This is a genomic window from Limnohabitans sp. 2KL-17 (assembly GCF_003063415.1).
Taxonomy (GTDB): Bacteria; Pseudomonadota; Gammaproteobacteria; order Burkholderiales; family Burkholderiaceae_C; genus Limnohabitans_A.
In genome coordinates this window covers 1-45,979 of the sequence record NZ_NESK01000031.1, presented here as the reverse complement: position 1 = coordinate 45,979, position 45,979 = coordinate 1, and the positions used below count along the sequence as shown (strand labels likewise).

Annotated in this window: 43 protein-coding genes and 1 riboswitch; of the genes, 31 read left to right on the top strand and 12 right to left on the bottom strand. The window is 58.6% G+C overall.

The window, feature by feature from the left end:
• Positions 1–492 precede the first annotated feature (492 nt).
• From B9Z45_RS14540 to B9Z45_RS14495, 10 genes are all read left to right on the top strand, one after another.
• A complete protein-coding gene (locus B9Z45_RS14540; RefSeq protein WP_108407944.1) occupies positions 493–867 on the top strand; it encodes a PaaI family thioesterase in 375 nt (124 codons plus the stop codon).
• A gap of 44 nt (positions 868–911) precedes the next feature.
• Positions 912–2,093 (top strand): isovaleryl-CoA dehydrogenase, encoded by a 1,182-nt coding sequence (locus tag B9Z45_RS14535; RefSeq protein ID WP_108407938.1) that lies wholly within the window; start codon positions 912–914, stop codon positions 2,091–2,093.
• Positions 2,094–2,123: 30 nt separating this feature from the next.
• Positions 2,124–2,780, top strand: a complete 657-nt coding sequence (gene can, locus B9Z45_RS14530; RefSeq protein WP_108407937.1) for a carbonate dehydratase — start codon at positions 2,124–2,126, stop codon at positions 2,778–2,780.
• A 99-nt stretch (positions 2,781–2,879) separates the two neighbouring features.
• The gene (locus B9Z45_RS14525) at positions 2,880–4,061 is read left to right on the top strand and encodes an acetyl-CoA C-acyltransferase (RefSeq protein ID WP_108407936.1); all 1,182 of its coding nucleotides are present in this window, start codon (positions 2,880–2,882) and stop codon (positions 4,059–4,061) included.
• A gap of 13 nt (positions 4,062–4,074) precedes the next feature.
• Entirely contained in the window at positions 4,075–5,202 is a 1,128-nt protein-coding gene (locus tag B9Z45_RS14520; protein ID WP_108407935.1) for an acyl-CoA dehydrogenase family protein, read from the top strand.
• 49 nt (positions 5,203–5,251) lie between these two features.
• On the top strand, positions 5,252–6,643 hold the full coding sequence (trkA, locus tag B9Z45_RS14515) for a Trk system potassium transporter TrkA (protein ID WP_108407934.1): 1,392 nt from the start codon (positions 5,252–5,254) through the stop codon (positions 6,641–6,643).
• Positions 6,643–8,106, top strand: a complete 1,464-nt coding sequence (locus tag B9Z45_RS14510; protein WP_108407933.1) for a TrkH family potassium uptake protein — start codon at positions 6,643–6,645, stop codon at positions 8,104–8,106. Before trkA ends, B9Z45_RS14510 begins: the two co-directional genes overlap by 1 nt.
• Positions 8,107–8,142: 36 nt before the next feature.
• Positions 8,143–8,574, top strand: a complete 432-nt coding sequence (locus B9Z45_RS14505) for a rhodanese-like domain-containing protein (RefSeq protein WP_108407932.1) — start codon at positions 8,143–8,145, stop codon at positions 8,572–8,574.
• 26 nt (positions 8,575–8,600) lie between these two features.
• Positions 8,601–9,008 (top strand): YchJ family protein, encoded by a 408-nt coding sequence (locus tag B9Z45_RS14500; protein ID WP_108407931.1) that lies wholly within the window; start codon positions 8,601–8,603, stop codon positions 9,006–9,008.
• 18 nt (positions 9,009–9,026) lie between these two features.
• Positions 9,027–9,674, top strand: coding sequence for an HAD family phosphatase (locus B9Z45_RS14495; RefSeq protein ID WP_108407943.1), 648 nt, complete (start codon positions 9,027–9,029; stop codon positions 9,672–9,674).
• 11 nt (positions 9,675–9,685) lie between these two features.
• Here the strand turns inward: B9Z45_RS14495 and B9Z45_RS14490 are convergent, their stop codons facing one another.
• Positions 9,686–10,729 (bottom strand): AraC family transcriptional regulator, encoded by a 1,044-nt coding sequence (locus B9Z45_RS14490; protein WP_108407930.1) that lies wholly within the window; start codon positions 10,727–10,729, stop codon positions 9,686–9,688.
• 132 nt (positions 10,730–10,861) lie between these two features.
• Here B9Z45_RS14490 and B9Z45_RS14485 point away from each other — a divergent pair, with 132 nt between their 5' ends.
• The 14 genes from B9Z45_RS14485 (at position 10,862) to B9Z45_RS14420 (ending at position 23,332) form a co-directional block, all read left to right on the top strand.
• The gene (locus tag B9Z45_RS14485) at positions 10,862–12,469 is read left to right on the top strand and encodes a carboxyl transferase domain-containing protein (protein ID WP_108407942.1); all 1,608 of its coding nucleotides are present in this window, start codon (positions 10,862–10,864) and stop codon (positions 12,467–12,469) included.
• A gap of 44 nt (positions 12,470–12,513) precedes the next feature.
• Positions 12,514–12,840 (top strand): type II toxin-antitoxin system VapB family antitoxin, encoded by a 327-nt coding sequence (locus B9Z45_RS14480; RefSeq protein WP_108407929.1) that lies wholly within the window; start codon positions 12,514–12,516, stop codon positions 12,838–12,840.
• Positions 12,837–13,238 (top strand): PIN domain-containing protein, encoded by a 402-nt coding sequence (locus tag B9Z45_RS14475; protein WP_108407928.1) that lies wholly within the window; start codon positions 12,837–12,839, stop codon positions 13,236–13,238. The genes B9Z45_RS14480 and B9Z45_RS14475 overlap by 4 nt, the downstream gene beginning before the upstream one ends.
• Complete coding sequence (locus tag B9Z45_RS14470; RefSeq protein WP_108407927.1) at positions 13,226–13,771, top strand: DinB family protein; 546 nt, start codon at positions 13,226–13,228, stop codon at positions 13,769–13,771. The genes B9Z45_RS14475 and B9Z45_RS14470 overlap by 13 nt, the downstream gene beginning before the upstream one ends.
• Entirely contained in the window at positions 13,768–14,559 is a 792-nt protein-coding gene (locus B9Z45_RS14465; protein ID WP_108407926.1) for an enoyl-CoA hydratase/isomerase family protein, read from the top strand. The genes B9Z45_RS14470 and B9Z45_RS14465 overlap by 4 nt, the downstream gene beginning before the upstream one ends.
• Positions 14,556–15,680 (top strand): dienelactone hydrolase family protein, encoded by a 1,125-nt coding sequence (locus tag B9Z45_RS14460; protein ID WP_108407925.1) that lies wholly within the window; start codon positions 14,556–14,558, stop codon positions 15,678–15,680. Before B9Z45_RS14465 ends, B9Z45_RS14460 begins: the two co-directional genes overlap by 4 nt.
• 21 nt (positions 15,681–15,701) lie before the next feature.
• Positions 15,702–17,711: an acetyl/propionyl/methylcrotonyl-CoA carboxylase subunit alpha gene (locus tag B9Z45_RS14455; protein WP_108407924.1), complete on the top strand. Its 2,010-nt coding sequence runs from the start codon at positions 15,702–15,704 to the stop codon at positions 17,709–17,711.
• Positions 17,712–17,723: 12 nt separating this feature from the next.
• The gene (locus B9Z45_RS14450; protein WP_108407923.1) at positions 17,724–18,644 is read left to right on the top strand and encodes a glyoxylate/hydroxypyruvate reductase A; all 921 of its coding nucleotides are present in this window, start codon (positions 17,724–17,726) and stop codon (positions 18,642–18,644) included.
• 17 nt (positions 18,645–18,661) lie between these two features.
• A complete protein-coding gene (locus B9Z45_RS14445) occupies positions 18,662–19,570 on the top strand; it encodes a hydroxymethylglutaryl-CoA lyase (RefSeq protein WP_108407922.1) in 909 nt (302 codons plus the stop codon).
• 3 nt (positions 19,571–19,573) lie between these two features.
• Positions 19,574–20,086 (top strand): YbaK/EbsC family protein, encoded by a 513-nt coding sequence (locus B9Z45_RS14440; protein WP_108407921.1) that lies wholly within the window; start codon positions 19,574–19,576, stop codon positions 20,084–20,086.
• Positions 20,083–20,340 carry a DUF1289 domain-containing protein gene (locus B9Z45_RS14435; RefSeq protein WP_108407920.1) on the top strand — a complete coding sequence of 86 codons (258 nt, stop codon included), beginning with the start codon at positions 20,083–20,085 and terminating at the stop codon, positions 20,338–20,340. The genes B9Z45_RS14440 and B9Z45_RS14435 overlap by 4 nt, the downstream gene beginning before the upstream one ends.
• A gap of 34 nt (positions 20,341–20,374) precedes the next feature.
• Entirely contained in the window at positions 20,375–21,016 is a 642-nt protein-coding gene (locus B9Z45_RS14430; protein WP_108407919.1) for a 2-hydroxychromene-2-carboxylate isomerase, read from the top strand.
• Between the two features lie 112 nt (positions 21,017–21,128).
• Positions 21,129–21,890, top strand: coding sequence for a metallophosphoesterase (locus tag B9Z45_RS14425; RefSeq protein WP_108407941.1), 762 nt, complete (start codon positions 21,129–21,131; stop codon positions 21,888–21,890).
• A complete protein-coding gene (locus B9Z45_RS14420; RefSeq protein ID WP_108407918.1) occupies positions 21,887–23,332 on the top strand; it encodes a bifunctional serine/threonine-protein kinase/universal stress protein in 1,446 nt (481 codons plus the stop codon). Before B9Z45_RS14425 ends, B9Z45_RS14420 begins: the two co-directional genes overlap by 4 nt.
• 6 nt (positions 23,333–23,338) lie before the next feature.
• On the opposite strand, the gene B9Z45_RS14415 is transcribed toward B9Z45_RS14420, so the two are convergent.
• From B9Z45_RS14415 to B9Z45_RS14395, 5 genes are all read right to left on the bottom strand, one after another.
• Positions 23,339–23,614 (bottom strand): DUF4212 domain-containing protein, encoded by a 276-nt coding sequence (locus tag B9Z45_RS14415; protein WP_108407917.1) that lies wholly within the window; start codon positions 23,612–23,614, stop codon positions 23,339–23,341.
• Between the two features lie 162 nt (positions 23,615–23,776).
• A complete protein-coding gene (locus tag B9Z45_RS14410; protein ID WP_108407916.1) occupies positions 23,777–25,891 on the bottom strand; it encodes a sodium:solute symporter family protein in 2,115 nt (704 codons plus the stop codon).
• On the bottom strand, positions 25,888–26,151 hold the full coding sequence (locus tag B9Z45_RS14405) for a DUF4212 domain-containing protein (RefSeq protein ID WP_108407915.1): 264 nt from the start codon (positions 26,149–26,151) through the stop codon (positions 25,888–25,890). The genes B9Z45_RS14410 and B9Z45_RS14405 overlap by 4 nt, the downstream gene beginning before the upstream one ends.
• Positions 26,152–26,232: 81 nt before the next feature.
• Positions 26,233–26,754, bottom strand: a complete 522-nt coding sequence (locus B9Z45_RS14400) for a tetratricopeptide repeat protein (protein ID WP_233252215.1) — start codon at positions 26,752–26,754, stop codon at positions 26,233–26,235.
• 86 nt (positions 26,755–26,840) lie between these two features.
• Positions 26,841–27,137, bottom strand: a complete 297-nt coding sequence (locus B9Z45_RS14395; RefSeq protein WP_108407913.1) for a hypothetical protein — start codon at positions 27,135–27,137, stop codon at positions 26,841–26,843.
• A gap of 765 nt (positions 27,138–27,902) precedes the next feature.
• Between B9Z45_RS14395 and B9Z45_RS14385 the strand changes: the two genes are divergently transcribed.
• The 3 genes from B9Z45_RS14385 (at position 27,903) to uvrA (ending at position 35,872) form a co-directional block, all read left to right on the top strand.
• Complete coding sequence (locus B9Z45_RS14385; RefSeq protein ID WP_108407911.1) at positions 27,903–29,663, top strand: MFS transporter; 1,761 nt, start codon at positions 27,903–27,905, stop codon at positions 29,661–29,663.
• Positions 29,664–29,752: 89 nt separating this feature from the next.
• Positions 29,753–29,932, top strand: coding sequence for a hypothetical protein (locus B9Z45_RS14380; RefSeq protein WP_108407910.1), 180 nt, complete (start codon positions 29,753–29,755; stop codon positions 29,930–29,932).
• A 156-nt stretch (positions 29,933–30,088) separates the two neighbouring features.
• Complete coding sequence (gene uvrA, locus B9Z45_RS14375; RefSeq protein ID WP_108407940.1) at positions 30,089–35,872, top strand: excinuclease ABC subunit UvrA; 5,784 nt, start codon at positions 30,089–30,091, stop codon at positions 35,870–35,872.
• Here the strand turns inward: uvrA and B9Z45_RS14370 are convergent, their stop codons facing one another.
• From B9Z45_RS14370 to B9Z45_RS14350, 5 genes are all read right to left on the bottom strand, one after another.
• Positions 35,873–37,036: a class I SAM-dependent methyltransferase gene (locus B9Z45_RS14370; protein ID WP_108407909.1), complete on the bottom strand. Its 1,164-nt coding sequence runs from the start codon at positions 37,034–37,036 to the stop codon at positions 35,873–35,875.
• A 67-nt stretch (positions 37,037–37,103) separates the two neighbouring features.
• Positions 37,104–37,886, bottom strand: a complete 783-nt coding sequence (locus tag B9Z45_RS14365; RefSeq protein WP_108407908.1) for an HAD-IIB family hydrolase — start codon at positions 37,884–37,886, stop codon at positions 37,104–37,106.
• 4 nt (positions 37,887–37,890) lie between these two features.
• Positions 37,891–39,519 (bottom strand): peptide chain release factor 3, encoded by a 1,629-nt coding sequence (locus B9Z45_RS14360; protein WP_108407907.1) that lies wholly within the window; start codon positions 39,517–39,519, stop codon positions 37,891–37,893.
• Between the two features lie 97 nt (positions 39,520–39,616).
• A complete protein-coding gene (locus tag B9Z45_RS14355; protein WP_108407906.1) occupies positions 39,617–40,369 on the bottom strand; it encodes a flagellar motor protein MotB in 753 nt (250 codons plus the stop codon).
• Between the two features lie 6 nt (positions 40,370–40,375).
• Positions 40,376–41,335 (bottom strand): hypothetical protein, encoded by a 960-nt coding sequence (locus tag B9Z45_RS14350; protein WP_146180922.1) that lies wholly within the window; start codon positions 41,333–41,335, stop codon positions 40,376–40,378.
• Between the two features lie 134 nt (positions 41,336–41,469).
• A riboswitch (S-adenosyl-L-homocysteine riboswitch) is annotated at positions 41,470–41,567 on the top strand.
• A gap of 84 nt (positions 41,568–41,651) precedes the next feature.
• On the opposite strand from B9Z45_RS14350, the gene ahcY reads away from it, so the two are divergent.
• The 4 genes from ahcY (at position 41,652) to B9Z45_RS14330 (ending at position 45,556) form a co-directional block, all read left to right on the top strand.
• Positions 41,652–43,085: an adenosylhomocysteinase gene (gene ahcY / locus B9Z45_RS14345; protein WP_108407904.1), complete on the top strand. Its 1,434-nt coding sequence runs from the start codon at positions 41,652–41,654 to the stop codon at positions 43,083–43,085.
• A gap of 10 nt (positions 43,086–43,095) precedes the next feature.
• Positions 43,096–43,944, top strand: a complete 849-nt coding sequence (locus B9Z45_RS14340) for a TlyA family RNA methyltransferase (protein ID WP_108407903.1) — start codon at positions 43,096–43,098, stop codon at positions 43,942–43,944.
• 16 nt (positions 43,945–43,960) lie between these two features.
• On the top strand, positions 43,961–44,791 hold the full coding sequence (gene metF / locus B9Z45_RS14335) for a methylenetetrahydrofolate reductase [NAD(P)H] (RefSeq protein ID WP_108407939.1): 831 nt from the start codon (positions 43,961–43,963) through the stop codon (positions 44,789–44,791).
• Between the two features lie 165 nt (positions 44,792–44,956).
• Entirely contained in the window at positions 44,957–45,556 is a 600-nt protein-coding gene (locus B9Z45_RS14330; RefSeq protein ID WP_108407902.1) for an OmpW family protein, read from the top strand.
• Between the two features lie 152 nt (positions 45,557–45,708).
• Here the strand turns inward: B9Z45_RS14330 and B9Z45_RS14325 are convergent.
• Positions 45,709–45,979: transposase (locus tag B9Z45_RS14325; RefSeq protein ID WP_146180911.1), on the bottom strand; the 271-nt coding region annotated here is incomplete at its 5' end.

The window sequence follows — 45,979 nt, the reverse complement described above, 5'->3', positions numbered from 1 at the left end:
TCGTGAAAAGGCTCTCGGTGAAGGTGTCAGCGCCGCGCATCATGTGTCCGTGTAGTTGCTCAACAATTAACGTTTCTCAGGGGCTCGGCGTGGACCTAAACATGGGAGTATTTCAGCAGCCTGCTAGGCCGTAGCCGCAATGCTCGACAGCCTGCCAAGGCACACGTCGTGCGCTGTGCGGACGACTTCGTGGTGACGGGCGCAATAAGGGAATTGCTGGAGCAGAGGGTCAAGCCTGCCATCGAGGAATTCCTCGCGGCGCGCGGCCTGCAACTGGCGCCCGAGAAAACGTCTATCACGCATATCTCCCACTAAACTGTTTGCGGGTGTGTTGAGAGACAAGGCGAGTCTTTCTAAATTCTGCATTATCTCAATTGACGTTGACGTAAACGTCAATTAAAGTCGGAGCTTCCCAAAACCATTGGATTTGATGTGAGTACTGCTATTTCAGCCCACGAGCGCGTCGTCGCCAGCCTGGCCCGGCAGGGCATGATGAACCACTTGGGTGTGCGTTTGTTGTCGGCCACGGCAGGCCAGGTCGAATTGGCCTTGCCTTACAGCGACAAGGTGACGCAGCAACAAGGCGGCTTCCATGGTGGCGCCATTGGCGCACTGGCCGACATTGCTGGCGGTTACGCTGCCCTCACGGTCGCACCTGAGGGCATGGAGGTGGTCACCATTGAATACAAAATCAATTTTCTGAACAGCTTGCAAGGGGGCGAAATCCGCGCCACTGGCAAGGTGATCAAAGCAGGTCGACGTGTCATCGTCACTTCGGCCGAGGTGGTGCACATCGACAGCCAGGGCAAAGGCACCCCTTGTGCCGTGATGCAGCAAACCCTGACCCCCATACCTAAAACCTATTGACCACGGGGGCAAGCGCCCTCATTACCAAACTTCAGGAAACCCTTATGAACAACTTGCCCGGCCTCAATTTCCAACTCGGTGAAGACATCGATGCATTGCGCGATGCCGTGCGCGATTTTGCGCAAGCCGAAATCGCATCGCGTGCCGCCGAGATCGACAAGAACGACCAGTTCCCGATGGACCTGTGGCGCAAGATGGGTGATCTGGGCGTGCTGGGCATCACCGTGGGCGAGGAATACGGTGGTGCCAACATGGGTTATCTGGCCCACATGATCGCCATGGAGGAAATCTCGCGCGCCTCGGCCAGCGTGGGCCTGAGCTATGGTGCGCACAGCAACCTGTGCGTCAACCAGATCAAGCGCAACGGCAACGTAGCCCAGCGCGCCAAATACCTGCCCAAGCTCATCAGCGGGGAGCATGTTGGTGCGCTGGCCATGTCCGAACCCGGCGCGGGCTCGGACGTGCTGAGCATGAAGCTCAAGGCCGAAGACAAAGGTGGCTACTACCTGCTCAACGGCTCTAAGATGTGGATCACCAACGGGCCTGACGCCGACACCCTGGTCGTTTATGCCAAAAGCGAACCTGAGTTGGGTGCGCGTGGCGTGACAGCTTTCCTGATCGAAAAAGGCATGAAGGGCTTTTCAGTGGCGCAAAAGCTTGACAAGCTGGGCATGCGCGGCAGCCACACGGGCGAGTTGGTCTTCAACAACGTCGAAGTGCCTGCTGAGAACATCCTGGGGGGGCTGAACAATGGCGCCAAAGTGCTGATGAGTGGCCTTGACTACGAACGCGCCGTGCTGTCCGGCGGCCCGCTGGGCATCATGCAATCGGTCATGGACAACGTGATCCCCTACATCCATGACCGCAAGCAGTTCGGCCAGAGCATTGGGGAGTTTCAACTGATCCAGGGCAAAGTGGCGGACATGTACACCGTGCTGCAAGCCGGACGCTCGTTTGCCTACACCGTGGCTAAAAATCTGGACTTGCTGGGTGCCGAGCATGTGCGCCAAGTGCGCAAGGATTGCGCCAGCGTGATTTTGTGGACCGCTGAAAAAGCCACCTGGATGGCGGGTGAGGGCGTGCAGATTTTTGGCGGCAATGGCTACATCAACGAATACCCGCTGGGCCGTTTGTGGCGCGATGCCAAGTTGTACGAGATCGGCGCGGGCACGAGCGAAATCCGCCGCATGTTGATTGGCCGCGAATTATTTGCCGAGACTTGCTGAAGCCATTCCCTGCACTGCGACAATCACCGAATGAGCACATCACTGCAACACCTCTTTGACAACAACCGTGAATGGGCGGCGCGCATGGTGCGCGAGAACCCCGCGTATTTTTCACGCTTGTCCAACCAGCAAAACCCGAAATACTTGTGGATCGGTTGTTCGGACAGCCGTGTACCGGCCAACCAGATCACCGGCCTTGACCCTGGCGAGGTTTTTGTGCATCGCAACGTGGCCAACGTGGTGGTGCATTCCGACCTGAATGCCTTGTCGGTCATTCAGTACGCAGTCGATGCCTTGAAGGTCGAACACATCATGGTGGTCGGTCATTACGGCTGCGGCGGTGTGTTGGCTGCCACGCGGGGCACGCGGGTGGGTCTGGCCGACAATTGGTTGCGCCACGTACAAGACGTGCGCTTGCGCCACCGGCAACGCCTGAACCATTTGCCGCAAGCTGAACTCGAATCTGCCATGTGCGAGATGAACGTGATTGAACAGGTGGGCAATGTGGCCTTGTCCAACGTCATGCAAGACGCATGGAGCCGTGGCCAGAAAGTCACCGTCCATGGCTGGATTTATGGATTGGACGATGGCTTGGTGAAAGACTTGGGTGTCAGCATGACCGGCTCCAGTGAGGTGGTCGACGTGTTCCGTCGTGCCTTCAAGCGTTACCCACGCGGCGGCCTGTGACGCGGGTGACAGACGTGCGTGGTGTACATCTTCAGATGTCTTCCGTCCGCTGTGCAAAACAACGAAAGTTGATTTCTTTTTGAATTGTTGGAGAACACCATGTCCGATCCCATCGTCATCGTCAGTGCTGCCCGCACCCCCATGGGCAGTTTTCAAAGTGACTTCGCCAGTCTGGCCGCCCACGACCTCGGGGGGACCGCCATCAAGGCCGCCGTCGAGCGGGCCGGCATCAGCCCCGAGCTGGTCACTGAGGTTTTGTTTGGCAATTGCCTGATGGCGGGTCAGGGCCAGGCCCCAGCGCGTCAGGCGGCCTTCAAGGGCGGTTTGCCCAAGAGCGCAGGCGCAGTCACTTTGTCAAAAATGTGCGGCTCGGGCATGCGCGCGGCCATGTTCGCGCACGACGCGCTGGTGGCCGGCACACACGATGTGCTGGTAGCCGGCGGCATGGAAAGCATGACCAATGCGCCTTACCTTTTGCTCAAGGGGCGCGGCGGTTACCGCATGGGCCATGACCGCATTTTTGACCACATGATGCTCGATGGACTGGAAGACGCTTACGAACCTGGCCGCAGTATGGGCACCTTTGGCGAAGACTGCGCCGCCAAATACAGCTTCACCCGTGCCGAGCAAGACCACTTTGCCACCACCAGCGTGCAGCGTGCCAAGGCTGCCACAGAGTCGGGCGCCTTTGCCGCTGAGATCACGCCGGTCACCGTGAAAGACCGCAGCGGTGAGCGCGTGGTGTCCATTGACGAAGGCCCGGGCAAAGTCAAGCTCGACAAGATCACCAGCCTCAAGCCTGCCTTCAAAAAAGACGGCACCATCACCGCCGCCAGCAGTTCTTCCATCAACGACGGCGCTGCTGCCATGGTGCTGATGCGTGAAAGCACGGCCCAAAAATTAGGTTGCAAGCCGCTGGCCCGCATCGTGAGCCACGCCACCCACGCACAAGAGCCTGAATGGTTTGCCACCGCGCCCGTGGGTGCGACGCAAAAGGCGTTGGCCAAAGCAGGCTGGAAAGTAGAAGACGTGGACCTGTGGGAAGTCAACGAAGCCTTTGCTGTGGTGCCGATGGCACTCATGAAAGAGCTGGGCGTGCCTCACGACAAGGTGAATGTGAATGGCGGCGCTTGCGCACTGGGGCACCCTATTGGCGCATCGGGTGCCCGCATCATGGTCACGTTGATCCACGCGCTTCAAGCCCGTGGCCTCAAGAAGGGCTTGGCCACGCTGTGCATCGGCGGCGGTGAAGGCACGGCCGTGGCGCTGGAACTGGTTTGACCGAAAGACACCCATGCTGCTGACCCCCGACCAGGAAATGATTCGAGAAGCCGTGCGCGATTTTGCGCAGCGCGAGCTGTGGCCCCATGCCGCCGAGTGGGACAAAAAACACCACTTCCCCAAAGACGTACACAAGGGCTTGGCCGCGCTGGGGGCGTATGGCATCTGCGTGCCCGAAGAGCTGGGTGGTGCGGGTTTGGACTATGTGTCGCTGGCGCTGGTGCTTGAAGAAATCGCTGCCGGTGACGGCGGCGTCAGCACCACCATCAGCGTGACCAACTGCCCCGTTAATGCGATCTTGATGATGTATGGCAACGCCGCACAAAAAGCGCAGTGGCTCACACCTCTGGCCCAAGGGCAAATGCTCGGCGCGTTTTGCCTGACCGAGCCGCATGTGGGTTCGGACGCTTCGGCCTTGCGCACCACCGCTGTGAAAGATGGCGATGCGTATGTGATCAACGGGGTCAAGCAGTTCATCACCAGCGGCAAGCATGGCGATGTGGCGGTCGTGATCGCTGTGACCGACAAGGGCGCGGGCAAGAAAGGCATGAGCGCCTTTCTGGTGCCCACCAGCGCGCCCGGTTATGTGGTGGCACGCCTCGAAGACAAGCTGGGCCAGCATTCCAGTGACACGGCACAGATCAACTTCGACAACTGCCGCATCCCAGCCGAAAATCTGATTGGGCAGGAAGGCGAGGGCTACAAGATCGCCTTGTCATCGCTCGAAGGTGGCCGCATCGGCATCGCCGCACAAAGCCTGGGCATGGCTCGCAGCGCATTGGATGTGGCGATCGACTACGCCAAGCAACGCGAGAGCTTTGGCACGAGCATCTTCAACCACCAGGCAGTGGGTTTTCGCCTGGCTGACTGCGCCACGCAACTCGAAGCGGCGCGCCAGCTGATCTGGCATGCTGCCAGCCTGCGCGATGCGGGCAGGCCTTGCCTGAAAGAAGCCGCCATGGCCAAGCTGTTTGCCAGCGAGGCTGCCGAAATGGTGTGCTCGGCTGCCATCCAGACTCTTGGAGGCTACGGCTATGTGAGCGACTTTCCGGTTGAGCGCATTTACCGCGATGTGCGCGTCTGCCAAATTTACGAAGGCACGAGCGACGTGCAAAAGATCATCATCCAGCGCGCCCTTTGAGTCAAAGATTGGCTGGGGGGTGTTGGCCCTTCACGTATGATTTCGATTTATGAACATCATCATCCTGGGCGCGGGCCGTGTGGGCGAAAGCGTCGCTGAAAGCCTGGTTTCCGAGCAAAACGACATCACCGTCATCGACCAGGACCCAGCACGCCTGAGGCTGCTCGAAGAGCGCCTGGACCTGCGCGGTGTGGTGGGCAACGGCATTCAGCCCTCGGTGTTGCGCGAAGCCGGTGCCCAGGACGCTGACATGCTGATTGCCTGCGCGGCGGCGGACGAGTCCAATTTGGTGGTCTGCAAAATCGCACACGACGTTTTCAATGTGCCCACCACCATCGCCCGTTTGCGCTCGCCCGAGTTCAACGAGGGTGATGAGCTGCTGGGCAAGTCTGGCTTTGCGGTGGACCATGTCATTTGCCCCGAAGAGTCAGTGATGCGCTATATCCAGCAGCTCATCCAGTACCCCGAGGCCTTGCAAGTGCTTGAGTTTGCCGAAGGCCGTGTGAGCCTGATCGTGGTCCGTGCAGCAGCCGACAGCTTGCTGGTAAACCACAGCATCGCTGAGTTTCGGGCCCGATTGCCCGATGCCGAAATGCGCGTGGTGGCGCTGTACCGGCAAGATGCGCAGGTGGATGCCCTGCCCGAGACCCGTATCCTGCCCGGCGACGAGGTCTTTGTGCTGGCCGATACGCGCAAGATCCCCATCGTGTTGGGCGGCATCCACAAAACCGACCAACCCGTGCAGCGCCTGATGTTGGCCGGTGGTGGCAAAGTGGGCTTGCGCTTAGCGCGCATTCTGGCCGACACCTACGAAGTGAAGCTGATCGAGCGCGACAAAAAACGCTGCGAATACTTGGCCAGTCAGTTGCCATCCAGCACCCTGATCCTGAACGGCGACGGCGCCGATGAAGACCTGCTGCAGGAAGAGAACGTGGGCGAGATGGACCTGTTTCTGGCACTGACCAGCGACGACGAGGACAACATCATGTCTGCCATGTTGGCCAAGCGCATGGGCGCACGACGTGTGATGGCCCTGATCAACCGCCGCGCCTATGCCGAAATGATGCAAGGCAGCACGATTGACATCGCGATTTCGCCTGCGCAAACCGTGATCGGTGAGTTACTGGCGCATTTGCGCCGGGGCGATGTGGCGGCGGTGCACAGCTTGCGGCGGGGTGCAGCTGAGGCCCTGGAGGGCATTGCGCGCGGCGATATCAAGACGTCGAAACTGGTCGGGCGGCGGGTAGAGGAAATCAAACTGCCCCAAGGCGTGAGCATGGGGGCCATTGTGCGAGGAGAAGGTAAAAAGTCCGAAGTGCTGATGCCGCACCACGACACCCTGATCGAATCCAATGACCACATCATCTTGTTCATTCCCAATAAACGCGATGTGCGTGCGGTGGAAAAACTCTTTCAGGTCAGCGCGACCTTCTTTGGCTGATGTTCAGGTTTTTCGCTCCCGTATTGTCTTTGATGGCACGCATCCTGATCGCGTTCTCGGGCACATTTTTGGTGCCCGGCATCTGGGCCTGGTTTGAAGACCACCACGACCTGCAATGGATCTGGCTGGCTGGTTTCGCTTTGACGGCCGTCAGTGGCTTGGTGTTGGCAGCGATCACGCAAAAGCATCAGCGTGAATTAAATACCAAAGACGGCTTCTTGTTGGTCAACATGGTGTGGCTGGTCTTGCCTGCGTATTCGGCCCTGCCCCTCATGTTCTTGGTGCCTGAAATTACTTGGTTCAAAGCTTACTTCGAGGCCATGAGCGCGCTCACGGCCACGGGTGCTACGGCGCTTTCGGGGCTTGACCATTTGCCGGTTTCGGTCAATATCTGGCGCTGCTTTTTGCAACTGATCGGTGGGCTGGGCATCATGCTGTTGGTGGTGGCGGTCTTGCCCATGTTGGGCCTAGGCGGCATGCAGCTGTACAAGACCGAAACGCCCGGCCCCATGAAAGACACCAAATTCACTCCGCGTATTGCCGAGACGGCGAGGGGTTTGTGGGGTGTTTACTTTTTGTTTTCAGGCGCGTGCCTGCTGGCTTATCGCTGGGCCGGCATGAGCTGGGCCGATGCCTTCATGCACATGTGCACCACCATGGGCCTGGGGGGCTTTTCCTCGTATGACGCCAGTTTTGGACACTTCAAGTCACCCATGATCGAGTGGGTCGCGATTGTGTTCATGACCCTGGCCGGCATCAGCTTTGTGCGCTACTTTGTGGTCCTGCGAAGCCGATCTCTCCTGCCCATCAGCAACGATCGCGAGATCCGCACTTACCTGAGTGTTTTGTTGGCCTCCACCTTGTTGGTGATGGCCCTGCTTTTGGTTCATGGCGTTTATGAAGACGGCTTGGAGGCCTTGCGCATCAGTGCTTTTCATGTGGTGTCTTTGGCCACGACCACCGGTTATGCCGCCACTGATTACTCGCAGTGGCCGGTGTTTGCCCCGATTTTGTTGATGTTTCTTGGCTGTTTTGCTTCTTGTGCCGGCTCCACGGGCGGTGGTATCAAGATGGTGCGCATGGTCTTGCTGATCAAGCAAGCCCGGCGCGAGCTGGTGCGCATCATCCACCCCCGTGTCATCAACCCGGTCACGCTGGGCGGAGCCGTGATCCCCATGTCGGTCATGACGGCGGTGTTGGGCTTCATGCTCATTTATGGCGGTGCGACCATGGGCCTGAGCATGCTGCTCTTGCTCAGTGGCCTGGACATCGTGACCGCATTTTCGGCAGTCATCGCCACCGTCAATAACATCGGCCCCGGCTTGGGCCAGGTCGGTCCCTCTGGGAATTACGGCGGCCTTAACCCCTTCCAGCTGGGTGTTTTGAGCTTTGCCATGCTGCTGGGTCGACTGGAGTTGCTGTCGGTGCTGGTCTTGTTCAGCTCGCATTTCTGGCGCAAATAAAGCAGGCACTTTTGCCGACAACACAAGGAGACACGCATGCCCATCATCAAAGGATTTCAAGCCCTCGTCGACGAGGCCATGGCCCAGGTCACCACGCACAGCGTGGCTCAGGTGCAAGCGCGCCTGGCTGACCCTGATGTGCAAATCGTCGACATCCGCGACCCGCGTGAACTGGAGCGTGAAGGCACCTTGCCCGGCGCATTGTTAGCGCCCCGAGGCATGCTCGAATTCTGGGTGGACCCGGCCTCGCCCTACTTCAAGCCCGTGTTCGCGGACGAGAGCAAGCAGTTCATCTTGTTTTGCGGCGCAGGCTGGCGCAGCGCCTTGGCCACCAAAACCCTGCAAGACATGGGCATGACCAACGTGGCTCACATCGACGGTGATTTTGCCGCCTGGAAAAAAGCCGAGGCTCCCATGGTCACTCTGGAGCAGCACAAGGCTGAAAGCGTTGCGCGCAAAGTACCTTGACACGCGTCCCCCCCTTTTTAAAAACCATGCCCTTGGCGGGAGTGAATTTGCAAGCTTGCCCCTGTGGACGCCGATCGGCCAAAGGCCAAACCTTTGACTTGGACCATTGCTGCGGCCCTTTGCACGCAGGCCAGGCTGCACCCGATGCCGAACACCTCATGCGCTCGCGCTACAGCGCCTTTGTGCGTGGCGATGTGGCGTATTTGCTGTCGACCTGGCACGCCAGCCAGCGCCCTGCAACGATAGAACTCGATGTGGGTTCCAAATGGTTGGGCCTGGAGATCAAACAGCACCGCACAACAGGCCCTGACACCGCGGAGGTCGAATTTGTCGCCCGCTTTCGGCTGGGCGGCAAGGCCGTGCGTCAGCATGAACGCAGCCGTTTTTTGCAAGAAGAGGGTCGCTGGTTTTATGTGGATGGTGACGTGCTCTGAAACCTTATGATCACCCGCATGAACTTTGAAGCTATTTTGTTTGACTGCGACGGCGTGCTGGTTGACAGCGAAGCCATCACTTGCGGCGTGTTGCGCGACATGTTTGAGCAGCAAGGCTGGCGCATGACGCTGGCCGAATGCATGCAACGCTTTGTGGGCCATACGGTCAAAAGCCAGCGCGCCATCATTGAGGCGAACACGGGTCAGCCACTCACCGATGCCTGGCTGGAACAATTTTTTGCCGAGCGCAACGAGCGACTGACGCAAAGCATCACCGCCATCGAGGGCGTGCACGATGCGGTGGCGCACCTGCACGACCATTGCCAGGGTCGCATTGCTGTGGCCTCCGGGGCTGACCGATTCAAGGTCGAGATGATGCTCAAGCAAGTGGGGTTGATGGCCTTTTTTGAAGGCCGTATTTTCAGTGGGCACGAAATGCCGCGCAGCAAACCGCACCCCGATGTGTATCTGGCGGCGGCCGCCCATTTGCAAATCGATCCGGCGAGTTGCCTGGTGATCGAAGACACCACGGTGGGCATCACAGCAGGCGTGGCAGCCAGTGCCACCGTGTGGGCCTATGCTGCGCCCCCAGCCGAGCATGCGCCGCTGCTGCAGGCAGGCGCGCAGCGGGTGTTCACTGGCATGCACGAATTGCGCTTGGGCTGACCCCCAGCTGCTCAGCCTGGTTGGGCTCCTCTGAACCCATCGGGCGTCTGGCCTGTCCAGCCCTTGAACGCCCGCATAAAGCTCTTTTCATTCTGAAAGCCCACTTCTGAGGCGATCTGTTTGATCGGACGCTGTGTGCGCAACAGCAAGTCCATGGACAGGTCACGGCGCACGGCGTCTTTGAGTTGTTGAAGGCTGGCGCCTTCGTCTTTCAGTTGCCGGTGCAGCGTCCGTGCCGACAGGTTCAGCCACGCGGCCAGATCGCTGGCGTTGCGGCTGTGTTCTGGGTGTTCGGCCAGGGTCTGGCGGACTTTTTCGACCAGCAGACGGTCACGCCGGTAAGGCCGCACCGTGAGCAGCAGGGCACGTTGCAGCATGCGCTGCAAGGCGGCTTCGTCACGGCGCACGGGTAAGTTCAAGTAGCCCGCATCAAACTGCAGGCTGTGGATGGGGGCATTGAATTGGGTGGGCCCATCAAACAGCACGGGGTAGCTGTCGGCATGTGCGGGTGGTGCAAATCGCAAGGTGGTGTGCAACAACGGAATGCGCGAGTCGGTCAGCCAGCAGGCCACGCCTAAAGCATTGCGCAGCACCGAGACCACGCAAAACTCCTGAAGTGGGCCCAAATCGCAGCCTTCGTGCAATTCCAGGCTGGCAACGCCATGGTCCTGGGAAATTTTCAGATGGATGTCGTCGGTCAACAGGCCGTGGTGGCGGCACCAGCGTTGCAGAGCCACGCCCAGGGTGGGCGCCGTCAGCGATGCGCGCACCAACATGCCGTAACTGCCCCAGGGCAGGCGGCGGCTGAACCAGCCCAGGGCTTCATCGTCCAGCGCTTTCATGGCGGTGGCAGACAGCCACTCCATTTGCAAGGCGGTGATGCGCGCCTCGGCTTGTTTCAGTAAGTTTGGCGCAATTTGTGCTGCGGTCAGCGCAGGCACAGGGTCCATGCCGCGTTGTGCGTAAGCGGTCGCAATGGCCCGCACAAAAGCCATCGGTGTTTCTGTTCGGCCGGTGTGGCTCAGGTTGGGGATGTCCGTATCTGTGAGGCTCATGGTGATGTAAATTGTGGCACGATTTGCAACCCATTTGACACTCGAAAAGCCGAAAACAGGCCTAAGCTGATGGCCATTGCACTTTAAATACCGGGTTGGCCAAACCGGGTGGTGCACCGACAAGGAAGCCCCATGACTGTTTTGCACTCCCAACTGAACCCGCGCTCAGCCGATTTCCAGCACAACGCTGCCGCCATGCGTGGTCTGGTCGACGAACTGCGCAGCCATCTGGAACGTGTGGCTTTGGGCGGTGGCGATGCCCCGCGCGCCAAACACACAGCCCGCGGCAAGTTGCTGCCAAGAGACCGCGTGCAAATGCTGCTCGACCCCGGTACGCCTTTCCTCGAAGTCGCGCCGCTGGCGGCGCTCAACATGTACAACAACGACGCCCCCAGCTCGGGTGTGATCGTGGGCATTGGCCGCGTCAGTGGGGTGGACTGCATGATTGTGTGCAACGACGCCACGGTGAAGGGCGGTACCTATTACCCGATGACGGTGAAAAAGCATTTGCGGGCACAAGAGATCGCGCAGCAAAACCAATTGCCCTGCATCTACCTGGTCGATTCGGGCGGCGCCAACTTGCCCAACCAGGACGAAGTCTTTCCAGACCGCGACCACTTCGGCCGCATCTTTTTTAACCAGGCCAACATGAGTGCGCAGGGCATCGCGCAAATTGCGGTGGTCATGGGCAGCTGCACCGCGGGCGGCGCGTATGTGCCTGCCATGAGCGACGAAACCATCATCGTCAAGAACCAGGGCACCATCTTTCTGGGAGGCCCGCCTTTGGTCAAGGCGGCCACGGGCGAGGTGGTCACCGCCGAAGACTTGGGCGGTGGCGACGTGCACACCCGCTTGAGTGGTGTGGCCGATCACTTGGCGCAAAACGATGTGGACGCCTTGGCCCTGGCGCGCCAGGCCGTGAAAAACCTGAATGCCCGCAAGGCACCGAACATCGCGACGCACGCGCCCGTGCCCCCCAAGTTCGATGCGAAGGAGCTGTATGGCGTGATTCCTACTGACACGCGCAAGCCCTTTGATGTGCGCGAGATCATCGCCCGCATCGTGGATGGCTCGGAGTTTGATGAGTTCAAATCGCGCTTTGGCACCACCTTGATTTGCGGCTTTGCGCGCATCGAAGGCATGCCAGTGGGCATCATTGCCAACAACGGCATTTTGTTCAGCGAGTCGGCGCTGAAAGGTGCGCACTTCATCGAGCTGTGCTGCCAGCGCAAGATACCGCTGGTGTTTTTGCAAAACATCACCGGCTTCATGGTGGGCCGCAAATACGAAAACGAAGGCATTGCCCGCAACGGCGCCAAGATGGTGACTGCCGTGGCCACTGCTGCGGTGCCCAAGTTCACCATCATCATTGGCGGCAGCTTTGGCGCGGGCAACTACGGCATGTGCGGCCGCGCTTACAGCCCCCGTTTTTTGTGGATGTGGCCCAACGCCCGCATCAGCGTCATGGGCGGCGAGCAGGCCGCGAGCGTGCTGGCCACTGTCAAGCGCGATGGCATTGAAGGCAAGGGCGGACAGTGGAGCATGGAAGAAGAAGAAGCTTTCAAGGCGCCGATCAAGCAGCAATACGAAGACCAGGGTCACCCTTACTACGCCACCGCCCGCATCTGGGATGACGGCATCATCGACCCTGCCGACACCCGCCGCGTGCTGGCGCTGGGCCTGAGCGCATCGCTGAACGCGCCGATTCCCGAGACAAAATTTGGACTTTTCCGCATGTAATGTGTATGATTTTGTGAAGTAATACACATTAAGGGACTGAAAACATGCGAACCAACATCGAAATCGACGACGACTTGATGGCCGCCGCTATGGCGGCGGGCGGCTTCAAGACCAAAAAGGAAGCGGTTGAAGAGGGCTTGCGCCTGGTGCGTCGGCGCCAGGTCTACAACGGTTTGCTGGCCTTGCGTGGCAAGTTGCAATGGGACGACTCAGACGCTTCTTGGGCGCAAGCTTGCACGCCAGAGGCTTCAGTCATGGCCGCCCAAGAGCCTCAGGGCGCGTACGGCGTGAAGCCCAAACCTGCAGCCACGACCGGACGCTCGGCAAAAGCCAAAAAACCGGCCGTGGCAAAACGGAGCAAGGCCAAATGATCTTGGTGGACTCCAGTGTCTGGATCGACTTTTTCCGTGTAGGGCAAAGCACGCAAAGTCAGACCTTGGCCCGTTGCTTGGGCGATTCCAGTGTGGAGGTCGGCATGGCCGATCTGGTGCTGTTTGAGGTCATGCGTGGGTTTCGCGAAGGGGGCTTGATGCGCGAAGCCCAAACACTCATGAGCGTATTGCCGCAGGTGGAAATCGGGGGCACAGCGCCTGTGTTGAAGGCGGCAGAGCGTTACCGGCAATTGCGCAGCCAAGGCCGCACCGCGCACAGCCCCATTGACGTGCTGCTGGCCAGCTACTGCATGACCCACAGGATCGCGCTGCTGCACCGCGACGCGGATTTTGAATCACTTCAAACTTTGGGAGGGCTGGACACATGGCCGCATTGAAACCATTACTGAGTCCTTTTCACACCCACTTCTACCAACAAGCCCGTTACCACGTCTGGGCTACGCACCGACTGCTTGATGCGGTGATGCCTGTGGCCGACACAGACTACTTCAAAAACCTGGGTCTTTTCTTCAAGAGCATTCACGGCACGCTCAACCATTTGTTGGTCGCAGAACACCTGCTTTGGTATGCACGTTTTTCTAAGGGTGCCTCGCCACTGCTGGGCCTGGACACCGAAGTGGAGCCCAACCGCGAACGCTTGGCGCAGGCACTCAATGGCGGTTCGGCCAATTGGGAGCGACTCATCGCCACTTGGCCAGCCGAGCGTTTCGACGGACAGCTGGACTACCGAACCATGAAAGGCGTACCGCAGTTGTTACCGTTCGCGGCCACGCTGGCACATGTCTTTAATCACGCCACGCATCACCGTGGGCAGATCACCGCCGCGTTGACGGCTTTGGGCCAGCCCAGCCCCGAGTTGGACTGGGTCTATCACCTGCAACTGGAAGCCGCCGAGGCGAAAAAAGCATGAGCACAGCCCTGAAAATTTCCACCCAAGCCGGCGTGCAGACCATCACGCTGTCCCGCCCCGATGTGCGCAACGCATTCAACGACGAAGTGATTGCCGAGCTGAAAAACGCTTTCATGGCGGTGGCGCAAGACAGCGCCGTGCGCTGTGTGGTGCTGGCTGCTGAGGGCCCCGCCTTTTGCGCTGGCGCAGACCTGAACTGGATGCGCCGCATGGCCGACTACACCCGCGAAGAAAATCTGGCCGATGCGGGTGAGTTGGCCGCCATGCTTCGCGCCATTTACGAATGCCCCCAGCCGACCATCGCTCGTGTGCAGGGCGATGTGTACGCAGGCGGCATGGGCCTGGTGGCCGCGTGTGACATGGCGGTGAGCGTTGAAACGGCCAACTACTGTTTGAGCGAGGTCAAGCTGGGCCTGATCCCGGCGACCATCAGCCCGTATGTGATTCGGGCCATGGGCGCGCGTGCGGCGCACCGCTACTTTTTGACGGCCGAGCGCTTTGGCGCTGCAGAGGCGCACCGCATCGGCCTGGTGCATGAAGTGGTCGCCGTGGATGCGCTGGATGCCAAAGTGGCCGATCTGACGCAGGCACTGGTGAACGCCAGCCCCGACGCCGTTCGTGCCTGCAAGAAATTGGTACATAACGTGGCCGAGCGCGACATCAACGACGCGCTGGTGGCGCAGACGGTGGTCAGCATCGCCGACATCCGTGCCAGCAGCGAGGGCAAGGAGGGCGTGCAGTCCTTTTTGCAAAAAAGAAAGCCTAATTGGTTGTTTGTACAAAAATGAATTTGATCCAATCTATTTGTGCGATGGCTGTCGCATTACTGAGTAATTTTTCACATGCGCAAGTACGTGACGCTGCATTAGGCGAGTCCATCGTTACGATCAAGAACAATCGCTTGTTTGCTGTAGATTTAGAAACCACGGTCTTTAAACCCGAGGGCACTGGGCCTTTTCCTGTGGTGATCATCAATCACGGGAAAAGTCTTGGGAATAACCGTCTTCAAGGACGAGAGCGTGCAATTGTGGCAACGAGGCAATTCATGCAAAGGGGATATGCAGTCGTTTTGCCTATGCGCCAAGGATTTTCCAACTCAGGAGGGGCAGCAGTCGGCGAGGGGTGCAACATCGCCGGTAACGGAGAAGCACAAGCTGACGACATCAAAGCAGTGATGACATGGGTGGTACAGCAGCCATGGGTGGACCCTCAAAGAATGATCATGCTGGGGCAATCTCATGGCGGGTTGACCACGCTGGCTTACGCGCAAGACCCACAACCCGGAATCAAATTCGTCGTCAATTTTGCAGGTGGACTTAAATACACGCAAGGATGCCAGTGGGAGTTGGCATTGAAAGATGCTTTTCAAGCGTATGGCAAAAAAGTGAAAGTTGATTCACTCTGGTTTTATGGTGCCAACGACAGTTTTTTCCCGCCCGAAGTGATCAAGCCAGCTCATCAAGCTTATGTTGATGCGGGTGGCAAGGCAGAAATGATGGCTTTTGGTGTGTTTGGTGCCGATGCTCATGGAATGTTTGCCAGCCCGAATGGACTGCCTATCTGGTGGCCAAAAGTTGAAGCCAAACTTATTGAGCACGGCTTGCCGACCTTGCTGACTTTTCCCCAGTACGCAACTGTCGGCAAAACACCTGTGCCAGAACCAACCCAATGGGCTGATTTGAAAGCGATTGATCAAACTCCGCACCTGAAGGATAGCGGGAGAAAAGGCTACGGGACTTTCCTCGAAAAAGCTCTGCCAAGAGCCTTCGCGTTATCAGGTTCTGGGGCCTGGGGTTGGGCTAATGGTGGAGACGACCCACTTAGCCGTGCCTTGAGCAATTGCCAAAAAAACTCCAAATTACCTTGTCTGCTTTACGCAGTGGATGAGCAGGTGGTCTGGAAACCATAAACAAGCTAAGAAGGTCAATAAATGTTCAAAAAAATACTGATCGCCAACCGTGGCGAAATCGCTTGCCGCGTAGCGGCCACTGCCCGCCGTCTGGGCATCCAAACGGTGGCGGTTTATTCAGATGCCGATGCAGGGGCCAAGCATGTGCAGGCTTGCGATGAAGCGGTGCATGTGGGCGGAAGTGCCCCGAAAGACAGCTACCTGCGCTGGGAGCGAATTCTGGAGGCGGCGAAAGCCACAGGCGCCGAGGCTGTGCACCCCGGCTATGGTTTCTTGAGCGAAAACGAAGACTTTGCCAAAGCCTGCGCGGCAGCCGGCCTGGTCTTCATTGGTCCGCCCGCTTCGGCCATTCTGGCGATGGGCCTGAAGGCCGAGTCCAAGCGCCTGATGGCATCGGCCGGTGTGCCACTGGTGCCCGGTTACCACGGGGTCGACCAGGATCCGGCACTGCTGCAAAAAGAAGCCGACAGCATCGGTTACCCGGCACTCATCAAGGCCAGTGCAGGCGGCGGCGGCAAGGGCATGCGAGTGGTTGAAAAGTCTGAAGACTTCGCCGCCGCTCTCGCATCCTGCCAGCGCGAAGCCACCAATAGCTTTGGCAGCGATGCGGTGCTGATTGAAAAGTATGTGCAGCGCCCTCGCCACATCGAGATTCAGGTCTTTGGCGACACGCAAGGCAACTGCGTGTATTTGTTTGAACGCGATTGTTCGGTGCAGCGCCGCCACCAGAAGGTGCTGGAAGAAGCACCGGCGCCCGGCATGACCGAAGCCCTGCGTGCGCAAATGGGCGCGGCCGCAGTGGCGGCAGCCAAGGCCGTGAACTACGTGGGCGCGGGGACGGTGGAATTCATCGTCGAGCAAACGGCCTACGACCAACCCGAATCGATGAAGTTTTTCTTCATGGAAATGAACACCCGCCTGCAGGTGGAGCATCCCGTGACCGAGGCCATCACCGGGCTGGATCTGGTGGAGTGGCAACTGCGTGTGGCCAGTGGCGAGCCGCTGCCTTTGCGTCAGGACCAGCTGCGCATTCAGGGCCACGCCATCGAGGCGCGCATCTGCGCTGAGAACCCGGACAATAACTTTTTGCCTGCCACCGGGACCTTGCAGGTTTACCGCAAGCCACAAGCGACCAGTTTTGAGCGCGGTAACGTGCGTGTCGACGACGGCGTGCGTGAGGGCGACACCATCAGCCCGTTTTACGACTCCATGGTGGCCAAACTGATTGTGCACGGCGACGCGCGTGAGCAGGCGCTGGCACGGCTCGACACGGCGTTGGCGCAAACCCACATCGTGGGCTTGAACACCAATGTGCAGTTCTTGCGACATGTGGTGCGCTCATCGGCATTTGCCCGGGCGCAACTCGACACCGCACTCATTCAGCGTGAAGCTGCGGTGCTTTTCAAGCAGGAAACTGTGGGCTTGCCAGCGGCAGTGGCCGCCGTGGTGGCGCACACTTTGCACGCTGAGCAGGCCTTGCAGGGGCACGACCCTTTCAGCCGCCGCGATGGCTGGCAGTCGCATGGCGTGACGCAACGCCGCTTTGAATTTTTCTGGCAAGACCAGCTGCGTTCTGCCCGCCTGAATTGTTTGCACGACGGCGCCTTGAGCTTGTCGCTGGAAGGCGATGTCCCCGTGGTCGGTTTGCTGGGTTTTTCAGCCGACGGCGCCGGCTTGTGGGTGCAGTGGGGCGATGCCCCGCGTTTGTTCAGTCAGCTCGATTGGCAAGGTGAAACCGCGCACCTGTTCACGCCCCAGGGCGCGACCCGCATCACCGTACTTGACCCGCTGGCCCATGCGGGCGAAGCGGTGCAAGAAGGCGGTCGTCTGACTGCACCCATGCCGGGCAAGGTGGTGTCGTTTGCCGTCAAGGCTGGGGACAAGGTCAAGGCGGGTCAGCCGTTGGCCGTGATGGAGGCCATGAAAATGGAGCACACGATCAGCGCACCGAAAGACGGTGTGGTGGCCGAGTTGCTCTATGCACCTGGTGACCAGGTCGCCGACGGGGCAGAGCTGCTCAAGCTCAGCTGACACAATCATGGCATGAACATCACCATCTGTTTTGCCAGCCTCGCCCCCGAGCCTTGGGTGCAGGCTTTGCAACAAGCTTTGCCTGGGGCACAAGTGTCGGCATGGGTCCCGGGTGCCCCGCAAGCCGATCACGCCATCGTTTGGGCACCACCCCAGCAATTCATTGACGAGCAGTCAGGTTTGAAAACCCTTTTCAACATTGGCGCGGGTGTGGATGCCTTGCTGCAGCTCAAGCTGCCACCTGCGCTCAAGGTGGTGCGCCTGGACGATGCCGGCATGTCGGTCCAGATGGCCGAATACGTTTGCCACGCGGTGATCCGGCACTTCCGTGAATTCGACGCTTACGACGCCGACACGCAGATGGGCAAGTGGTCTTACCTCAAGCCGCGCAACCGAGCCGACTTTGCCGTGGGCGTGATGGGCCTGGGTGTGCTGGGTGAGCGGGTGACCAAAGCCTTGCAGGTTTTCGAGTTCCCGGTCAATGGCTACAGCCGCAGTCCCAAAGACCTGCCGGGCATCCGGTGCTTCAGCGGAACGCAGGCCTTGCCCCAATTCCTGCAGGCCACCCGGGTGCTCGTCAACCTGATGCCGCTCACGCCCGAAACCGAAAACATGCTCAACCAGGGCACGCTGTCGCACTTGCAAAAAGGCGGCTACGTCATCAATGTGGCCCGGGGCAAGCACTTGGTCGAAGACGACTTGATCGCCCTGATTGACACAGGACATCTGGCTGGCGCTACGCTGGATGTGTTCCGTACCGAGCCTCTGCCCAAGGAGCACCCTTTTTGGCAGCACCCGAAAATCACGGTGACCCCCCACACCTCTGCCCGCACTTTGCGCGAAGAGAGCATTGCCCAAATAGTGGGCAAAATTCAGGCTTTGCAGCGTGGTGAGGCGATCAACGGTGTCGTGGACCCTCTGCGCGGCTATTGAAAAGAAAGAGAACCCTCATGTCGATTCCTTCCCGCGTTCAAATCATCGACGTCGGCCCCCGTGACGGTCTGCAAAATGAAAAGCAGCCTGTGCCGGCCCATGTCAAGATTGAGCTGGTGCACCGCCTGCAGGCGGCAGGCCTGAAAGAGATCGAGGTCACCAGTTTTGTCAGCCCCAAGTGGGTGCCCCAAATGGCCGACAACGCCGAAGTCATGGCGGGCATTCAGCGCGCTTCAGACGTACGCTACTCGGTGCTCACCCCTAACATGCAGGGCTTTCAGGCAGCGTTGGCTTCCCGGCCAGACGAGATCGTGGTTTTTGCGGCAGCCAGCCAGGCTTTCAGCCAAAAAAACATCAATTGCTCCATTGAAGAAAGCATCGAGCGCTTTGCCCCGGTGGTGCAGGCTGCCCGCGATGCGGGCATCGCCGTGCGGGGTGCCATGAGTTGCACGGTGGGCTGCCCCTACGAGGGCGAGGTCTCGCCTGAAAGTGTGGCGTATTTGGCCGGCCTGATGAAGCAGATCGGCGTGCAGCGTGTGGACGTGGCCGACACGATTGGTACGGGCACACCGCTCAAGGTTCAAAGGGCGATCGAAGCCACGCTGAAACACTTTGATGTGGCCAACATCTGCGGCCACTTCCACGACACCTATGGGCAGGCACTGGCCAACACCTTGGCTGCGCTGCAAGTCGGCGTGTGGAACTTCCAGTCTTCGGTCGCAGGCCTAGGCGGTTGTCCTTACGCCAAGGGTGCAACGGGCAATGTGGCCACCGAAGAGGTGGTCTACATGCTGCATGGCATGGGCATCGAAACGGGCATTGACCTGGACAAACTGGTCGATGCGGGCGCTTTCATCAGCGATTTTCTGAGCCGAAAGTCCAATTCGCGCGTGGCCACGGCCATTCTCAACAAGCGGGCGGGTTGACGCATGTGTGGCTCAGAACTGCATGCGCTGCCTGACGGGGTGCAACGTGTGTCGCGCGCACTGCAAGAAGCAGGTCACCCCCATGCGCCGGTCATGCTGGATGGTGCGGCCCGCACCGCACAAGAGGCGGCGGATGGGCTGGGTGTGCTGCTGGGCCAGATCGCCAAAAGTGTGATTTTCAAACGCAAGCAAGACGGCGTTGCCGTGTTGGTGGTCACCTCGGGCGACCGGAGGGTCGACGAGAAAAAAGTGTCGGCGCTGGTGGGCAAGGTGGGCCGGGCTGATGCCGATTTCGTCAAAGCCCTCACCGGCTTTTCGATTGGCGGTGTCTCCCCGGTGGCGCACCTCAACCCACCTGTCACCTTGCTCGACCAGGATCTTTGGCGCTTTGAAGTGGTCTGGGCTGCGGCAGGTCACCCCCATGGCGTTTTTCAGTTGCAGCCAGAAGACCTGAAGCGCCTGACCGGCGCACCGGTGGTGGATGTGGTTCAGGTCATATCAGGGGTGGCTGCATGAGCGAGCACTACTGGAAAAAACTGGCTGAGCGTGCTGCCCAGGTGCTGGCCCAGCCGGTGCCGCCAGCGCCCAATTCAGTGCCATCGCCTTGTGTCTCGCTGTGCCTGATGCACCCCGGCGCAGGCTGGTGTGATGGTTGTTTGCGCACCCTGCCTGAAATCGGTGGCTGGAGCCGCGCCAGCGACGAAGAAAAGCGCCTGGTGTGGTCGCAGATTCCTGAGCGCTTGTTGAAGCGCCAGGCGACAGACCACTGAGTCCCTCCACTTTTAGCCCTCGGCCTGGAGCCCCATGAAAACCATCCACTTTTACTTGGACTTCATTTCGCCTTATGCCTGGATGGCATTCGACGCCTTGCCCCAAGTCTTGCAGGGCATCAGTCACCGCGTGGTGCACAAGCCGGTGGTGCTCGGCGCCATGCTCAAACACCATGGGCAGTTGGGTCCGGCAGAAATTCCCGCCAAACGCGACTGGACCTACCGCCAGGCGCAATGGCAAGCCCGTGCGCAGGGCACGCCGTTGCAGTTGCCCGCCAGCCACCCTTTTAATTCGCTGGGCTTGTTGCGTCTGGCCACGGCGTGTGATGCTGCAGGTGAGCCCAATCGGTTTGTGTGCGAGAAAATTTTTCGGCATGTCTGGTGCAGTGGCCTTGAGGCGGCAGACGCCGAGCGCCTGGCCACCTTGAGCGCCGATCTGGCACCAGGGGCGGATGTCGGCAGCGACGAAGTCAAGAAGCTCTTGAAGAACAACACCGATGAAGCCTTGGCACTGAACTTGTTTGGTGTGCCCAGTTTTGTGGTGGACGGGCAAGTGTTTTGGGGCAACGATGCCTTGCCCATGCTGCGGGCGTATTTGCAGGGTGACCCCTGGTTCCAGTCGCCCGAATGGACCAGTGTGGCGCAACTGCCCGTGGGCGTAAAGCGCAAGCTCTGAAGCTGTGCTTAGCCAGGCCATGCTGCTGGATACACAACGGCCAATGCTTTCAGCTTGATCTGAGGCAATTCCTGCCCAGGTTTGAACGGGCATCATGACCACAGAGATTCCCATGAAACTGGCCCTGATTTCAGACATTCACGCCAACCGCCAGGCTTTGCAGGCTTGTCTGGCCCATGCGCGCCAGCAAGGGGCTGACCGGTTTGTCTTTTTGGGGGATCTGGTGGGCTACGGCGCAGACCCTGTTGCCGTTTTGGATGAAATCATGGACTTGGCGTCTCAGGGCGCGCTGGTCTTGCGTGGCAACCACGACGAAATGGCTTTGAACCCGCCCGCTTTAAAAGGCGCGGACGTCACCATGGGATCGCATGGCGCGCATTGGACCCACGATCAGTTGACGGCCAGGCACCGCGCATTCTTGACCGAATTGCCACTCACCTTGACCCACGGCCACATGTTGCTCGTTCATGCCAGTGCAGACCGGCCTGATGCTTGGCGCTATGTGGACGGGGAGGGTGCTGCAGGGCGCTGTCTGGACCAAGCCTTGTCCCAGCAGCAGGGGCCGCATGTGCTGGTGGGGCATGTGCACCACCAAACCTTGTATTACCGGGGGGCCGGGCGCCACTTGATGAGCTTCGATCCGATCCCGGGCTTGCCGGTGCCCACTCCGGTGCACAGGCCCATGGTGGCTTGTGTCGGCTCATGTGGTCAGCCACGCGATGGCGATCCCAGGGCGATGTATGCCATCTGCGACCACACGGCTCAAAAGATGACCTTTCACCGTGTGCCTTACAACCATGCAGAAGCGGCTGCGGCCATTCGTTTGGCCGGCTTGCCGGAATTTTTTGCACAACGGCTGGAGCTTGGACGGTGAAACTCCTGAACCCCGGACATCTGATCGATGGCTTTGAGGTCGAAGCCTGCTTGCACGCCGGTGGCATGGCCCACATTTACAAAGTGGTTTACGCCCCTTCTGATGACGGGACCCGCAGAGCGGCCGAGTTTCCACTGGCCATGAAGATTCCGCGCATGACGGCATCAGACGGCGCTGAAAACATTGTCAGTTTTGAGGTCGAACTGCAAATACTGGCCGACCTCAAAGGTCCGCACGTGCCGCGTTTTGTCGCCGCCGGTGATTTGTCCAGGGTCCCTTACCTGGTCATGGAGTACATCGAAGGCAAGACATTGCAACACTGGCTGGATCACCGCGAAAGCTTGACAGTGCCTGAGTTGGCTGCGTTGGGCGCTGCCATGGCGCGTGCGGTGCACAGCCTGCATCAGCAAAATGTGTGTCATCTCGACTTGAAACCAGCCAATGTGCTGATCCGCCCCAACGGATCGGCGGTACTGCTGGACTTTGGCTTGTCGTGCCATGCGCAATACCCTGACCTGCTGGCCGAGGAGCTGCGCAAAGCGGTCGGCTCGCCCGTCTGGATTTCGCCCGAGCAGGTGGTGGGGGTAAGAGGCGATCCCCGCAGCGATATTTTTGCGATCGGTGTGATGTTGTACGAGTTGGCCACCGGTGAGCTGCCTTTTGGGCAGCCTGCAACTGCTGCAGGCATGCGCCAGCGCCTGTGGATGGACCCGCCACCGCCCCGCAAATACCGCCCTGATTTGCCCGAATGGCTGCAAGAGGTGATCTTGCGCTGTCTGGAGCCTGTGGCTGCAGACCGCTACCCTTCAGCCTCACATCTGGCATTTGATCTGACCCACCCGGACCAGGTCAAAGTGACAGAGCGGGGCAAAAAAACCAAGGGCACAGGGTTTTGGACGCACTTCAAGCGCTGGGTCCGTGCCAGTGGCATGGCGTACAGCCCGAGCCCTTTGCCTGCGCATCAAATTGAACAAGTGCCAATCATCATGGTGGCGGTGCCGCACCAGGATGTGAGCGATGCCACCTTGTATTCATTGCGCCAAGCCGTGGCCCGATCGCTGGGCATTCGCCCGGGCGCCCGGCTGGCCTGTGTGACGGTGATTTCGTCGGGACTGACCAGCAGCACCGAGGCCGACAAGTGCGAGACCCAGGTGCACCAATGGCACTTGAGTCGGCTGCAGCAATGGGCCCAGCCGCTGGACTTGGTTGGGCACCAGATATCTTTTCATGTGATCGAGTCGGGTGATGTGGCGGATGCCTTGCTGCGCTATGCGCAGGGCAATCAGGTGAACATGCTCATCCTGGGGGCGGCAACGCATGGCTTGCAAATGCAGCGCGTGTTGGCCACGGTCCCTATCAAGGTGGCCATGCAGGCGCCCTGCACGGTGATTCTGGTCAAGCAGAGCTTGCCTTTTGAGCGGCTTGCAGAAATCGCAGCCTGAACGGCGTCAATGTGAGTAAGGGTTCGCTTTGGCCTCTTCATTGCACAGCTCTCTTCCCCAGCGGTTCATCAGCCAGGCATACAGCACCACCATCGCTAGAAAGACCAAGAATGAGCCTTGCGCGGCCATCCAGAAATGGAACGGCCATCCCCGCACCTCAAATGAAAGACTGCGCGCAAAGAATGCGGGCCCAAAACTCGTCAAGGCCCACAACAGCAGCAACAGCCATGTCAATCGCCGTTTGCGTTTGTTCAGGGCCAGCGAGTGTGTTGTTTGGGTCATCGCTAAGGACAGAGACAAAACAAGCCCACAAGATCGGGTGTTTTCCCTTGAGCCCATGAAAAACGCCCACCGAGAAAAAGAAAAAACCCGATCGCTTCACGCGATCGGGTTTTTGTTGGAAAGGGTCATCTTGGCAAGACAGGTCTTGCCAATCCGGACCTTTTAATGAGCAGCACTGCCTTGTGAGGTCGAGCCGTCAAAGCTTGGGAAGCGGACGTTTTCCACCAATTCCTGAACTTCTTGGTCAGGTGCCTTGGTCAGCAGCGAAACAATGATGATCACCGCGAAGCCCAGTGGCACACCAAAGATGCCCGCCGAGATCGGGGCAATGTCCCACCAGGTGTTGGCCTTCAGGATTTCAGGCGTGAGCGATCCATTATGGAACAAGCCGTACATCCAGGGATGTGTTTTGAGCATGTAATAGAACGAGATGCCCAAGCCAGCCATCATGCCCAGCGACGCGCCCCACTTGTTGGCACGCTTCCAGAAGATGCCAAGGGTCAACGCCGGGAAGAAGGCTGCCGCAGCAAACGAGAAGGCCGCAGACACCAAGAATAAAATGTCCGCCATGCGCAGGGATGCGACATAAGCCGCAGCCAAGGCCACGAACACCAAAAGGACTTTGGAGATCGTCACGCGACGGTTGGCCGAAGCGTTCGGGTCAATCACTTTGTAGTACACGTCGTGCGACAAGGCGTTGGCAATGGTCAGCAACAAGCCATCGGCCGTCGACAAAGCCGCAGCCAAACCACCCGCTGCCACCAAACCAGAAATAACGAACGGCAAGCCGCCGATTTCAGGGGTGGCCAGCACCACAATGTCACCGCCCAAGCGGATCTCTGCCAGTTGCAAGATGCCATCTTTGTTGATGTCAGCCACAGCCATCAGCGTGGGGTCGACCACGTTCCAGCGCGCAATCCATCCCGGCAATTGGTCCATAGGGGTGCCGACCAAGAGCGTGTAGATGTCAAACTTGACCAGCACCGCCAAAGCAGGTGCCGTGAAGTACAGCAAAGAAATGAAGAACAGCGACCAAGCCACCGACTCACGCGCTGCACGCACCGAAGGCACGGTGTAAAAGCGCATCAGAATGTGTGGCAGCGCAGCCGTACCAATCATCAAGCAGAACACCAAGGCCAGAAAGTTCTTGCGTGCAATTTCTCTGGCAGCGTCGTCTTTGCCCGGGAAAGGCTCAGCATGGCGCAGGGGTGGTGCTGCGCGGGCAGCGTTGGTCGTGCGTGCTGCGGTGTAAGCAGCTTTGGCAGCCGCTTCGTCTTTGGGCAAAGCGGCAACAGCAGCTTCAGCGACTTTAATGTCCGCTGCTGGCGCGTTGGCGGCCTTCAGATCTTCCAGCTTTTTGGTGGCTGCTTCTTTGTCGGCAGCCATGGCTGCTGGAACATCTTTCAGCTTTTCAACGGCCGCGTCAGAGCGTGCTTTGAAGATACCGCGAACTTCGAGTTCTTTGGGATCTTTCAACAATTGCTCTTCTTTGGCCGTGACTTTTTCAAGCAGATAGCCATAAGCGACCTGAGGCACGGGGTTGCTGGTGTGTTTCACCGACAACCAAACCACGGGGATCATGTAGGCCACGATCAAGATCAGGTATTGCGCCACCTGAGTCCAAGTCACTGCGCGCATACCGCCCAAGAACGAGCAGACCAAAATGCCAGCTAAGCCGACATACACACCCACGTCGAAGGACAGGCCTGTCAGGCGGGCTGTGATCAAGCCCACACCAAAGATCTGCGCCACCACGTAAACGAAAGACACCAAGATGGCCGCAAACACGCCGATCAGGCGAGGCATGTTGCCGCCGTAGCGCGCGCCCAAGAAGTCAGGAATGGTGAACTGGCCAAACTTGCGAAGGTAAGGGGCCAAGAACAAAGCCACCAAACAGTAGCCGCCGGTCCAACCCAAGATGAAGGCCAAACCGCCGTAACCTGTCAGGTAGAGCGTGCCGGCCATGCCGATGAACGAGGCCGCCGACATCCAGTCAGAGCCTGTGGCCATGCCGTTGTAGATGGCGGGCACACGGCGACCGGCCACGTAGTATTCGGCCGCGTCGTTGGTGCGGCTCATCACACCAATACCGCCGTACAAGAGCACAGTGGCCGCCAAGAAGGCGTAGCCAATGTACTCTTTGGGCATGCCCATTTGCTCAAGAACAGCGAGCACGATGACGAAGGCTGCAAAGCCCCCGCCGTAGAACAAGAAAACTTTGTTCAGAGACTTCTGAAACTGGCCTTGGGTTTGGCCTTCCCCGCCGAAAACGCTCATGATTCATCTCCTTCAGAAACGCCATATTCCTTGTCAAGCTTGTTCATATAGCGTGCGTAGTACCAAATGATCAGGCAATAGACGACCAACGCGCCTTGGGCGGCCACCCAAAACGAAAAGGGCCAGCCAAAAAAGCTGAACGTCAAATCGCGCGAAAAGAACAAAACCACAAATGTCACAAAGAACCACAAAGCCAGCAGCAGCCCTGTGATTCTTAGATTTTTGCCCCAGTATTCCCGGTGTCTTGCAGTGAGCTGCATCGTTGTCTCCTTCATGTTGAAAAAACCAAACTACCTACTGTCAAACTTTCATACAAAGCCCAGGCTTTTGGGGTTTGAATCTCAAACCGCCCTGTCCAATTTCAAGCCTGTTTCTCTTTCGAGTTGCGCGGCCACCTTGGGCTCGAAGCCCTTTAAATGGCGCATGACTTGCAGCGCTTTATCGGGTTCCTGCATTTCCATATGGACCCGAGCCATTTGATACCAAGCGTAGGGGCTCATTGATTGCAACTGGGTGTTGCGCTCGAAAGCCACCAGGGACTCGGCAAAGCGTTGTTGACGCACCAGCGCCAAACCCAAGCCATACCAAGCCCTGTCCATTTTTTCGTCTATTGCAATGGCCGCATTGAAGGCGGCTTCCGCGTCTTGGCTGCGCCCCAGTTCTTCGCAAACAAACCCCACGTTGAAGTGGGCATTGGCATTGGCCGGGGTTTGCACCAGAGCGCGTTCAAAAAATCCTAAAGACTGAACCAAACGGCGATCGTTCAAGGCCTCAAAGCCCAGGCTGTTGAGTGCCAAAACATCATCTGGATGGATCTCGAGGATGTCTTGAAACAAAACATGGGCTTTGCTGCGCAATCCCAATACCAAAAGTGCCTTGGCTTGAAGACGTAACCAAAAGCACCTGCTCCGACTTGAGGAGTTCGCGCTGACGGGAGAGATATGGCTTTTCACTGACACGAGGCAACTCCCAACTCAAGGCAAATGTCTATTTTCAATTGCACCACCAAGACCCAAGCGATCAACAGCCAGCTGCTGGTGGCCAAGGGGATGTGCTGGTCCAGGATCAGTTTGGGGCTGATTTTGCGTGTCAGCCAAAGTGCAGGCTTGGAGGCCACATCCAAAAGTTGCCAAAAAACATTGTGGTCCCGGTTGGCGCCAGCCAACAATCCCAGCAAGAAACGCCCAATGATGAACATGAGAGAGAGTTCAATCAGACTCTTGGCAATGACGACAGCAAGCAACATGGACTTTAAATTTGGGTTTCAACTAAATTTTTTGGATTTTATGAACAAGTGCGTTGTCGTCCAACTCAGAATCAAAGCCCCTAAATAATTGTGTAAATATGTTTTCCCAATCAGATTCTCGAGTTTCATTCGGGAAAATTATTAATCTGACATTAAACTTACATATCCAGTCTTTTTAATTGGAACTACAGGCGGTAACTTCAAGGGAAAACACTGAGAAATTTTGAGGTGTCTTACCCCTTTGAACGCCTCCGGGAAGCCCGTTGATTGCATGGCGTAACGGTCTACCTATTCAATGTGCTGCTTCAAAAGCCGATGGGCATAAGCCCATTTTTAGAATGGCGAGGGTGCATGCGTTTGTGCGCTGGGTTCAGCCCAGTCCCCTGATGGCCATACAAATCAGTTTCATCGCACCTGTTTTTTTATGGCAAAACGCCATTGGATGCTGCTGTTTAGTCGCGATAAGCCTCAGAAGCTTGAATGCCCTTCGGGCTTTGCATGCGCACTTTTTGCAGGTTTTTTTAGAATTAAGGACGTTTTTTTTCGACATCAAAGGTCCGGAAAGTTAAATTTCGGAATAAAAAGACAGTTTATTTTTAAGGAAATACCGATCAAACCCTCTGATTTTTCACATTGCGGAATAATTTTGCAGGGTTAACGATTGGATGTAAGCCACAGTTGGTTGCGAGTCAGTCAGGGGCAAGTGCTGGGTTCAAGAATCGGCCCAAGTTCTCATGTTGGGAACTCTTTTTTGGAGACAACGCTATGGCTACAACCGCAGCCCGCCCGATGACGGCGGAAGAGAAGAAGGTGATTTTTGCCTCTTCTCTGGGTACCGTTTTTGAGTGGTACGACTTTTACCTGTACGGCTCATTGGCCGCAATCATTGCCAAGCAATTTTTCAGCGGCTTGGACGAAGGCTCTGCTTTCATTTTTGCGCTGTTGGCTTTTGCTGCTGGATTCATTGTGCGTCCTTTCGGCGCAATCTTCTTCGGCCGTCTGGGCGACATGATCGGCCGCAAGTACACCTTCCTGGTCACCATCTTGATCATGGGTGTGTCGACTTTCGTCGTTGGCATTTTGCCAAACTACGCCAGTATTGGTGTGGCCGCTCCCGTCATCCTGATCTGCCTTCGCTTGTTGCAAGGTCTGGCATTGGGTGGAGAGTACGGTGGCGCTGCCACTTATGTGGCCGAGCATGCTCCAGCGGGTCAGCGTGGTGCTTACACCGCCTGGATCCAAACCACGGCGACTTTGGGCTTGTTCTTGTCGCTGATGGTGATCTTGGGCACACGAACCATCATCGGTGAGGAAGCTTTTGCCGATTGGGGCTGGCGCGTTCCATTCTTGGTTTCGGTGATCATGCTGATCATCTCGGTGTACATCCGTTTGAGCATGAACGAATCGCCTGCTTTCGTGAAAATGAAAGCCGAAGGCAAGACCTCCAAGGCCCCGTTGTCCGAATCTTTCGGTCAGTGGAAAAACTTGAAAATTGTGATTTTGGCCTTGTTTGGCGTGGTCATGGGCCAGGCCGTGGTCTGGTACTCCGGTCAGTTCTACGCTTTGTTCTTTCTGACACAAGCGCTGAAAGTGGACGGCGCCACCGCCAACATCATGGTCGCAATTTCCTTGATCATCGGCACACCATTCTTTGTGATCTTCGGCACGCTGTCGGACAAAATCGGTCGTAAACCATTGATCTTGGCTGGCTGCTTGTTGGCTGTCGTCACATACTTCCCTGTGTTCAAGGCTTTGACCAAAGCAGCCAACCCAGATCTGTACGCTGCTCAGCAGTCTGCCCAAGTTACGGTGACTGCCGACCCAGCAGAGTGCTCATTCCAGTTCAACCCCACAGGCACCAAGAAGTTCACTTCTTCTTGTGATATCGCTAAACAGCGTTTGGCTGGCGCTTCTGTGTCCTACGAAAACATTGCAGCGCCTGCTGGCACCCCTGCAGTGATCAAAGTTGGCGAGACCGTGGTGAATGTCAAGTACTCGGCTGAAGATGTTGCTGCTGCCAAGGCCAAGGCCGAGGAAAAGCTGGCCGCTCTGAACGCAGCAGAACCCAAAGACGCCAAGGCCATCGAAGCTGCCACCAAGTCTGTCAAAGACCTGAGCAACGAGAAAACAGCTGGTGCAACCCTGTTGGCTTCCAACCTGGGCGCTGCCTTGAAGGCCGCGGGCTATCCCGCTAAAGCCGACATGGCCAAGTTCGACAAAGTGACCGTTGTCATCATCCTCTCCTACTTGGTGTTGTTGGTGACCATGGTGTACGGTCCTATAGCCGCCATGCTGGTCGAGATGTTCCCCACCCGCATCCGTTACACATCGATGTCCTTGCCGTATCACATCGGTAACGGCTGGTTCGGTGGTTTGATGCCCACGACCGCTTTTGCGATCGTGGCCCAGACTGGCAACATGTACAACGGCTTGTGGTACCCGATCATCATCGCCGGTGCAACCGTCGTGATTGGTGGCTTGTTCATCAAGGAAACCAAAGACGTTGACATTTACGCCAACGACTGATTGACTTTGTAAGCATCTCGGGGTGACTCGGGTGCTACATTTTGGGCCTTCCCTCTGTGGAGGGCCTTTTTCATTTTTGGAGATGAACTATGTGGAAAATTGTTGTTGGATTCGTGATTTTTGCTGCCCTGGCTTTGTACGTGATCAGCAAAGGCGGCGACAGCCTCGACATGAGCGGTGAAAAGCATGGCGCAGACGCCGTGCATTCAGAACCCGCCAAGGCCGGCACGCCAGCTGCACCCGCTGCTGAAGCCAGCGCCGCCAAGTAAACGCTTTTGCTGTCCATGGGTGATTGACCATGGGTCGGTTGCCTGGACTCAAGGCCTCATCTGAAAGCCACGCCCTTGCGTGGCTTTTCTTTTGCGCGTCAGAGTTGTCATGCTCTCCGTCCTAGAATGTTTTGCCTTCACCCCAAAAAGCCCAGCATGTCCCAAGGTCTCATCCGTATCCGTGGTGCACGTCAGCACAACCTCAAAAACCTCGATCTGGACATCCGCACGGGCGAATTGACTGTGGTCACCGGGCCGAGTGGTTCAGGCAAGTCGAGTCTGGTGTTTGACACGCTGTATGCCGAAGGCCAGCGGCGTTACGTGGAGACCTTCAGCGCTTATGCGCGGCAGTTCCTGGACCGCATGGATAAACCGGCAGTGGACAAGGTCGAAGGGGTTCCGCCGGCCATTGCCATTGACCAGACCAACCCTGTACGCAGTTCTCGCTCGACCGTGGGCACCATGACTGAGTTGAACGACCACCTCAAGTTGTTGTTTGCCCGTCTGGGGCAGTTGTTTGACAAGGACACGGGCCAACCCGTGCGCCATGACACGCCCGAAACCATTTATGCCGAATTGGCGCAACGCGCCGCGCAAGCGCAAGACCCACGCCTGTACCTGACCTTTCCTGTCGAACTGCCTGCCAACACAAGTGCCGAGCAGGTGTCGCAATGGCTGTCGGCCAGCGGCTTTACCAAAGTGCAGGCCGAACGAGAGGTGGCCACGCCCACAGGCCCGCGCAAGGTGCTGGATGTGATCGCCGATCGGTTTCGTTTGGGAACCGCCGAAAAAGCCCGTGTGATCGAGGCGATCGAAGTCGCCCTCAAACGGGGTGGCCGCCTGAATGTGTATGTTGAAAACCCTTCGGGCTCAGGCGCTGCTGCTGAAGCAGAGTCTGCCTTTGACCTTTGGCGTTTCTCTACGGGGCTGCATTGCCCCGACAGCGACCTGCGTTACACCGACCCGATCCCGTCGATGTTCTCTTTTAACTCCGCTGTGGGCGCTTGCGAAACCTGCCGGGGCTTTGGCCGCGTGATCGGTGTGGACTACGGCCTGGTCATTCCCAACGCCAAGCTCACACTGCGAGCGGGTGCCATCAAGACCATCCAGACACCGGCCTGGAAAGAGTGTCAGGATGACTTGATGCGCCACGCCGAGACGGCAGGCATTCCGCGAGACACGGCCTGGGACAAGCTGACCCAGGGCCAAAAGGACTGGGTGATCAACGGTTCGCCGGAATGGAAGGGCAAGTGGAAGCATCAGTGGTATGGCATCAAGCGTTTTTTTGAATACCTCGAGACCAAGGCCTACAAGATGCACATCCGTGTGCTCCTGTCCAAATACCGCAGCTACACCGAATGCCCCAGTTGCATCGGTGCCCGCCTCAAAACAGAAAGCCTGCTCTGGCGCATTGGCAGCCACAGCGATGCCGATGGCGTGCTGCCAGTTAAGCAGCGTTTCATGCCTGCAGGTGTGAAATGGTCACGAGCGCAGTTGGAAGCGCTGCCAGGCTTGAGTCTGCACGACATGATGATCATGCCGATTGACCAGCTGCGCCGATTCTTTGACCGCATGAGCGCCAGCGCGGTGGCATTGGCCTCGGCAGACGCCGAGGCGCAAGCGCTTAAGTTGCTGCTCGAAGAAATCACCACGCGCCTGAAATACCTGTGCGATGTGGGCATCGGCTACCTCACGCTCAACCGCCAAAGCCGCACCCTCAGTGGGGGCGAGGTGCAGCGTATCAACCTGACCACGGCCTTGGGGACCTCGCTGGTGAACACCTTGTTTGTGCTCGATGAGCCCAGCATCGGTCTTCACCCGCGTGACATGAGCCGCATCACCCAAGCCATGCACCGCCTGCGCGACGCGGGCAACACACTGGTGGTGGTGGAGCATGACCCAGCCGTGATGCTGGCGGCTGACCGCATGATCGACATGGGCCCAGGCCCCGGCGAGCGTGGTGGACAGATTGTGTTTGACGGCTCGACCGCCGACCTGCGCAACGCCGATACGCTCACAGGTGCCTACCTGGGCGGGCGCAAGCAGGTGGGCCTGGGCTTCAAGCGCATGGTGACCGACAGCACGCCGCGTCTGATTCTGGAAGGTGCTCGCGAGCACAACCTGCAAAACATCGATGTGGACTTTCCGCTGCAGCGTCTGGTGACCATCACGGGCGTCAGCGGTTCGGGCAAGTCGAGCCTGATACAAGACGTGCTGGCCCCCGCATTGATGCGCCACTTTGGTAAAGCCACCGAAACCCCTGGTGCGCATGACCGCCTGATGGGTGCCGACCATCTGAGCGATGTGGTGTTTGTTGACCAGTCGCCCATTGGCAAAACGGCGCGCTCCAATCCTGCCAGCTATGTGGGGGCTTGGGATGCGGTGCGCGAGATTTTTGCGACCGCGCCTTTGTCGCGCCAACGTGGGTACACCGCCAGCAAGTTCAGCTTCAACAGCGGTGATGGCCGTTGCCCCACTTGTGGCGGCTCCGGCTTCGAGCACGTTGAAATGCAATTTTTGTCCGATGTGTATTTGCGCTGCCCCGATTGCGATGGCAAGCGTTATCGCCCTGAGATTCTCGAGATCACGGTGGAGCGCCAAGCCATGGGCCAGGCGCAAGCGAGACACCTCAACGTGGCCGATGTGCTGGCCCTCACGGTGAGCGAAGCCGCTGCCTTGTTTGCACAAGACCGTGATGTGATCCGCGCCTTGCAGCCCATCGTGGATGTCGGGCTCGAATACGTCAAGCTCGGCCAGCCCGTGCCCACTTTGTCGGGCGGGGAATCGCAGCGCCTCAAGCTTGCGGGATTTTTGGCAGAGGCCGCCAAAAGTGCCTCCAGCAGCCGCCAAAAGCTGGCGCGCAAAGGCACGCTGTTTTTGTTCGATGAGCCCACCACGGGCCTGCACTTTGACGACATTGCCAAACTGATGCGCGCCTTGCGCAAGTTGCTCGAAGCCGGACATTCACTGATCATCATCGAGCACAACCTCGATGTGGTTCGCGCCAGCGACTGGTTGATTGATTTGGGCCCTGAAGGTGGTTATGCCGGTGGCCTCATTGTGGCCCAAGGCACACCGGAAGAGGTGAGGCAGCACGCCACATCGCACACTGGCAAGGCCTTGCGTGAATACGCCGAGTCCATGGGTGAGGTGCATGGTGCACAAGAGGGCGCAGCGGCTTATGTGGCGGCCATCAAAACCGTGGCAAACGCGCCAGCCATCCCACGCAAAGTGGTGCCCAACAACAACATCCAGATCGTCAACGCCAAAGAACACAACCTCAAAAACCTGAGCGTGGACATTCCTCGTGGCCAGTTCAATGTGGTCACTGGCGTCAGTGGTTCCGGTAAATCCACGTTGGCCTTTGACATCCTGTTCAACGAAGGCCAGCGTCGGTATCTGGAGAGCCTGAACGCCTACGCCAGAGCCATTGTGCAACCCGCTGGGCGCCCCGAGGTGGATGCTGTCTACGGCATTCCACCGACCGTGGCGATCGAGCAACGCCTGTCCCGGGGTGGCCGCAAATCCACCGTGGGCACCACCACCGAGGTTTGGCATTTCTTGCGCTTGCTGTATGTGAAACTGGGCATCCAGCACTGCGTGCACGACAACACCCCGGTACAGCCGCAAACGCCCGACAGCATCATCGCGCAGCTCATGACGCAGTTCCGCGATCAGCACATCGGCCTGCTGGCCCCGTTGGTCACCAACCGGAAAGGTGTTTACACCGAATTGGCCGACTGGGCTCGTCCGAGGGGCTACACCCACCTTCGCGTCGACGGCGACTTTTTGCCCACGCAAGGCTTTCCGCGCATTGACCGGTTCAAGGAGCACAGCATCGAGCTGCCCGTTGCCAGTCTCGATGTGTTGCCATCGAATGAAACGGCGCTGCGCCAGGCTTTGAGCAAAACCCTGGAACATGGCAAAGGTGTGGTGCATGTGCTGAGCGATCTGGAGGGCTTGCGCGAAGCCATGTTCAGTGGTGAGTCCACCGCCCGAATCGGCCAGCACCGCGTGTTCTCGACCTTGCGGGCTTGCCCGCAGTGCGCCACCTCATATGCCGAACTGGACCCGCGCCTTTTCTCATACAACAGCAAGCACGGTTGGTGCCCCGACTGTGTGGGTACAGGCGTCAAGCTGAGCAAAGACGAGCGCCAGGTGTTCGATGACTCGGTTCAGGACGACAAACAAAAAGGCCGTGAGCAGACTTTTGCGGAGCCTGAAATCGAAGACTTGGCGAACGTGGCTTGTCCGAGTTGTGAAGGCACCCGCTTGAACGCCACAGCGCGTGCCGTGCGCCTGGGGTCAGCGCCTGGCCAGGGTTGGCGCATCACCGACATTGCCAGTCTCTCGGTCATCGCAGTTCGGCATTGGGTTGAGCAGTTGCAATTGACTGGCCGCGATGCGGACATTGCCCGCGATCTGGTGCCCGAGATCAAGAGCCGTCTGGCGTTTCTGGAAGAGGTGGGCTTGGGCTACCTCACGCTCGACCGGGGTGCGCCTACGCTGTCGGGTGGTGAAGCGCAACGCATCCGTTTGGCCGCACAACTGGGCAGTAACCTGCAAGGTGTGTGCTATGTACTGGACGAGCCCACCATCGGTTTGCACGCCCGCGATAACCAGATTTTGCTGAACGCCCTGAAAAGCCTGAGCGACAAGGGCAACACGCTGGTGGTGGTGGAACACGATGAAGACACCATTCGCCGTGCTGACCACATCATCGACATCGGCCCCAGCGCTGGCAAACGTGGCGGTCGCTTGGTGGCGCAAGGTACGGTGGCCGACATCACGGCATCACCCGATTCGCAAACCGGGCGCTATCTATTGCATGCGATGAAGCATCCGATGCAGTTGCGTCGCTTGGTGGATGCTTCTTTGCAATGGCTCACCCTGACGGGTGCCAACCTGCACAACCTGCGTCAGGTGGATGTGCAAGTGCCGCTCAAGCGTCTGGTCGCCGTCACGGGTGTCAGCGGTTCCGGCAAATCCACGTTGGCCCGCGATGTTCTGCTGACCAATGTGCAGGCGTTGGTGGGTCAGCGTTCTACCTTTGCGGGCCGCACCGCACAAGACGCAGGCCAGCGTGTGGCGCTGTCGGCGTGTGCCGATGTGCAGGGCTTTGAGACAGTTGACCGTGTACTCGAAGTCGACCAGACCCCGATTGGCAAAACGCCCCGCTCTTCCCCCGCCACCTACATTGGTTTTTGGGACACGATCCGCAAATTGTTTGCTGAAACCCTGGAGGCCAAGGCGCGAGGCTACGCCGCCGGCCGCTTCAGCTTCAACACGGGGGAAGGCCGCTGCCCAGGTTGTGAAGGGCAGGGCATGCGCACCATCGAGATGAGCTTCTTGCCCGATGTGAAAGTGCCTTGCGAGACCTGTCGCGGTGCCCGCTTCAGCCCCGAGACTTTGGCCGTCACTTGGCGTGGCAAAAGCATTGGCGATGTACTGCAAATGGAAATCGATGAAGCTGTCGAATTTTTTGCCACCATGCCCAGCATCGCGCACCCGTTGCAGTTGCTGAAAGATGTGGGGCTGGGCTACCTCACGCTAGGCCAGCCTTCACCCACCTTAAGTGGCGGTGAAGCGCAGCGCATCAAACTGGTGACCGAACTGACCAAGGTGCGTGACGAGGTGGGCAAACGCGGCAACAAGGCGCCCCACACCTTGTATGTGTTGGACGAGCCCACCGTGGGCCTGCACATGGCCGATGTGGACAAACTCATCAGCGTGCTGCACCGGCTGGTGAACGCCGGACACAGCGTGATCGTGATCGAGCACGATCTGGATGTGATTGCCGAGGCCGACTGGGTGATCGACCTGGGGCCTGAAGGCGGTCATGCCGGCGGCCGGATCGTGGCCGCAGCCACTCCTGAAGAAGTGGTTCGAATGGGCACGCACACCGGTGTGGCCTTGGGGCCAGTGCTGGCGCGTGTGTGATCAGTTGGCTGCCGTCAGGCGCCAAAGCGATGTGACTTCTGCCGAGCGTGCTGCATGCAAGGGGTCCGTTTCATCTTGGCTTTTGGCGTGCACTGGCTTCACATCCATGCGGTCCACCACCTGCAAACCTGCTTCGGCGATCCAGCCCAGCAGCGCCTCACGGTTGCGCAGGCCCAGGTGCTCAGCCAGATCTGACAGGATCAGCCAGCCTTCGCCGCCTTGGCACAGGTGTGCAGCCAAACCCATCAGAAAACCTTTGAGCATCTGGCTGCCTTCGTCGTAAACCGCTTGCTCGAGCAGTGTGGTCGGCCGTGCTGGCAGCCAAGGGGGGTTGCACACCACCAAGGCCGCTTGGCCCTCAGGGAATAAATCGGTCTGAAGCAGCTGCACCTGGTTTTGCAAGCCCAGGCGTTGCAAGTTGTCTAGGGCGCAGGCCAAGGCGCGGTCTGACATATCGGTGCCGATCACCTGGCTGGCACCCCTCCGGGCCAGCACGGCAGACAACACGCCCGAGCCCACACCAATGTCAAAAGCCACAGGGTGCGTCTTGAGGGCTTCGGGCCATGGGGCGTTGGCCACCAAGGTCACATATTCGCCGCGCACCGGTGAGAACACGCCGTAGTGCGGGTAGATGCACAAAGCCTCGCCCATGGCAGGCACCTCGACGCCTTTTTTGCGCCACTCAAAAGCGCCAATGGCCCCTTGCAAGCTGCGCAGCGAAACCACCGATGCTTGTCCATTGGAAGGACCAAAGGCCTGCAGGCAGGCTTGTTTGGCATCCGGGGCGCGCCGCAGGTCCGTGCCGTAATCGGCATTCAGTTCAATCAGGACTTGGCTCAGGATGCGGGTGCGCTGGGCTTGCGCCTGGCGGTGAGCATGAAACACTGCACCGGGGATCACAGGGGCATCAGGGTCTTGCTTTTTGATGCGGACTTTTTTGGGTTTGTCGATGCGCCGAGCCAGTGCCTGCAGCAGTTGCCGGGCGTTCTGAAAATCACTGCGCCACAGCAAGCCTGTGCCGGCACAGGCCAACCGGTAGGCGGTGTCAGCGGTCATGGTGTCGTCGGCCAGCACCACATGCTTGGGCAACACCTGGTCCGATCGCCAGAGGGCAGAGCGTGGGGTGTCTTTTTCAAGCCAGTTCAAAAGGGTGGGGGCGTTCATGCGCAGGTCCAGTCGGAGTTGTGTTTCGCGCGGCGTGCCGCGAAGAGTTGTTTTGTAAGGCAGCTTTTCAGGCCAGGTTGGCCAGCAGATGCCGGGCCAGTTCGGCAAAGCCTGCGCCCCGTTCGCTGGGGGTGACGTAGCGGGGCGGGTGCATCAGTTGTGCTGCGAAGCGTCGGATATTGGCCACTCCCACACTGTGCGGAAAATGCTCAAACATCACCTGGTCGTTGGTGGAGTCTCCCACATAAACCCAGTGGTCGATTTCGGCATCCAGGTCTCGCCCCCACAGTTCACGCACGATCCAGCGGGCACCCGTGAGTTTGCTGTGCTCGCCCAGCCAGCCGTTGATGTGGATGCTGCTCACGGTGGCCGTCATGCCCTCGCTTTGCAGCATGCGCACCACGCTGTCGATGGACGACTGTGGCAAGTGTGTGAATTCGCTGTGGTCGATCGCAATGTCTGTTTCACGGCCTGCGCTGTCTTGTGATCGGTGCGCGCCGGGCACAGTGCGTTCAATTTGCGCCAGCACCGATTGCATGCGGGTGAAGTTGGCGCTGCGTGCGGCGCCGTCTTGTTGGTAACGCTTTTGCAGGCCCTGCGCGCGTGCGTGGGTCAAGCCGACCGCACCGTTTTCCGCCACGATGGCGTCTACCGGCCAACTTTGGGCAAAGGGCTCACTCCAGACCACGGGCCGCCCAGTGATGGGCACCACGTGCAGGCCCGCCGCTTTCAGGTCTGCCAGCGCTTGTAAGGCGTCGGGCGTGATAGCCCCTTCGGTGGTCAGCGTGTCGTCGATGTCGGTGAAGACGCCCACGATGCGACGGGGCGACCAGGCGGTCAGTGCTTGCACCGTGTCAGCCCGCGCTGCCCAGCGCCAGCCCCGCGTGCTCGCGCAGCGGGTGGAAGTGGATTTTGGGAAAGCGTTCTTGCGCCAAGCGCACGTCATAGGGGCTGGTGCACAAATAGGCCAGCGTGCCTGCCGCGTCTATCGCCATGCGCTGGGGGTAGGCGTTGGTGAATTCCCGCAATTCGGCCGGGGTGTCGGCGGTGATCCAGCGGGCGCCGGTGTACTGGCAGCCTTCTAGGCGCACATCGCAGTCGTACTCGGCTTTGAGGCGGTGTTGCACCACTTCAAACTGCAATTGACCCACCGCACCCAACAGCATGGGGCCGCCGATTTCGGGTTTAAAGACCTGGATCGCACCTTCTTCGCCCAGCTGGTCGAGACCCGTTTGCAGTTGCTTGGTGCGCAACGGGTTTTTCAGGATCACGGTCATGAAGAGCTCGGGCGCGAAGAAAGGCAGGCCAGTGAATTGCAGGTTGCCGCCATCGGTGATGGTGTCACCCAGCTGCACGCCACCGTGGGTGGTAAAGCCAATGATGTCGCCTGCATAGGCCTCGTCCACCGCTTCGCGGCGCTGGCTCAAAAAGGTCACCACGCTGGTGGGGCGCAGTTCTTTGCCGGTGCGTTGCACTTTGAGCTTCATGCCTGGGGTGTATTTGCCCGAGGCCATGCGAACAAAGGCGATGCGGTCGCGGTGGTTGGCGTCCATGTTGGCTTGAACCTTGAAAACCACCCCTGAAAACGCGCTGTCTTCGGGTTGGATCACTTTGACCACGGGCTGTTTGTTGACCAGCAACGAGCTGGTGCGGGGGCGCGGTGGCGGGGCCAGGTCGACCAGTGCATCCAGCACTTCCATGACGCCGAAGTTGTTCACACCTGAGCCAAAGAACACCGGGGTTTGCTTGCCCGCCAGAAAGGCCTCTTCGTCAAAGGTGGGCGATGCACCGGTGGCCAGTTCCATGCTGTCCATGGCGGTTTGCCAGTCGTTGCCAAAGCGCGCAGCCAATCTCGCTTGTTCGGTCAGCGGGATGGTTTCGAAGTCTTGCGGGCGGCGTTCGCTGCCCGACTCGAACACCGTCATGGCCTGGGTTCGCAGATTGATGATGCCGCCAAAGCTTTTGCCTTGGCCCACGGGCCAGGTCATGGGCACGCAGGGCATGCCCAGTTCGCGCTCGACTTCGTCGAGGATGTCCAGCGGGTCGCGCACTTCGCGGTCCATCTTGTTGACGAAGGTGATGATGGGTGTGTCACGCTGACGGCAAACTTCGATCAGGCGGCGGGTTTGCGCCTCGACACCGTTGGCCGCGTCGATCACCATCAGGGCCGAGTCCACCGCGGTCAGCACCCGGTAGGTGTCTTCGCTGAAGTCTTTGTGGCCGGGGGTGTCGAGCAGGTTGATCACGTGGTCGCGGTAGAGCATCTGCATGACCGACGAGGCCACCGAGATGCCGCGCTGCTTTTCAATCTCCATCCAGTCGGACGTGGCATGGCGTGACGCCTTGCGGGCCTTGACCGACCCGGCGATCTGGATCGCACCCGAGAACAGCAGCAGCTTTTCGGTCAGCGTCGTTTTGCCCGCATCGGGGTGGGAGATGATGGCAAAAGTCCGGCGGCGCCGGGTTTCGTGGGCGTAGGTCACAAGGGGTCCTGAAGTCGGGCGGGTGGCAAGCTGCACCCGTGGTGGCCAAGCCCGTCCAGGGCTGGCAAAAGCGTGATTTTACCGGTCTGCCAGCGAATCAAGAGCGGCTGGGTACGGGGCATTTGAAGTCATCGTCCCAGGGGATGGGGTGCACTTCATCGGCCTCGCAGTCGGGTGTGTCTGGGGTACAGGTTTTTCGCAGATCCTTGAATTCCAGCCGCAGCTCAACCCTGCGGCTCTTTTCGGGCTGGTTCAAAATCGCCGAGTTGAAGGACGACCCGCCGACAAAAAACAGTTCCCGGATCGTTTTGCGGTCTTCCAGGCTCGGTGCGTTGGGGGCCTTGGCGTCGAGCAACACGCACAACACGCGCTGGGAACGCTCAAGGCTGAGGTTGAGGTTGTACAGGTAAGAGCCCTCGGGGCTGGCGTAACCTTCGAGCACAAAGCGTTTCAGCCAGCTTTCACAAGCCGGCGTGCGGGCGATGTGCAGCATTTGGGGTACAAAACGGCGCAAAAACCCCGCACGCTGGGCTTCCAGTTCGTTGCTGTCCTTGGGGAATTCGGCCAATGTACCCAATTCAAGCGTCTGCCCACGAAGTTTCACGCCAGCGTAGTCGGCTTGGCGTGTGATTTGCCGGATGTCGTTCAGGCAGCTTGATACCGCGTTGTCTCTGCTCACCCGGCTTTCGTCCATTTTTCGCAAGCCTGTGGTGACGCTGAGCAAGGCCACCGCCATGGCCACCAGAAACAGCACCATGAGGGCGGTCATGAGGTCTGAAAATGAGATCCAGAACGGTTTTTCAGCCTCGTCCCTGTGCCTCTTGTGAGGCGTTTTTCTAAAGCCGATCATGCGGGCTCAACGCTGTGGCGCCTGCGGGGTCGATGCACGCAATTGGCTCAGGATTTTGTAGGACAGAGCCGCCTGGATTTCGGTGGCCTGCGTCAGGCGCTCCATGAATTGGGTGCCACCCTGCGGGGCAAACAAGGTGTCCAGCCATTGCTGCAACTGTTCAACTTGGCGATAGCGTCCTGTCAGCACCGACTTCTCGATCCAGGTGAAGACCATGGCCAGGGTGATGGCGAGGGCGGAGACCAGAAAGGCGTGGCCCACGGTTTGCACCAGTTGGCTCAGCTCGGCTTGAACCCGCTCGGGGTTGGACACGTCAAAGCTGACCAGGCCGGCAATCAAGCCTGTGAACGTGCCGATGATGCCCACGCCGGTCAGGATGCCGGGAATGTGCTTGTAGAAGTTCGATTGAAGGGGCGAGTCCACCAGAGCCTGCTCGGTGAAGTAGTTCTCGGCATGGCTGTTGGCTTGCCATTGGCCCGGAGTGGTTGAGCCTGATGTTTCGAGCTGTTGCAGCGCTTCGATGGCGTGGTTGTATTGGGCCCAGAGCTGGGCCAGTTGGTCATCGGTTTGAGCCAGCTGTTCGAGCTTGGACAGGTCGATTCGCCCGCCGTTGGAGGTTTGACCCATGTGGGTAAAAAATGCCTTGGACAAATGGCTGACGCGCTGCCTGGCAGCGCCGAGTGGGCCTGACTCGGCAGCTTGCCATTGCTGTTGCAGCGTGCCGGTGTATTGCTCCCAGGCGTGTCGAAAGGCCGGCGAGGTCATCACCTCGTTCTTCAATTGAACCAGGTCAATGAGGGTTCCAGGCGGGTTTTTTGCCATCAAGGCCAAATGGCCATTGACTTGGGCCAGGCTTGTTTTGAGCTTTAGCGCTGGTCCGATAAATTGTGTTGCGTAATTCAGGGCAATGAGTCCGATCACGGCAGCCACGGCCCACAAGTGCCAGTAGGCGGTGAGTTGGATCATCAGGTCAGGCATAGGGGCTTGCGGGGGGTCAGGATGTTTTCAGTCTAGCAAATGCCTGGGCATAGGCTCCCCAAGCACAGGGGGCTTTGCCTTGTGGCCAAGTACGCTCAGCGACGGACTGCGATAGAATGCCAGCTTCCGAGGAGCGTTGCAGCGCCCCCTGACTTGCCAGTCAAGTCGGCAGCGGGGCGTGAGGCTCGGAATACTTCAACAGCAACGACGCTCATCCACTCGACGTGCGGTGAGCCTGTTTTTTCCCTCAACAGTGCCTTCATCCACGCGTGTGGCTTATTCACATTGCTTTGGAGCTGAACACATGAATGCACGTTTGAACACCGCCGTGAACGCCGATTGCGTCATCGCCGACATCGGTCTGTCCGATTGGGGCCGTAAAGAAATCAAGATTGCCGAAACCGAAATGCCAGGCCTGATGGCCATCCGCGAAGAATTCAACAAGGCGCAGCCTTTGAAGGGTGCGCGCATCACTGGTTCGCTGCACATGACCATCCAGACGGCTGTGCTGATCGAAACCCTGCAAGCGCTTGGGGCCAATGTGCGCTGGGCTTCCTGCAACATTTTCTCGACGCAAGACCATGCCGCCGCCGCAATTGCTGCCAAAGGCACCCCGGTGTTTGCCATCAAGGGCGAAACCCTGGCCGACTACTGGGATTACACCCACCGCATTTTTGAATTCGGCGCCGCAGGCACCGAAGGCGAAGGCCCCAACATGATCCTGGACGATGGCGGCGATGCCACCTTGCTCATGCACCTGGGCAAGCGCGCTGAAAAAGACGCCTCCCTGATCGCCAACCCGACCAGTGAAGAAGAGACCTGCCTGTACAACGCCATCAAGGCCAAACTGGCCGTGGACCCGACCTGGTACAGCCGCAAGGGCGCACAGATCATTGGTGTGACCGAAGAAACCACCACGGGCGTGCTGCGCCTGAATGAAATGGCCGCCAAGGGCAGCCTGATGTTCCGCGCCATCAACGTGAACGATTCTGTCACCAAGAGCAAGTTCGACAACCTGTATGGTTGCCGCGAGTCGCTGGTCGACTCCATCAAACGCGCCACCGACGTGATGATCGCCGGCAAAGTGGCTGTGGTTGCCGGTTACGGTGACGTGGGCAAGGGCTCGGCACAGGCGTTGCGTGCCTTGTCGGCCCAAGTCTGGGTCACAGAGATCGATCCGATCAACGCCCTGCAAGCCGCCATGGAAGGCTTCAAGGTCGTGACCATGGAATACGCCGCCGACAAGTGCGACATCTTCGTGTCGGCCACTGGCAACAAGAACGTGATTCGTTATGAGCACATGGCCGCCATGAAGGACGAAGCCATCGTTTGCAACATTGGTCACTTTGACAACGAAATCGATGTGGTGTCGCTGGAGAAGTGCCAGTGGGACGAGATCAAGCCTCAAGTTGACCACGTCATCTTCCCCGATGGCAAGAAGATCACCCTGTTGGCCAAAGGCCGCTTGGTGAACCTGGGCTGCGCCACTGGCCACCCCAGCTTTGTGATGTCTTCTTCGTTCGCCAACCAGACCATCGCCCAGATCGAGCTGTTCACCAAGCAAGACCAGTACGATTCCGGCAAGGTCTATGTCTTGCCCAAGCACCTTGATGAAAAAGTGGCCCGTCTGCACCTCAAGAAAGTCGGCGCCATGCTGTCCGAGTTGAGTGACGAACAAGCGTCTTACATCGGCGTGTCCAAAAACGGCCCTTACAAAGCCGACACCTACCGTTATTGAAAACCAACGAATGCGCATAGACCAACTTCTCGTCGAGCGCGGCCTGGCCGCTTCTCGCTCTCAGGCTCAGCGACTGATTGCCGGGGGCGTGCAGTGGCAGCAGCCCGACGGGACGTGGCGCGCAGTGGTGAAAAACCGTGACGAAGTACCAGACAGCGCAGCCTTGCAGTTGCTGGATGATGCCGAGTCGCGGTATGTGTCCCGTGGTGGCCTCAAGCTCGAAGGGGCTTTGAAGGCCACGGGCTTGGCGGTGCAGGGTTTGCGCTGCCTGGACGTGGGTCAAAGCACTGGCGGCTTCACCGACTGCCTGCTGCAGCAAGGTGCTGCGCAGGTGGTAGGCGTTGATGTGGGCCATGCGCAAGTGCACCCGCGTATTCGCGAAGATGAGCGCGTGGTTTGCATCGAAGGCGTCAATGCCCGCGAACTGGAACCTGGCGACGAACGCATTCCCGAAGCACTTGAGGGCTTTGACCTGGTGGTGGGCGATGTGTCCTTCATTTCACTCACCCTGGTATTGCCGGGCGTGGTGCATTTGCTCAAGCCCACGGGCCAGCTGCTGATGTTGGTCAAGCCGCAGTTCGAGTTGCAGCCTGGTCAGGTGGGCAAGGGCGGCATCGTGAAAGACGAGAGCTTGTATGCCTTCATCGAAAACCGTGTCTGCACGGCTTTGGCCGATCTGGGCTTGAAAGTAAGCACCTGGATCAACAGCCCGATCGAAGGCGGAGATGGTAACCGCGAATTTTTTGTGCAGGCCTGCTGGCCCGACCCAGCAGCAGTGCTGCCAGCGCGCGAGCAGACACGCGTCGCGCATGAGGCCGATCTGGCCGTCAAGGCGTATGCCAAGGCCAACGACTATTGAATTGAAAGTGGATGCGATGTCTGGTTTGAAATTGCCCATCAGTCTGGAATTTTTCCCACCCAAAACACCTGAGGGTGCCCATAAATTGAGCGCCGTGCGCCAGCAGCTGTACGCGCTCAAGCCTGAGTTTTGCTCGGTCACTTATGGGGCGGGGGGCTCCACACAGGAAGGCACGTTTGCCACCGTCGGTGCGATCCTCGGCGAGGGTGTGTCGGCGGCGTCACACTTCTCGTGCATTGGGGCCACCAAAGCCTCGGTGCGTGCAGAGTTGGCCACCCTTCGGGCCATGGGCGTCAAGCGACTGGTGGCTTTGCGTGGCGACTTGCCCAGTGGTTACGGCGCCGGAGGCGAATTCCATTACGCCAGCGATCTCGTGGCTTTTATTCGCGCTGAAACGGGCGATGACTTTCACATTGAAGTGGCTGCATACCCTGAAATTCATCCGCAGGCCAAGTCGCCCGAGGCCGATTTGCAAGCCTTTGTCACCAAGGTCAAGGCCGGTGCCAACTCGGCCATCACGCAATACTTTTACAACAGTGATGCGTATTTCCGTTTTGTCGATGATGCCTACAAGCTGGGCGTGGATGTGCCGGTGGTGCCCGGCATCATGCCGATCACCAGCTCGTCGCAGTTGCTGCGTTTTTCTGACGCTTGCGGTGCCGAAATCCCGCGCTGGATTCGTTTGCGCCTGCAAGGCTATGGCGATGACATCGATTCAATCAAGGCCTTCGGCCTTGATGTGGTGGCTGATTTGTGCGAACAGCTTGTTAACGGTGGCGTACCTGCCTTGCATTTCTACACCATGAATCAAAGCGCAGCCACAACGGAGATTTGCAGTCGGTTGTGAAGCGCACACTACTTCGTGTTCCAGTTAATTACGTTGATTCATCGCAAGCCGATTTGAAGTTTCCGCGCATGGTTAACGCTGTTTGATTAAAAGCAAATGAACGACGGGGAACTTGACTTTCAATGAAACGGAGCAAAAAGCTCTTTATTCACAAGGAAAGTCAAGATGAGAAAACAAACCATAGCTGTAGCCTTGCTGGCTACCTGTTCTGTCACTGCCGCCATGGCACAAGCCTCGGGTGAGGGGCCTTGGGTTGTGAGGGCCCGAGCCGTACATCTGGATATGGCGAACAAAGATGGGACAGGTCTGGGCCTCTCTGTCAACAACAGGACCATCGCAGAAGTGGGTGTCAGTTACTTCATCGCCCCGAACATGGCGACTGAGTTGACGCTGACAACGCCTCAAAAGCAAACGGTGTATCTGGGCGAACCTTCGATTGGGACGTTCAAGCACATGCCATCAAGCCTGCTCTTGCAATACCACTTTACCGGGCTGACAGGTTACAAGCCCTACATTGGTGCCGGCTTGAATTACACCAGGATCTCCCGCGTTAACTTGCTGGACGGTGGCGCTTCTCTGGACAAAGACAGTTGGGGTGGCGCTTTGCAGATTGGGGTGGACATGCCTCTCGATAAAAACTGGTGGTTGAACTTTGATGTGAGAAAGGTGTACATACGTTCGGATGTTTTCGTTGGTGCCGACAACAAAGGCAGTTTGAAACTCGACCCAGTGTTCGTTGGGTTGGGTTTGGGTTATCGTTTCTGAACTAAGGCTACGCTGAACAAGCCACCGAATTCAGCGATATGTTGCTAGTTGATTGCATGATGCGAGATGTGATGGGCGAAGCGGCCCAATTTCGGCCCGTATTTCTGGCCTTTTCACGCCAGACACGCGCATTGCGCGCTCTGAAGACGCACTCATGCCATGCGGCGTCCACGCGCTAAGTAGATGTTGGCCAGACCCAAGGCCACGAACGAGCGCGTGGCGTTCTTGGCCAGGCCGCGATAGCGCACCTTGGTGAAGCCCCACAGCCGCTTGACCACTGCGAAGACGTGCTCCACCCGGGCGCGTACCTTGGACTTGTTGCGATTCTTCGAGCGCAGGGCCGGGTCAACCTCACCTCCCTTGCGCACCCGCTGGTTGGTGAAGTCGTTCGCATGTGGTGCCTTGGATGCGATCAGTGCCTTC

Excerpts from the sequence above, each read along its gene's own strand:
- B9Z45_RS14540 (WP_108407944.1), top strand. The coding sequence starts at position 493 with ATGAACCACTTGGGTGTGCGTTTGTTGTCGGCCACGGCAGGCCAGGTC.
- B9Z45_RS14535 (WP_108407938.1), top strand. The coding sequence starts at position 912 with ATGAACAACTTGCCCGGCCTCAATTTCCAACTCGGTGAAGACATCGAT.
- can (WP_108407937.1), top strand. The coding sequence starts at position 2,124 with ATGAGCACATCACTGCAACACCTCTTTGACAACAACCGTGAATGGGCG.
- B9Z45_RS14525 (WP_108407936.1), top strand. The coding sequence starts at position 2,880 with ATGTCCGATCCCATCGTCATCGTCAGTGCTGCCCGCACCCCCATGGGC.
- B9Z45_RS14520 (WP_108407935.1), top strand. The coding sequence starts at position 4,075 with ATGCTGCTGACCCCCGACCAGGAAATGATTCGAGAAGCCGTGCGCGAT.
- trkA (WP_108407934.1), top strand. The coding sequence starts at position 5,252 with ATGAACATCATCATCCTGGGCGCGGGCCGTGTGGGCGAAAGCGTCGCT.
- B9Z45_RS14510 (WP_108407933.1), top strand. The coding sequence starts at position 6,643 with ATGTTCAGGTTTTTCGCTCCCGTATTGTCTTTGATGGCACGCATCCTG.
- B9Z45_RS14505 (WP_108407932.1), top strand. The coding sequence starts at position 8,143 with ATGCCCATCATCAAAGGATTTCAAGCCCTCGTCGACGAGGCCATGGCC.
- B9Z45_RS14500 (WP_108407931.1), top strand. The coding sequence starts at position 8,601 with ATGCCCTTGGCGGGAGTGAATTTGCAAGCTTGCCCCTGTGGACGCCGA.
- B9Z45_RS14495 (WP_108407943.1), top strand. The coding sequence starts at position 9,027 with ATGAACTTTGAAGCTATTTTGTTTGACTGCGACGGCGTGCTGGTTGAC.
- B9Z45_RS14490 (WP_108407930.1), bottom strand. The coding sequence starts at position 10,729 with ATGAGCCTCACAGATACGGACATCCCCAACCTGAGCCACACCGGCCGA.
- B9Z45_RS14485 (WP_108407942.1), top strand. The coding sequence starts at position 10,862 with ATGACTGTTTTGCACTCCCAACTGAACCCGCGCTCAGCCGATTTCCAG.
- B9Z45_RS14480 (WP_108407929.1), top strand. The coding sequence starts at position 12,514 with ATGCGAACCAACATCGAAATCGACGACGACTTGATGGCCGCCGCTATG.
- B9Z45_RS14475 (WP_108407928.1), top strand. The coding sequence starts at position 12,837 with ATGATCTTGGTGGACTCCAGTGTCTGGATCGACTTTTTCCGTGTAGGG.
- B9Z45_RS14470 (WP_108407927.1), top strand. The coding sequence starts at position 13,226 with ATGGCCGCATTGAAACCATTACTGAGTCCTTTTCACACCCACTTCTAC.
- B9Z45_RS14465 (WP_108407926.1), top strand. The coding sequence starts at position 13,768 with ATGAGCACAGCCCTGAAAATTTCCACCCAAGCCGGCGTGCAGACCATC.
- B9Z45_RS14460 (WP_108407925.1), top strand. The coding sequence starts at position 14,556 with ATGAATTTGATCCAATCTATTTGTGCGATGGCTGTCGCATTACTGAGT.
- B9Z45_RS14455 (WP_108407924.1), top strand. The coding sequence starts at position 15,702 with ATGTTCAAAAAAATACTGATCGCCAACCGTGGCGAAATCGCTTGCCGC.
- B9Z45_RS14450 (WP_108407923.1), top strand. The coding sequence starts at position 17,724 with ATGAACATCACCATCTGTTTTGCCAGCCTCGCCCCCGAGCCTTGGGTG.
- B9Z45_RS14445 (WP_108407922.1), top strand. The coding sequence starts at position 18,662 with ATGTCGATTCCTTCCCGCGTTCAAATCATCGACGTCGGCCCCCGTGAC.
- B9Z45_RS14440 (WP_108407921.1), top strand. The coding sequence starts at position 19,574 with ATGTGTGGCTCAGAACTGCATGCGCTGCCTGACGGGGTGCAACGTGTG.
- B9Z45_RS14435 (WP_108407920.1), top strand. The coding sequence starts at position 20,083 with ATGAGCGAGCACTACTGGAAAAAACTGGCTGAGCGTGCTGCCCAGGTG.
- B9Z45_RS14430 (WP_108407919.1), top strand. The coding sequence starts at position 20,375 with ATGAAAACCATCCACTTTTACTTGGACTTCATTTCGCCTTATGCCTGG.
- B9Z45_RS14425 (WP_108407941.1), top strand. The coding sequence starts at position 21,129 with ATGAAACTGGCCCTGATTTCAGACATTCACGCCAACCGCCAGGCTTTG.
- B9Z45_RS14415 (WP_108407917.1), bottom strand. The coding sequence starts at position 23,614 with ATGACCCAAACAACACACTCGCTGGCCCTGAACAAACGCAAACGGCGA.
- B9Z45_RS14410 (WP_108407916.1), bottom strand. The coding sequence starts at position 25,891 with ATGAGCGTTTTCGGCGGGGAAGGCCAAACCCAAGGCCAGTTTCAGAAG.
- B9Z45_RS14405 (WP_108407915.1), bottom strand. The coding sequence starts at position 26,151 with ATGCAGCTCACTGCAAGACACCGGGAATACTGGGGCAAAAATCTAAGA.
- B9Z45_RS14395 (WP_108407913.1), bottom strand. The coding sequence starts at position 27,137 with ATGTTGCTTGCTGTCGTCATTGCCAAGAGTCTGATTGAACTCTCTCTC.
- B9Z45_RS14385 (WP_108407911.1), top strand. The coding sequence starts at position 27,903 with ATGGCTACAACCGCAGCCCGCCCGATGACGGCGGAAGAGAAGAAGGTG.
- B9Z45_RS14380 (WP_108407910.1), top strand. The coding sequence starts at position 29,753 with ATGTGGAAAATTGTTGTTGGATTCGTGATTTTTGCTGCCCTGGCTTTG.
- uvrA (WP_108407940.1), top strand. The coding sequence starts at position 30,089 with ATGTCCCAAGGTCTCATCCGTATCCGTGGTGCACGTCAGCACAACCTC.
- B9Z45_RS14370 (WP_108407909.1), bottom strand. The coding sequence starts at position 37,036 with ATGAACGCCCCCACCCTTTTGAACTGGCTTGAAAAAGACACCCCACGC.
- B9Z45_RS14355 (WP_108407906.1), bottom strand. The coding sequence starts at position 40,369 with ATGATCGGCTTTAGAAAAACGCCTCACAAGAGGCACAGGGACGAGGCT.
- B9Z45_RS14350 (WP_146180922.1), bottom strand. The coding sequence starts at position 41,335 with ATGATCCAACTCACCGCCTACTGGCACTTGTGGGCCGTGGCTGCCGTG.
- ahcY (WP_108407904.1), top strand. The coding sequence starts at position 41,652 with ATGAATGCACGTTTGAACACCGCCGTGAACGCCGATTGCGTCATCGCC.
- B9Z45_RS14340 (WP_108407903.1), top strand. The coding sequence starts at position 43,096 with ATGCGCATAGACCAACTTCTCGTCGAGCGCGGCCTGGCCGCTTCTCGC.
- metF (WP_108407939.1), top strand. The coding sequence starts at position 43,961 with ATGTCTGGTTTGAAATTGCCCATCAGTCTGGAATTTTTCCCACCCAAA.
- B9Z45_RS14330 (WP_108407902.1), top strand. The coding sequence starts at position 44,957 with ATGAGAAAACAAACCATAGCTGTAGCCTTGCTGGCTACCTGTTCTGTC.